The organism is Arthrobacter sp. E44, assembly GCF_041877125.1.
In the GTDB taxonomy this organism is placed as follows: Bacteria; Actinomycetota; Actinomycetes; order Actinomycetales; family Micrococcaceae; genus Arthrobacter.
Map to the genome: position 1 here is coordinate 1 of NZ_JBHDJA010000003.1, position 55,335 is coordinate 55,335.

Here is a 55,335-nt window from a genome sequence, read left to right on the forward strand (position 1 = left end):
GCAACCGCCACGACATCGCGGCGGAACTCTTCGGGAAAGGCTTTGGGCATGAGGAACATCCTTCCACCCGCAAGGATCAAATCCTCACAGGCAAAGTGTCAATCAAACCTTCAGCAGTCCCCTTTGCGCAGAATGCTGCAAGATCGGGTCAATGTCGAATCAAGCGTTGCTAACTTCGATTCAGTGCTGGTGCAGGGCCAGCCAATCCGTCTCGCTCAGGAGTACACAATGCTTTCTCTCTACACCAACTTCATGATCCGCCTTCGCAACAGCGAAAAGGGCGCAACCGCCGTCGAATACGGCATCATGGTCGCCCTCATCGCAGTTGTCATCATCGTCGCCGTCTCGCTGCTCGGTAACAACCTCACCGGACTCTTCAACAACGTGGCAGGAAAAGTTTCCCCCACTGGTGGCGCGACCGCCGTCGCCACCCCGTAGTAACACGCCCCCGCCGTTCCGGACCCCATATCGAAACGGCGACACTCTGCTCGGCAGAAGCAAGCAATTCAAGAGGAGGAGCAGCAGGTGAAACGTGATTCGGAACGCGGCGCGGCCGCCGTCGAATTCGCGATCCTGCTGCCCCTCCTCTTGATGCTTGTGCTGGGGACCATTGAGTTCGGCCGGGCCTACAACGCCCAAATCACCCTGACCAACGCGGCCCGGGAGGGCGTGCGTGTCATGGCCATCAACAACAGCCCCACCGCTGCCGCAACTGCAGTTCAAAACGCTGCAGCATCGGTAAGCTCAACCCTTCCCTCATCAGCCGTCACTGTGAGCCCCATCACGTGCAGCACGGGCACCCAAGTGACGGTCACCGTCAAGTACACACTTTCCACCATCACCGGAATTGCCGGGCCGTTCGCGATGACGGGCAAAGGAGTCATGCTGTGCGGCGGCTGAAATTAGTCCTGCAAGACGGCAAGTCACGCAACCAGCGCGGCGCCATTTCGGTGATCGTTGCCATCGTTATGGTGGTCCTGCTGGGCTCTGCAGCCATTGCTGTTGACGTAGGAGTGCTGTATTCGGAGCACGCCCAACTGCAGAATGGCGCAGACGCTGCCGCCATAGGTGTCGCCCAGAAATGCGCCCGGGACTCCTCAGATACCCTATGCACCACATCGACGTTGGCCGCCACTCTTGCCAACCAGAATGCACTGGACGGCAGCAGCAACGTCCGCTCCATTGCCCTGGAAACGACAAACCGGAAGGTGGTCGTAAATACGACGGCGGCAGAAAAGGGCGCACCTCCCGACTCTGTCTCGCTCTTTTTCGCGGACGTCCTGGGGGTTCCGACGGCGAAGGTGGGGGCCAAGTCGTCCGCCGTTTGGGGCAGCCCGAAGGCCGGAACAACCGCGTTCCCCCTCGCCTTCTCCATCTGCCAAGTCAAAGGTTATGTGGACGGCGCCATTCAACTCCTGCAGGATCACGGTCAAAATGCCAACGCCTCCTGCAACTACGGCCCGTCCGGCGCGGCGGTCGCCGGAGGATACGGATGGTTGAAGCAAGACACGGGTAAGTGCGGTGCCACCATCGACCTCGCGGTCAGCGAAGGCGGCAGCGATCCGGGCAACAATGCTCCAGGTAACTGCGACGCCACGCTGAACAAGTGGGGCGCCGACATTACGGCTGGAAGAAAAGTTATCGTTCTGCTCCCCGTTTACAACCAGATTACCGGCACCGGCAACGGCGCAATCTACAGCCTCATTTCATTTGCTGCATTCGATGTGACGGGCTGGCGGTTCAGCGGTGGTACGGGCCTTCCCTACGAGTTCCAAAGCACTAAGTCAACGGCAACGGGTGTCACCACTGCGACACAGTGCACAGGGAACTGCCGAGGCGTGATCGGCAGGTTCGTGACCTATGTGTCCCTCGCTGACGGCTACACCCTCGGGCCCGTTGACCCCTACGGCGCCACCATCGTCCGCCTCGGCCTCTAGCACTACCCCATCAGGAGAACAACGTGAAATCTCGCATGCTCGCCGGCGCGGCCGCCGTAGCCCTGGCGCTTGTGGGAGCCCTTCTTATCATCGTCTACGCGAACGGCGCCGACGCACGGGCGATGGCCAGTACCAACCCCAAGAAAGTGCTGGTCGTCCAAAAGGCGATCCCCGCCGGAACACTGGTGAATGACATGACAGCCTCACTCGTGATCGAGGACGTCCCCGCCGCTGGTGTTGCCACCACCGCCCTTACTTCACTGGACGGCAAGGGCGGAACCGTCGCCGCTGTCGACCTGGTCCCCGGCGAACAGCTCCTGGCCGAACGCCTCGTCGCCCCCAAGGATGCCAGGGCCAGTGGCTCTGTCAAAGTGCCCGCCGGCCTCCAGGAAGTCACGTTCGAACTCGAAGCCAAACGCGTTGTGGGCGGCAGGATCGAGGCAGGCGACCACGTGGGCGTCGGCTTCAGCTTCGGCGCCGGCGCGGACAAGTCGAAGCCGGGTGAGCCTACCTCCCAGCTAACGCTGCGCAAGGTCCTGGTCACGGCCGTGCAGCGGGCCCCTCAGGCAACAGCAAAGCCAACCGACGGAACGAACCCCCAGGACACCACCCTCCCCCAGGGCTCGTTCATGGTCACCGTGGCCGTAAATGACATCGACGCCACCAAGATCATCTACTCCTCCAACAACGGTGACCTTTGGCTTACCAAGGAACCCCTCGACGCCCAGGACAACGGCGGCTTCATCGCCAGGAAGGACAACGTGTACAAATGAGCCGTTTCGTCCTTCTGTCCCCCAACGCCGAGTTCGACCAGAAGCTGCGGGCCGCCGTCGCCCACGGCCTGCGCGGCACCGTGCAGACCATCGCCAGTGACATCCTCCCCGCAGGCCCGGCGGAACTGTTCGGCCTCCTCAACCAGGAACAGCCCGAAGTCCTGATCATCGGCCCGGATGTCCCTTATGAAGAGGCACTGCGGTTCGCCAAGGTCTTCGACGTCCAGCTCCCCGGCCTCAGCCTGGTCCTGGTCAGCGACGTGGACCCGGATTTCCTGCTGCACGCCATGCGCGCCGGCATCCGGGACATCCTCAGCCCGCAGGCCGACGCCGCCGAAATAAGGGTGCTGCTGGAACGCGCCTGCCAGTCCTTCGCCACCCGCCACCGCGGTCCCGAGCAGCAGCAGGCAGAAAACGGCAGGGGCCTGGTCATCGGCGTCTTCTCCCCCAAGGGCGGCGTGGGCAAAACCACCCTGGCCACCAACATTGCCATCGGCCTGGGCCAGATCGCACCCATGAGCGTGGTCATCGTGGACCTCGACCTGCAGTTCGGCGACGTCGCCTCCGGCCTCTACCTCAACCCGCAGCACACCGTCACGGATGCCGTCACCCCCGCAGCTGCCCAGGATTCCCTGGTCCTCAAGGCCTTCCTGACCGTGCACCCGGCCGGCATCTACGCCCTGTGCGCCCCGCCCAACCCGGTGGACGCGGACCACATCACCCCGGAACAGATCAGCCACCTGCTGGAGCAGTTGGCCCAGGAATTCCAGTACGTGGTGATCGACACTGCCCCCGGAATGCCGGAAATCGGCCTCGCCGCCATGGAACAGTGCACCGACGTAGTGTGGGTCAGCGCCATGGACATCCCCAGCCTGCGCGGCCTGCGCTCCGGCCTGGAGGTCCTCCGCCAGCTGGACATCATGCCCGAGTCCCGCCACGTGGTCCTCAACATGGCCGACGCCAAGGCAGGCCTGAACGTCCAGGACGTCGAATCCACCATCGGTGCGCCCGTGGACGTCAGCGTCCCCCGCTCCCGCGCCGTGGCACTGTCCACCAACCGCGGCATCCCCGTCCTCCAGGAATCCAAGAAAGACCCCGCCGTCAAAAGCCTCCGCCACCTCGTGGAGCGCTTCAACCCGGCTTGGCGCGCCCAGGCACAGCGGAAGCTTCACCGAAGGGTGGTTATCTGATGAAACTCTCCGAACGCATCAACGCGGCCCAGAACCGCAACCAGGCATCCGGCGGCACCGCGCTCCTCGAGCCGCCGCGCCCGGTGCCTGCGCCCCTGCCGTCCCCCGCGGAAGGCACGGAACGGCACGTTCCGGCGCACGCCGCCGTCGTGCATTCAACGCACGACGCCGGCGCGCAGCAGGTGCCCACGGCACCCAAGGTGGACGTCTTCGCAGCCATGAAGGACAGGGCGGCAACCGCGCTTTTCGAACGCATGGGAACGCGCTTCAACGACGCCGCCGTCACCGAGCTGGAGCTACGGAGCACGGCCAAGGAGGAGCTCACCCGCATCATTGACGCCGAGCAGGTGCCGCTGACCCCGGAGGAACGCACCCGCCTGGTCCGTGACGTTGCCGATGACGTGCTGGGCTACGGCCCCCTCCAGCGCCTGCTGGACGATCCGGCCGTCACCGAAATCATGGTCAACCGCATGGACCAGATCTATGTGGAACGCAAGGGCAAGCTGACGCTCACCGAGTCCCGGTTCAGCTCCGAGGAACACCTGCGCAGGGTCATCGAACGCATCGTGTCCAAGGTGGGCCGCCGCATCGACGAGTCCTCGCCGCTGGTGGACGCGCGCCTTGAGGACGGCTCCCGTGTCAACGCGGTCATCCCGCCGCTGGCCGTGGGAGGTTCCTCGCTGACCATCCGAAAGTTCAGCAAGACCCCACTGACGGTCCGCAACCTGATCGATTTCGGCACGCTGACGCCGGAAATGGCCGAACTGTTGAACGCCTGCGTCAAAGCGAAGCTGAACATCATCGTCTCCGGCGGTACCGGCACGGGAAAGACCACGCTGCTCAACGTCCTGTCCTCATTCCTGCCCCACGACGAACGCATCGTCACCATCGAGGACGCCGTGGAGCTGCAGATCCAGCAGGACCATGTGGTCCGGCTGGAGAGCCGCCCGCCCAACACCGAAGGCAAGGGCGCCGTGACAATCCGCGAACTTCTCCGCAACTCCCTCCGTATGCGGCCCGACCGGATCGTGGTGGGTGAGGTCCGTGGCGGCGAGTCCCTGGACATGCTGCAGGCCATGAACACGGGCCACGATGGCTCCCTTTCCACCGTCCACTCCAACTCCCCCCGCGATGCCGTGGCCCGCCTCGAAACCCTGGTGCTGATGGCAGGCATGGACCTTCCGCTACGCGCCATCCGCGAGCAGATCGCCTCCGCCGTGAACCTCATCGTCCAGATCTCCAGGCTCCGCGACGGCTCCCGCCGCATCACACACGTCACCGAGGTGCAGGGTATGGAAGGCGACATCGTCACCCTCCAGGATGCCTTCGTGTTCGACTACTCTGCGGGCGTGGACGCTCAGGGACGGTTCCTTGGCCGTCCGGTTGCCACGGGCATCCGGCCGCGGTTCATCGACAGGTTCGAGGACTTGGGCATCCATGTGTCCCCCGAGGTGTTTGCCACCCCGCTGGGCCCGGGCGCGAAGTAGGGACTGAGCCATGATCATCGCCATCGGAAGCCTCATCCTCCTGGCAGCCATCTGCCTGCTCGGGGTCGCCGTGCTCCTGCCAAGCGCGCCCTCAGTGCCGCTGGACCGCCGTCGTCCGTTTGAACCCGAGCCGCCTTCCTCCCTGTCCCGCCTGGCGCTGTCCGGGGTCAGGTCATTTGAACGGCTGCTCGACGGGCGCAACGTCAAACTGTTCTCCCGCGTCGAACTCGAGAACGCCGGCCTGCGCCTGAGCCAGGCAGAATTCTTCCTGCTGGTCGGCATCGGCGCTTGCGTCGGGATGCTGGTGGGCACTGTCACCGTGGGTCCCCTGGTGGGACTGCTGCTCGCCCTGCTCGCCCCGTTCGTGGGCAAACTGGTCCTCGGTTTCCTGGCCGGCAAGCGCCGCACCGCCTTCGACGGGCAGCTGGGCGACACACTGCAGCTGCTCTCCGGCGGCCTGCGGGCCGGCCACAGCGTCCTGCGCGCCATCGACGCAGCGGCGGCTGAGTCCCAGAAGCCGACGTCCGAGGAGATGCGGCGGGTGATCACCGAAACCAGCCTGGGCCGCGACCTGCTCGCCGCCCTCAATGACACCGCCGATCGGATGAAGAACGAGGACTTCGTCTGGATCTCGCAGGCCATCCAGATCAACCGCGAAGTGGGTGGCAACCTGGCCGAGGTCCTGGACCAGGTCAACGAGACCATCCGCGAACGCGCGGAGATCAAGGGCCACATCAAAGCCCTCGCGGCCGAAGGCAAATTCTCCGCGTACATCCTGATCGCCATGCCGTTCGGCATTGTGGCCATGCTGCTCGCAGTGAGCCCGAGCTACATGAACTCGATGTTCACCCATCCCCTGGGCTGGGTAATGATCGGCGCATCGTTTGTCCTGATGACCATCGGCGCGCTGTGGATGCGCAAGATCATCGACCTGAAGTTCTGAGGACACCATGAACCTGATAGTCCTCCTCTCCGTCCTGCTGGTCTGTGTCCCGGTGGCGGCGCTGGCCTGGTCCGTCCTGACCGTGGACAAGCAGGGGCGCTTAGCGGTCACCGAACTGCTGTCCCGCGGTGCACCGGCGGTCGCGGTTGCTCCTACCGGAGCACCGGCGCGTCTCGAAGCCCTGGGCCGACGCCTCACTCCCCCGGCCTACGTCGCGTTTCTGGACCGGCTCCTGTCCCTCGCCGGCCGGCCCGCCTCTATGCCGCTGGGAAAGGTGCTGGGGTCGAAGATCGGCCTTGGCGTGGCCGGTGCCGCGGCTGGTCTCTATCTGACCTCCATCGGCAGCTCACCGATGATGAAACTCGCCGGGCTCTTCGTCCTGGTCCTTGGCTACTTCATCCCGGACCTGCTGCTCTACAGCAAGGGCCAGGAGCGGCAAAAGGAAATGCAGCTGGAGCTGGCCAACACGCTGGACCAAATGCTCATCTCGGTGGAAGCCGGACTCGGCTTCGAGGGTGCCATGGCCCGAGCCGGCGAGAACGGCAAGGGCCCGCTGGCGGAAGAGCTGGTTCGCACCCTGCAGGACATGCAGGTGGGACGCAGCCGCCGGGAATCCTACATCGCGCTGGCTGAGCGGACCAACATTCCGGAGCTGCGCAGCTTCGTGCAGGCTGTGGTGCAGGCCGACACGTACGGCATCGCCATCAGCCGGGTACTGCGCGTCCAGGCCAAGGTCATGCGGGTCAAGCGGCGCCAGCGGGCCGAGGAAAAGGCCATGAAGCTGCCCGTCATGATCCTTTTCCCGCTGCTGTTCTTTATCTTCCCGGTCCTCTTCATCGCCATTCTGGGGCCGGCCGTGATCAATGCGGTGATGACTTTCAGCGGGCAGTAGCGCCTACGCAGGGCGACGGCAAGTTTGCCTCAAGGTTTACACAGAATGATGACAAATAGGCCAACGACGGATTTCCAGGAAGTAGCCTTGAACAATGCACAGTACCGATCCCGGTTCCAGCGGAAAGAGCCCCGCTGCGGACTCCCCACTGCCCGGGGTCGCTCTGCCAGCTCCTGCCGTTCCTGCTCCCAGCGTGGGACCTTCACTGGAGGAGGCGGGTCTCTTGCCGCTGATTGATGCCGCAGTCCTGGACGAGCTGGAAGACGAACTGGCCGGTACCGGACTGGCCCAGCGATTCGCCCGCGACTACGCCGCCATGTGGGACTTGCGCCTGGCCCGGCTGGAAACAGCTGTGGACAGCCAGGATGAAGACTCCGCCCTGGACGCCGTCATCAGCCTCAAAATCAGCTCCGCCATGGTGGGCGGCCTCAGGCTGGCCAGGCTCGCCGAACTCCTGGAAGGCCTGATCCGACAGGGCGATTTTGCCCAGGGCCAGGCCATGATGGCCGGGGTGGCCCGGGACGGGGCACGCACGGTGTCCGAACTGCAGGCTACCTACATCCTGGAGAAGGGCTAGCCCCCGCTTAGGCGCCTAGGCGTCGTCAGGACGCCGTGGCGCCAGCCGGTACCCCACCCCGCGGACCGTCTGCAGCCAGCGTGGCGACAGTTGGTCCTCCTTGAGCTTGCGCCGCAGGTTTCCCACGTGGACCTCCACGGCGCGTTCGTCCGCTTCGCTGATGTAAGTTTCCCGGTCGTAGAACTCGCCCCGCACGGCCCGCACCAGGTCGGCCCTGGTGCATACGGCCCCGCCGCCTTTCAGCAGCACATGGAGCAGGTCGAACTCACTGCGCGTCAATCCCAGTGGCTGGCCTTTGATTTCCACCGTGCGCGTCCGGTGGTTCAGGAGAAGCCCGTTGTGCTGCAGGACTCCGGGCTCTGCATGAGCGGCAGGAGCCGGGGACTGGCCCAGGGACGTGGACGGGTTCTGCCCGTCCACCTCATGCCGGGGCCTGCGCATCATTGCCGCCACCCGTGCCCGGAGTTCCCTGGGCCTGAAGGGCTTGGCGATGTAGTCATCTGCCCCCGCATTAAGTGCTGACAGCAGGTCCGGTTCCTCCGTACGACCGGTCAGCATCACCACATATGCGTTGCTGAAATTCCGGATCCGGCGCAGAACCTCAAACCCGTCAATATCCGGCAGGCCAATGTCGAGCGTCACGACATTTGCCTGCTTGCTGCGGACTACGTCAACCCCGGTCCGCCCATCCACCGCTGTATGCACTTCGAAGCCCGCCTGGGTCAATACACCTTCCAGGAGGTTACGCACATCGTCGTCGTCCTCGATTACTACAGCTACACCAAGATCGTCCATTGCTATCCCTGCGCCAGGCGAAGATGGCCCCCCATTGGCCCAGCGCCAATGCCAATCCCGCTCCAACCATTTATACGCTACTAGTAAGCCGCACTGATGACATCCGAATCGGCGCCGGAAATTGAAAAGTCAATTATTATGACAAGACGTGTGCAATATCTAGGGAAAGGGTGGTTGCCCAAGGTAACTGGGGGGATTTGATAGACCTTGGCGGCACCTGCTTCCAAATGTGAAGGGGTACGAGTCAGAAACATGGCTGAGCCGTTGTTCCACCGTGGACCCGGCCGCATATTCCGCCGGCTGGGAACCCGCGCCCAAGTGGTGTTGTGCCAGCTGCCACTCACCCTCCTTGTGGCTGCCATTGCCGTGGCAACACCCTTCGCATGGCCCTCACTCACGCACAGCCCCCTGTACCTGGCCGGAATTGTCCTGCACGCCATCCTGTTCCTTGGCTGTTTCCTGGTCCCCTGGGAACGGCTGGCGCACCGCCCCTATCTGCTAATTCCGGTCCTGGATTTCGCGGCCATCGGTCTCCTCCGCAACGGCGCCGCGCCCCTCCTGCCGGGCCTTGCGGTGCTGGTGGTTTTCCCGGTCATCTGGCTCTCCGCCTCTGGCATGCTGGCGCGCAGCAGCCTGGTGCTCAGCTTCCTGGGCCCACTGCTGATCATGCTCCCCACAGCAGCGGCCCACTTTCCTGCGATCACTGCTTCCGACATCACCACCGTCGTTCTCTTCCCGGTGATGATGCTCGCAGTGTCCCTGGCCATCCGCTTCGCCAGCGTGAGCCTCCGGCAGCAGCAGGCCGAACTGGCGGACAAGGACCGCGAACTCCGGGACCTACTGGCCGCGAGCCGGGAGCGGGAGAAGCTGCTCGAAACCGTGCTGGACGCCACCGACGTCGGTATCGCCGCCGTCGACCGCGCCGGCCATTTCCTGGTCTCCAACAGCCGGCAGCGCAACTTCCGCCGGGCCACAGGCGCCGACGAAGCCATCCCGGGCCAGGGGCACCAGCTGATTTTCGGCCAGGACCGCCGCACTCTGCTTCCTCCGGACCGGCGGCCCATCAGCAGGGCCATGGCCGGTGAGTCCTTCGCTGACTACCTGGTGTGGGCGGGCGAGGGGCCGGAGCAGCGCGCCGTGTCCACGGCCGCCCGCCCCCTGGTCAGCGAGGACGGCCGGCTCACCGGCGCCGTGGTGGTCTACAGCGACGTCACCGGCTGGGTGGAATCACTGGCAGCCAACCAGGAACTCATCTCCAATGTCTCGCACGAATTCAAGACCCCGCTCAACTCAATCCTGGGCAACGTGGACCTGGTGCTGGACGACCCCGACGACCTGCCCCCGCACGTGGCCAAGCGCCTGCTCGTGGTGCAGCGCAACGCTGAACGGCTGCTGGACCTCGTGGCCGACCTGACAGCTTCCGCCTCCACCACCTTAAACGTGCATCCCAAGCGGACCGATCTGGCCAGCCTGGTGGAGACCAGCCTGGGTTCGGCCCAGGCTTCGGCCCTGCGGTCCCACGTGGAGATCGCCACCGACGTCCCGTCGCCCCTGTGGGCCTACGCGGATCCGCTGCGGATCGGGCAGGTGCTGGACAACCTGGTGTCCAACGCCATCAAGTACAGTCCCGACGGCGGCAAAGTCAGTATCAGCGCGCAGGCGGACCGGCAATGGGTGCGGTTGAGCGTCACGGACACCGGGATGGGCATGTCCGGCGAGGACGCGGCCAAGGCCTTCAACCGTTTCTTCCGCGCCGAATCCGCCCAGAAAGCAGCTATCCCGGGAGCGGGGTTGGGTCTTTCCATTACCAGGATGATCGTGGAGCGGCACGGCGGCAGCATCACATGCCAGAGCGGCGAGGGCCAGGGTAGCACCTTCACGGTCACCCTTCCGGCGGAGGGTCCCCCGCCCGCTTTCTAGCACCATCCACTGCTCCGTACTTGTCGTTATCGGGCTCGAAAACGACAAGTACGGAGCACTCGATGGGAATCAGTACTCGCGGACGGCCCTGGTCTGTTCGGCGCGGGTAAGGAGCTCGCTGTCCGACGGGTAGGCCACTTCCTCCAGCACCAGGGGGTGCGGCGCGGCAAGAACCGACTTCGCATCCCGCTTCTGCAGCAGCAGCCGCTCGTACAACCAGCCCGGCTCCGCAGTGCCCTCCCCCACGTACAGCGCGGAACCGATCAGGGCGCGGACCATGTTATGGCAGAACGCGTCAGCCTGGACTGTGGCTACGATGACGCCGTCCTCGCCGCGCCGGAACTCGAACCGCTGGAGTTCACGGACGGTGGTGGCGCCCTCGCGCGGCTTGCAGAAGGACAGGAAGTTCTGCAGACCCAAGAGCTGCGAAGCACCCTCGTTCAAGAGCGAGACGTCCAGCGGGTTCTTGTGCCACAGCGTGAAGTACCGCTCCAACGGGTCCCACAGCGCCGGGCCGTCCGCGATCCGGTAGCTGTACCGGCGCCAGAGGGCGGAGAAGCGGGCGTCGAAACCCTCCGGTGCCAACGAAACGGCATGCACCTCCACCGCCCCGTGGAGGTCGCCGAGGGCCCGGTTGAGTGCCCCGCGGAGCCTGCGCATCATGGCGACGGCGGGATCGAGTTCGTGCCCGCGCGGCAGTCCCAGCCACTCGGCTTCGGTGAGGTCCAGGTGCACCACCTGCCCGCGGGCGTGGACCCCGGCGTCAGTGCGCCCTGCAACGGTGACCCGGACCTGGCGGCGGACCAAAAGCTCGATTGCTTCCTCCAACACGCCCTGGACGGTCCGCCGTCCCGGCTGCACGGCCCACCCGCTGAACGGACCGCCGTCGTACGAAAGATCAAGCCGCATACGCAAAAACCCGCCGCCCCCTGAAACGGGGGCCGCGGGTTTTTGGTGGTTCACAGACCTAAGTCTATGCGAAGCGAATCAGCGAATTACTTCGCGTCCTTCTCCTCAGCTGCGGGAGCTTCGGCAGCTTCCTCAGAGGCCGGAGCCTCTTCGGTTGCAGCTTCTTCAGCAGCAGGTGCCTCGGCAGCTTCCTCAGCGGCCGGAGCCTCTTCGGTTGCAGCTTCTTCAACCGGAGCTTCCTCGGCGGCCGGAGCAGCCTTGGCAGCAGCCTGGGTAGCCTCGGCTACGACGGCCTGCTTGGCGGAAACCGGCTCGAGGACCAGTTCGATGACAGCCATGGGAGCGTTGTCGCCCTTGCGGTTGCCGATCTTGGTGATGCGGGTGTAGCCGCCGTCGCGGTTCTCCACAGCCTGGGCGATGTCGGTGAACAGCTCGTGGACGATGCCCTTGTTGCTGATCAGGCCGAGCACGCGGCGGCGGGAAGCCAGGTCGCCACGCTTGGCGAAGGTGACCAGGCGCTCTGCGTACGGCTTCAGGCGCTTGGCCTTGGTCACCGTGGTGGTGATCCGCTTGTGCTCGAACAGGGATGCTGCCAGGTTCGCGAGCATGAGGCGCTCGTGAGCCGGGCCGCCTCCGAGGCGCGGACCCTTAGTGGGGGTAGGCATAATTGTTTCTCCTCATGTGGAAGCCGTGGGCGGCACACCATGGTGCTGCCCACCGGCCAAGGTCTGGTTTAGAGTTCGTCGTCGCCGAAAGCGGCGTCGTCCTCTTCGATTGCTGCGGCGCGTGCTGCGAGGTCAAAACCGGGAGGCGAGTCCTTGAGGGACAGGCCCAGTTCAACCAGCTTTGCCTTGACCTCGTCAATGGACTTGGCACCGAAGTTGCGGATGTCCATCAGGTCAGCCTCGGAGCGGGCAACGAGTTCACCCACGGTGTGGATGCCCTCACGCTTGAGGCAGTTGTAGGAACGGACGGTGAGGTCCAGATCCTCGATCGGCAGTGCCATGTCTGCTGCCAGGGCAGCATCCGTCGGCGACGGGCCGATCTCGATACCTTCAGCTGCGGTGTTCAGCTCACGGGCCAGACCGAACAGTTCCACCAGGGTGGTGCCTGCGGAAGCAACGGCATCGCGCGGGGCGATGGCCTGCTTGGTCTCGACGTCGACAATCAGCTTGTCGAAGTCGGTGCGCTGCTCAACACGGGTTGCTTCCACGCGGAAAGTAACCTTCAGCACCGGCGAGTAGATGGAGTCGACCGGGATGCGGCCGATCTCTGCATCGCCGGACTTGTTCTGAGCTGCCGAAACGTAGCCGCGGCCGCGCTCGATGGTCAGTTCGAGTTCGAACTTGCCCTTCGAGTTCAGCGTGGCGATGTGCAGATCCGGATTGTGGAATTCGACGCCGGCCGGCGGAGCGATGTCCGCGGCGGTGACGACTCCGGGGCCCTGCTTGCGCAGGTAAGCCACGACAGGCTCGTCGTGCTCGGAGGAAACCGACAGGCTCTTGATGTTAAGGATGATCTCGGTGACATCTTCCTTGACACCCGGAACCGTGGTGAACTCGTGCAGCACACCATCGATCCGGATGCTGGTTACGGCAGCACCGGGGATGGAGGAGAGCAGGGTACGGCGGAGGGAGTTTCCGAGGGTGTAGCCGAAGCCCGGTTCCAGCGGTTCAATGATGAAACGCGAACGGTTTTCGGAGACGACCTCTTCGGAGAGGGTGGGGCGCTGTGCAATGAGCACTTAGGTTTCCTTTCGGCGAGCATCCGCTATATGACGCAACACAGGTGGTGGAAATTCGGTCTGAAGACTTAACGCGCTGGGCTTGCCCGGACCATCGCTGGTCCGGGCAAGCTCCTGCTGCGGAAAAGAATTAGACGCGGCGGCGCTTCGGCGGGCGGCAGCCGTTGTGGGCTGCGGGGGTGACGTCCTGGATGGAGCCAACCTCGAGGCCTGCGGCCTGCAGCGAACGGATTGCGGTCTCGCGTCCGGAACCCGGTCCCTTGACGAAAACGTCTACCTTGCGCATGCCGTGCTCCTGCGCACGCTTGGCAGCGGCTTCAGCAGCCATCTGGGCAGCGAACGGGGTGGACTTACGCGAGCCCTTGAAGCCAACCTCACCGGAGGAAGCCCAGGAAATAACAGCACCGGAAGGATCCGTGATGGAAACGATGGTGTTGTTAAAGGTGCTCTTGATGTGCGCCTGGCCAAGCGCGATATTCTTCTTGTCCTTCTTACGCGGCTTGCGAACCGCGCCACGAGTCTTCGGGGGCATTTTTTCTCCTACAGAAAGTTATTGGGGAAAGTCCGTAAATCCCGGGCGGGGATTTTAACGGGCCTTCTTCTTGCCGGCGACGGTACGCTTCGGGCCCTTGCGGGTACGTGCGTTGGTCTTCGTACGCTGACCGCGTACGGGCAGGCCCTTGCGGTGGCGCAGGCCTTCGTAGCTGCCGATTTCAACCTTGCGGCGGATATCTGCTGCTACTTCGCGGCGAAGGTCACCCTCAACCTTGTAGTTGCCTTCAATGTAGTCACGCAGCTCAACCAGCTGGGCGTCAGTCAGGTCCTTGACGCGAACGTCAGCGCTGATGCCCGTGGCAGCCAGGGTTTCGTGTGCACGGGTCTTGCCCACGCCGTAGATGTAAGTAAGCGCAATTTCCAGCCGCTTTTCGCGGGGAATGTCTACGCCAGCGAGACGAGCCATAGTGGCAGTACTCCTTGATAAACCGGAGGTCGTAGGCAGTACACCCGCACAGTCCGTGCGGCCCCAGCCTCCGACCGGGGGTTAGCTGTCCGGACTCTTTCGAGCTCAATGTTCCAGATCAGCTTGTGCTGCCTTTATTTACTTGCGTGGGTTAGCAACCCAGGATTTCCTTCAGGGAAGGAAATTAGCCCTGGCGCTGCTTGTGGCGCGGGTTCTCGCAGATCACCATGACCCGGCCATTACGGCGGATCACTTTGCACTTTTCGCAGATCTGCTTGACGCTCGGCTTGACCTTCATGGCGTTCCTTTGCGTGTAGCAGTTTGGTCAACTGGAGCGGCGGCCAGTGTGTACTGATGCCGCCCAGCAATTTACTTGTAGCGGTAGACGATACGACCACGGGTGAGGTCGTACGGGCTCAGCTCCACCACTACGCGGTCCTCGGGGAGGATTCGGATGTAGTGCTGACGCATCTTTCCAGAGATGTGTGCCAGAACGATGTGCTTGTTGGTGAGCTCAACGCGAAACATCGCGTTAGGCAGCGCCTCGGTCACAACGCCTTCGATCTCAATGACCCCGTCCTTCTTGGCCATACCCTCCGCTAACTGTTGTTGCCGCAGCCCCGCCGGATTGCACCGGGCATGACTACGAACGTTTTTGTTGGATCGATTGCCGCCTCCAGGCCCAAAAGGGCGTGGCAGTCCAGACAACCAACAAACAACACTACCCCGTCAGCGGGTAAAAGTTAAATCGGCCATAGTAGCCTACGCGGACCGGAACGCACCATATTCACCTGCGGGGGTAGTGATCGTTTCAGCGCTGGCCACGCCGTCAAGGATGGCCAACCGTACGACGTCGGCTGCCGCACTTTGCAGCGTGATAAGGCTCAGCTGCCGGGCAGCTTCGTCCGACCGGTCCAGTGCCACGGCACCGGTCGCCAGGCAGAAAACAGTGTCGCCGTCGGCCAGGGTGTGTGAGGGGTTGAGAGCTCTCGCGATCCCCGCGTGAGCCGCCGAGGCAGTCCGTTTACATTCGGCCACATCAAGAACGGCGTTGGTAGCCACAACGACCAGAGTGGTGTTGGGACCCGGTTCCACCACGGCCTCCTCGAGAACCGACTGTTCGACTGTCGGCAATCCCAACGCATTCACCACTGCGATTGCCCCCACAACTACACCGTTATTGAGCGTGGCCGACGCCGTGCCCACCCCGCCTTTGTAGGTCCTGCCGAGGAGCGCCCCGGTTCCGGCGCCCACGTTGCCGCGTTCGACGTCGTGCCCTTCCTTTTGTGCCGCTGCGGCGGCCGTTGCCGCGTAGCCCATGTCCGGCGTCGGGCGTGCGGAAAAGTCGCCGCCCCTGCCCAGGTCGAAGATGGCGGCGGCCGGGACGATCGGAACCACTCCCCCCGGGACGGCGAAGCCGCGGCCATTCTCCTCGCACCAGCGCTGGGCACCGGCCGCGGAGGCAAGCCCGTAGGCGCTGCCGCCGGTGAGGACCACCGCGTCGACGTGGCTGACCAGCGTCGTGGGGTCAAGGGCGTCCGTTTCGTGGGTGGCAGGCCCCCCGCCCTGGACATCCACCGATCCCACAGTGCCCGGTGGGGGCAGGACCACACTGACGCCCGTCAGCCAGCCGTCGCGTTCCTTTTGTACGTGGCCCACGCGCAGGCCCGGGACATCGGTAATGGTTCCCATGGCCCTATTCTCCCCTCTGCTGGCGCGCCCCTGCCGCATTGGCGAACTTTATGCAAGACTGCATTCAACACAGCGTTAACGGGCGACGAAGCCTTGGATAACAGTCCCTTGACAAGGGCATATGCGGGTTTCAGCCCCCTGACGGTCTGGTGTAGTAGTCCCTAGATCAAGCCAGGGCCCGCCACGAGCAGGCTCCCAACCCGGGAGAGGCAACGCATGACCCGTCAACTCGCCCCGCACCCCTCGGCCAAACCCAACAGGCCTCCGGGAAGTTCCGCGAAAGTACCAAAGCGGCGGTGGACAGCAAGGACCCGCCGCGACTTCTTTGTTTTCCTTGCCATGGCGTTGCCCAACCTGGTGCTGATCGCCGTCTTCACCTACCGTCCGCTGATCAGCAACATGTACTACTCAACGCTGGACTGGACCCTGGGCTCCCCCACCGCCACGGTGGTGGGCCTTGCCAACTACGTCACCTTCTTCGGCAGCAATGACGCCCCGAAGGTCCTGGGCACCACGGCAGTGTTCACCCTTACGACGGTGGGCGGATCCATGCTGCTGGGCCTGCTGGTGGCGCTGGCCTTGAACGCGAAGATCCGGGGCACCACGTTTGCCCGTTCCGCCGTCTTTGCGCCCTATGTGCTCTCCGGTGTCGGCGTGGGCCTGGTATGGCTGTTCATCTTCGACCCTGGCTACGGGGTCCTGGCCTGGCTGCTGCGGGGCATCGGGCAGCAGAGCCCGCAGTGGATTAACGATCCCCAGCTTTCGCTGGTCATGGTAATCCTGGTCTACGTCTGGAAGAACCTGGGCTATTGCGCCGTGGTCTACCTGGCCGGGCTGCAGTCCCTTCCCTCGGAAGTCATGGAAGCGGCCTCCCTTGACGGAGCCAACGGGTTCCGGCGCTTCGTCAGCATCTCGCTGCCGCTGCTGTCCCCCACCACGTTCTTCCTCCTGATCACCACCATGCTCAGCTCACTGCAGGCCTTCGACCTGATCCGGATCATGACCCCGCTGGGCACCGGCACCAGCACCCTGATTTACGAGGCCTACCTGCAGGCCTTCGGCGCCTACAACAGGGCCGGTTACTCGGCAGCCATCTCGGTAGTGCTGTTCGCTATCCTCCTGGTCATCACCGTGCTGCAGCTGCGGTTCGTGGAACGAAAGGTGCACTACTCGTGACCTCCCTGTCACCGGTCAACCCGGACCCCGCTGCGCCGGCCGTCGCTGCCCCCGAGCCAGGCCTCGACCGCGACCGCCCGCTGTCGCGCCGCAACCTCGTCCAGACGGTGGTGGGCGGCTACCTGCCCCTGCTCATCGCAACACTGGTGGTCTTCCTGCCCCTGCTGTGGATGGTGCTGAGCTCCTTCAAGCAGTCCGGCGAAATCGTCACCACAGACCTGAAGATCCTGCCGGAGAGCCTGAACCTGGAGAACTACCGGACCGCCATGACCACGGTGCCGTTTGGGCAGTTCTTCCTGAACAGCACCATCGTCACCGTGGTGGGGGCCACCATCAAGGTGATCCTGGCGATCCTGACGGCGTACGCGCTGGTCTTCGTCCGCTTCCCGTTCCGGGATTTCATCTTTTTGCTGATCCTGGTGGCGCTCATGGTGCCCCCTCAGGTGGCTATCCTGCCCAACTTCATTTTGATCGCGGGAATGGGAGGCAAGAACACGCTGTGGGGCATCATCCTTCCCGGCCTGGGTACCGCGTTCGGTACGTTCCTGTTGCGCCAGCACTTCCGGACCCTGCCGAATTCGATCCTGGAGTCTGCCGAGATGGACGGTGCCGGCCACTGGCGGCGGCTGTGGCAGATCGTGGTTCCGGTCTCGGTCCCGTCCATCGCCACCGTGGCTTTGGTGACGGTGGTGACCGAATGGAACGAGTACATCTGGCCGCTCATCATCACGGACCGCCCGGAGACGATGACGCTTCCGGTGGGGCTGACGCTGCTGCAGAACAGCGAGAGCAACGCCGCCGGCTGGGGGGTCCTCATGGCCGGCGCGGTCCTGGTCATCGTCCCCATCCTGATCATCTTCGCCGCCCTGCAGCGCTACATCGTGGCGGGCCTCACCCAAGGGAGCGTGACCGGCTGACCTGCCTCCCGCCGTCGTACTTTCCAACCTTCGACTCTCACATTCTCCAAGGCAACAACCGAAAGGAACTGTCATGACACTTCACCTGGACCGGAGGCATTTCCTGGGCCTGGCAGGGGTTACCGCCTCTGCCGCCGCCCTGGCCGCATGCGGCGGACCCTCCACCACTGGCGGCGGGCAGGCGACCTCGCAGGCGGCCGACATCGACTTCAACGGCGTTAAGCCGGCGGCCAAGATCGACTTCTGGTCCAGCCACCCCGGCCAGTCGCAGGAGGTTGAGAAGAGCCTGATCCAGAAATTCCAGGCCAAGAACCCCGGCATCACCGTCAACCTGGTGACGGCAGGGGCCAACTATGAGGAAATTGCGCAGAAGTTCCAGACGGCCCAGGCTGCCAAGTCCGGCCTTCCGGGCGTGGTGGTCCTCTCCGACGTGTGGTGGTTCCGCTACTACACCAACGGCAGCATCATCCCGGTGGACAGCCTTACCAAGCAGCTGAACATGAAGATGGACGACTTCCAGCAGTCGCTGATCAACGACTACAAGTACGACGGCAAACAGTGGGCGCTCCCCTACGGCCGCTCAACCCCGCTGTTCTACTACAACAAGGACCACTTTGCCGCTGCCGGACTTCCGGACCGGGCGCCCAAGACGTGGGACGAATTCGGCCAATGGGCACCCAAGCTCAAGGCAGCTTCCGGGGCCCAGTACGCCTACATCTACCCCGCCCTGGCAGGGTACGCGGGCTGGACCCTGCAGAACATGCTGTGGGGCTGGGGCGGCGGCTGGTCCAAGGAATGGGACATCACCTGCGACTCCCCCGATTCCGTGGCGGCGCTGCAGTGGGCGCAGGATTCGATCTACAAGGACAAGTGGGCGGGGGTCTCCTCCAAGGAAGCAGCGGACGACTTCTCGGCCGGCCTGACGTCCGCCACCATCGCCTCCACCGGCTCGCTGCTGGGCATCCTGAAGTCGGCCAAATCCAATGTGGGCGTCGGCTTCCTGCCGGGCGGCCCCAAGGCGACCACAAACGTCTGCCCCACCGGCGGCGCAGGCCTGGGCATCCCCAGCGGGATCACCAAGGAGGAACAGCTCGCCGCCGGGATGTTCCTCGATTTCGTTACCCAGCCGGAGAGCACCGTCGAGTTCTCGGCCGCCACCGGCTACATGCCCACCCGCAAGTCTGCGGACATGACCGCCGTCCTGGCCAAGACACCACAGATCCAGACGGCAGTGGACCAGCTGGCGGTGACCAAGGTCCAGGACAACGCCCGCGTGTTCCTGCCCGGCGCCGACCAGGAGATGGCCAAGGCTGCCGCGAAGATCCTCACCCAGCAGGGCGACGTGAAGTCCACCATGACGGACCTGAAGAACACTCTGCAGAGCATTTACGACCGCGACGTGAAGCCGAAGCTGAAGTCGTAGTTGGGAACGCAAAAGCCCTGGCCACTCCTGTTTCCAGGAGTCGCCAGGGCTCTTACGTGTCGCCGGCGAACGTGCGCGTCCCTTACGGGATCGGCACCGGGGTGACGCCGAGGGGCGCCAGGTGCTCCGCACCGCCGTCGGGCGCCGAAAGCACCCAAATACCCTTCTCATGCACCGCCACGGAATGCTCCCACTGGCAGGAGCGCTTGCCGTCCGTAGTCACCACTGTCCAGTCATCCTCCAGGACCGCGGTCTCGATGCCGCCGCGCACCAGCATCGGCTCAATGGCGAGGCAGAGGCCCGGCTTGATCTTGGGGCCCCGGTGGCTGGTGCGGTAGTTCAGGACATCAGGCGCCATGTGCATCTCGGAACCGATGCCGTGGCCCACGTAGTCCTCCAGGATGCCCAGCGGCTTCCCGGGAACGGACGAAACGTAATCATCAATCGCCGCGCCAATGTCGCCAACGTGCGAGCCTGTGGCCAGCGCTGCGATGCCCCGCCACATGGCGGCCTGGGTGATGTCGGAGAGCCGCTGGTCCTCCGGATCCGCGGTTCCCACGATCACCGTCCGCGCGGAATCCGAGTGCCAGCCGTTGACGATGGCGCCACCGTCGATGGAGATGATGTCCCCGTCCTGGAGGATCCGGCTGCCGGGAATGCCATGCACCACTTCCTCATTCACTGAGGTGCAGATGGTGGCCGGGAAGCCGTGGTAGCCCAGGAAGTTGGACTTGGCGCCTGCCTCGTTGAGGACGGCGGCGAAGACGTCGTCCAGGTGCTTGGTGGTGACTCCCGGCACCGCGGCGGCAACGGCGGCGTCGAGTGCGCGGCTTAGGACCAGGCCTGCCTCCTGCATGGTGCGCATCTGGGCATTGTTCTTGAATTCGATGCGGGGCTGGCCAAAGGCCATGGTGTTTCCTTTCAAATGGCTGAGGCTCCTCCCGGATGCCGGGAGGAGCCTCGATAAAACCGGGGCCGCCTTTGGTCAGGCTGCCTGTGCCGCCTTGATGGCCTGCATCACGCGGTCGGTAACTTCGTCGATGGGACCAATCCCGTCGACCTGGGTGAGGATGCCGCGCTCGGCGTACTTCGACACCACAGCTTCGGTCTGCTCGTGGTACAGGTCAAGGCGGTGGCGGATGACGGCTTCGTTGTCGTCGCTCCGGCCCGTTTCCTTGGCCCGGCCCAGGAGGCGGTGCACCAGTTCCTCGTCGTCGGCGGTCAGCTGGAGGACCACGTCGAGCTTCTCGTCGCCGTCGGCAAGGATCTCGTCAAGGTAATCCACCTGCGCGGTGGTGCGCGGGTAGCCGTCCAGCAGGAAGCCATTGTTCACATCGGACTCGCCAAGGCGGTCGCGGACCATCTTGTTGGTCACGCTGTCCGGAACGAAGTCACCGTTGTCCATGAACTTCTTGGCCTCGAGGCCCAGCGGCGTTTCGCCCTTCACGTTGGCACGGAAGATGTCGCCGGTGGAGATGGCCACAACGCCGAGGCGTTCTGAGATCCGCTCCGCCTGCGTTCCTTTTCCGGAACCGGGAGGTCCAATAATCAGCATTCTCGTCATCGCAAAAGCCCTTCGTAGTGACGTTGTTGTAGCTGCGCATCAATCTGCTTTACGGTCTCCAAACCAACGCCCACCATGATCAGGATCGAGGTGCCACCGAACGGGAAGTTCTGGTTCGCATTGATCAGTACCAGTGCCACCAGCGGAATCAGTGCCACGAAGCCCAGGTAAAGGGCACCGGGCAGGGTGATCCGTGAGAGCACGTACTGCAGGTAATCAGCGGTCGGCCTGCCGGCGCGGATACCAGGGATGAAGCCGCCGTACTTCTTCATGTTGTCCGATACTTCTTCAGGGTTGAAGGTAATCGCGACGTAGAAGTAGGTAAAGAACACGATCAGGACGAAGTAAACCGCCATGTAGATCGGGTGGTCACCGCGGGTGAGGTTGTTGTTGATCCACTCAACCCACGGCTGCATGGGCTCGCCGTTCCGGGGCTGGTTGAACTGCGCGATCAACCCGGGAATGTAGAGCATGGAGGAAGCGAAGATCACCGGAATGACGCCGGCCATGTTCACCTTGATGGGAATGTAGGTGCTGGTGCCGCCCACGGTGCGCCGCCCGATCATGCGCTTGGCGTACTGCACGGGGATACGCCGCTGCGACTGTTCCACGAAGACCACCAGTGCAACGGTGAGCAGGCCCACGGCGAGGACGATGAAGAAGGTTCCCGGGCCCTGGGAGGTCCAGATGGCGCCCAGCGAGGTGGGGAACTGCGCGGCGATGGAGGTAAAGATGAGCAGCGACATGCCGTTGCCCACGCCCTTCTCCGTGACAAGCTCGCCCATCCACATGATCAGGCCGGTACCGGCCGTAAGCGTGATGATGATCAGGATGGTGGTGATGATGCTGGTGTCCGGGATGATCGGCAGCTGGCAACCGGGCAGCAACTGCCCGGAGCGTGCCAGCGACACCAGGGTGGTGGCGTTGAGCAGGCCCAGCGCGATGGTGAGGTAGCGGGTGTACTGGGTCAGCTTGGACTGGCCCGACGCGCCCTCTTCGTACAGCTGCTGGAACCGGGGAATGACCACCCGGAGCAGCTGCACAATGATGCTCGCCGTGATGTAGGGCATGATGCCCAGGGCGAAGATGGACACCTGGAGCAACGCGCCGCCGCTGAAGAGGTTAACGAGCTGGTACAACCCGCCGGCGGTCTGACCGTTCTGCAAGCATTGCTGGACATTCTGGTAGTTCACACCTGGCGAGGGAATGAAAGCACCCAAGCGGAAGATGGTGATGATTGCCAGCGTGAACAACAACTTGCGTCGCAGATCAGGCGTGCGAAAGGCCCGGCCAAATGCGCTAAGCAAGCGTCCTCCTGTGGTGTCAATAAGGGTGGGGTGGCGGAACTTGATAAATCCCGACAACCGAGTCTAACGGTTGGATGCGCCCTGCGAACAATCCGGGGCAGCGCACGTGCGCCGGATGGCGCCAAAAATTCGCCCGGCGGATATGAAAAACTCCCGGTATCCGGGGCCAAAGCCCACGGATACCGGGAGTTCAACAGCTGGCGCCGTCCCTTACAGGGCGGTGGTGCTTCCGCCTGCTGCAGCGATCTTTTCAGCGGCGCTGGCCGAGAATGCGTGGACGGTGACGTCAACCTTGACGGTGATGTCGCCGGTGCCCAACACCTTGACGGGCTGGTTCTTGCGAACCGCACCCTTTTCAACCAGGTTCTCCACGGTGACTGCGCCACCTTCCGGGAACAGCTCGTTGAGCTTGTCCAGGTTCACGACCTGGAACTCAACCCGGAACGGGTTCTTGAAGCCACGCAGCTTGGGCAGGCGCATGTGCAGCGGCAGCTGGCCGCCGGCAAAGCCAGCCTTCACCTGGTAGCGGGCAGCCGTACCCTTGGTACCACGGCCGGCGGTCTTACCCTTGGATGCCTCACCACGACCAACACGGGTCTTGGCGGTCTTGGCACCCGGGGCGGGACGCAGGTGGTGAACCTTCAGGGCGTTCTGCTTCTCAGCAGCCTGTGCCTTATCAGCAGTGTTCTCTGCCATTTACTTCGCCTCCTCTACCTTTACCAGGTGCGGAACCGTGTTGAGCATTCCAACGGTCACGGCGTCGGCGGTGCGGACAACGGTGTGTCCGATCCGCTTCAGGCCGAGGGACCGCAGGGTGTCGCGCTGGTTCTGCTTGCCGCCAATGGCGGACTTGATCTGAGTGATTTCCAACTGGGCGTCGGAAGGGACCAGGTTCTTAGCCATGACTAAACACCTGCCTTCGGAGCCAGGAGGGCCTTCACCAGAGCCTGGGGAGCAACCTCGTCCAGCGGCAGGCCTCGGCGTGCTGCCACTGCTGCCGGCTCTTCGAGGCGCTTCAGGGCATCAACGGTCGCGTGAACGATGTTGATGGCGTTGGAGGAACCGAGCGACTTGGAGAGGATGTCGTGGATGCCCACGCACTCCAGTACTGCACGGACCGGACCACCGGCGATAACACCGGTACCGGCGGAGGCCGGACGCAGCATTACGACGCCGGCAGCGGCTTCACCCTGAACGCGGTGAGGGATGGTGTTGCCAACGCGCGGAACGCGGAAGAAGGACTTCTTGGCCTCTTCAACGCCCTTGGCGATAGCAGCGGGAACTTCCTTGGCCTTGCCGTAGCCCACGCCGACCATGCCGTTACCGTCACCAACGACGACCAGTGCGGTGAAGCTGAAGCGACGACCACCCTTGACGACCTTGGAAACGCGGTTGATGGTGACAACGCGCTCTACGAACTGGTTCTTTTCGGCTTCACGGCCACCGTCGCGGCCGCCACGGCCACCGCGGTCGCCGCGGCCCTGGCCGCGGTCGCCACGCTCGCCGCGACGGGCGCCACCACGGCGGTCGTCGGCGGCGGGGGCAGTGGTCTCAGCAGCTGCGGCTTCGGGAGCCTTCTGATCTGCAGACACAGTGTCCTTTTCCTTGTTTGCTTCGGTCACAGTGACAGCCCACCTTCGCGTGCACCGTCAGCGACGGCGGCAATCCGGCCGTGGTACTTGTTACCACCACGGTCGAACACAACAGCCTCGACGCCGGCAGCCTTGGCTCGTTCGGCAACGAGCTCGCCGACGCGCTTGGCCTTGGCAGTCTTGTCACCGTCGAATGCACGGAGGTCGGCTTCCAGTGTGGACGCGCTTGCTACGGTCTGGCCAATGGTGTCATCGACAACCTGGACAAATACGTGGCGTGCGGAGCGGTTGACCACCATGCGGGGGCGTACAGCCGTACCGGAAATGCGCTTGCGGATACGAAGCTGGCGGCGGCTGCGACCAGCAGCCTTGCTCTTGTTCGTACGCTTCTTGTTAATGGAGATGGCCATGGTTACTTACCAGCCTTTCCGACCTTGCGGCGGATGACTTCGCCGGCGTAACGGATGCCCTTGCCCTTGTACGGGTCGGGCTTCCGCAGCTTGCGAATGTTGGCAGCAACTTCGCCGACCTGCTGCTTGTTGATTCCTGATACAGAGAGCTTGGTCGGTCCCTCTACTGCAAAGGTGATGCCGGCCGGAGCCGAAACGTTGACCGGGTGGCTGTAGCCCAGAGCGAACTCAAGGTCAGAACCCTTGGCCTGAACGCGGTAACCGGTACCGACGATTTCAAGCTTCTTCTCGTAGCCTGCGGTGACGCCCTGGATCATGTTGGCGATCAGGGTGCGGGTCAGGCCGTGGAGCGAACGTGAGGCACGCTCGTCGTTCGGGCGGCTTACGGTCAGGGTGTTGTCTTCCAGGGCAACCTCGATGGGGCTGGCCACAGTGTGGCTCAGCTCCCCCTTGGAACCCTTGACGCTGACGACAGAGCCGTCAACCTTGACCTCAACGCCGGCAGGAACGGTGATGGGGAGACGTCCAATACGTGACATTATTCTCTTCCTTTCCCGTTACCAGACGTACGCGAGGACTTCGCCGCCCACGCCCTTCTTGCCGGCCTGCTTGTCAGTCAGGAGGCCGGAAGAGGTGGACAGGATTGCGATACCCAGGCCACCCAGCACGTGCGGCAGGTTGGTGGACTTCGCGTAAACGCGGAGGCCCGGCTTGGAGATGCGGCGAACACCGGCGATGGAACGCTCGCGGTTCGGACCGAACTTGAGTTCGAGGGTCAGCTTCTTGCCAACCTCAGCGTCCTCTTCCTTCCAGCCGGCGATGAAACCTTCGGCCTTGAGGATGTCGGCAACGCGTGCCTTGAGCTTGCTGTAAGGCATAGACACGGAGTCGTGGTATGCCGAGTTTGCGTTACGCAGGCGCGTAAGCATATCTGCGACAGGATCTGTCATTGTCATGTGGGCTCATGCCCTTCCTCGTAACGGTTTCCGCCGTCCCGTCCTTGACGGATCGGAGCGGCCGGACCTTTTACGTAGTTAATTAAGCTTCGGTTTTGAACGGGAAACCAAGCGCCTTGAGCAGCGCGCGGCCTTCGTCATCGGTCTTGGCGGTGGTGACAACCGTGATGTCCATACCGCGGACGCGGTCGATCTTGTCCTGGTCGATTTCGTGGAACATAACCTGTTCGGTCAGACCGAAGGTGTAGTTGCCATTGCCATCAAACTGCTTGCCGCTGAGGCCGCGGAAGTCGCGGATACGGGGCAGTGCCAGGCTGACCAGGCGGTCCACGAATTCCCACATGCGGTCGCCACGCAGGGTTGCGTGTGCACCGATGGGCATGCCTTCGCGCAGCTTGAACTGTGCGATCGACTTGCGGGCCTTGGTAACCTGCGGCTTCTGGCCGGTGATCTGGGTCAGGTCGCGGACAGCGCCGTCGATCAGCTTGGAGTCCTTGGCGGCATCTCCAACACCCATGTTCACAACGACCTTCACCAGGCGGGGCACCTGGTTCACGTTCTGGTACTTGAACTCATCCTGGAGCTGGCCCTTGATGGTTTCGGCGTACTTGGCCTTCAGACGGGGAACGATCTTCGTTGCCGGAGTCTCGATGGTCTCAGTCATTAGATGTCCTTCCCGGTGCTCTTGGACACGCGGATGCGGACGGTCTTCTGCACGCCGTTCTTCTCCACGGTGTCGAGGCGGAAGCCCACACGGGTCGGCTTCTTGGTCGACGGGTCAACCAGGGCCACGTTCGAAATGTGGATCGGGGCCTCTACGACCTCGATGCCGCCGGTCTTGGTGCCGCGCTGCGACTGTCCAACCCGGGTGTGCTTGGTGACGCGGTTGATGCCCTCAACCAGCACGCGGTTGGTGTCGGTGAAGACGCGCAGGACCTTGCCCTGCTTGCCGCGGTCGCCGCCGCGCTCAGCCTTGGCGCCAGTGATGACCTGAACCAGGTCACCCTTCTTGATCTTTGCAGCCATGGACTAGAGCACCTCCGGAGCCAGAGAAACGATCTTCATGAACTTCTTGTCACGCAGTTCACGACCAACCGGTCCGAAGATACGGGTACCGCGGGGGTCACCGTCGTTCTTCAGGATCACAGCTGCGTTCTCGTCAAACTTGATGTAGGAACCATCCGCACGGCGGCGTTCCTTCTTGGTACGGACGATGACGGCCTTGACCACATCGCCCTTCTTTACGTTGCCGCCAGGGATCGCATCCTTGACGGTGGCGACAATGACGTCACCGATGCCTGCGTAGCGACGGCCGGATCCACCGAGAACGCGAATGGTAAGGATTTCCTTAGCACCCGTGTTGTCGGCGACCTTGAGTCGCGACTCCTGCTGAATCACTATTTACTCCTTGCGTCGCGCCGGTTCTCAGGCCGTGGTCTTGCTACGGAATGAGCCTTGCGGAACGGTTGATCGGGGTGTCTCTTGACCTGCCTGGATTTTGCCAGACCAGGCCTAAACGCCCGTGCCAGAAGCAGTTGCTCCCATCCAGTCCGGGACGGATCCCGGGCGCACAGGGGCACTATGCTGTGGCACGCTTGTTTACGAGGTTGATGACGGCGCGCGAAAGGCGCCATACAAACTCAATATCCTAGCACGTTTTCCGCCAGTCCCCATATCACCGCCGTCCCCTGGTCCGCAAGCAGTGCAGGACGCACGACGGCGTCACGCATGGCAGCCTTTCGGCCCGCCCAGGGTGCCGCTCCCCCGCCAGAGCAGGTCCCGCCGTCGTGCGCTTCGCTGAAAAGCTGGCTGCCGTGAGGGGCGCGTTAAAACGAGGAGGCCCCCACTCCGGAAGGAGCAGGGGCCTCAGCTAAGCAGCAGGTGCTACTTGGCCTTCTCGAGGATTTCCACGAGCCGCCAGTTCTTGGTGGCGGACAGCGGACGGGTCTCGGCGATGACAACGAGGTCGCCGATGCCGGCGGTGTTCTCTTCGTCGTGTGCCTTGACCTTGGAAGTGCGGCGGATGACCTTGCCGTACAGTGCGTGCTTCACGCGGTCTTCAACCTCGACAACGATGGTCTTTTCCATCTTGTCGGAGACCACGTAACCGCGACGGGTCTTGCGGTAACCGCGCTGCACAGCCTTGGCTGCGGTAGCAGTTTCGGTCACGTTCTGGTCCTTTTCACTCACTTGGCGTCCTCCTCGGTCTCAGCCTTTTCAGCCTTGTCGGCCTTCTTGGTTGAAGCCTTCTTGGACTTCTTTTCTTCCTTGGCTTCCACAACCGGCGCGGCAACCTCGGCACGAATGCCCAGCTCGCGTTCGCGGAGAACGGTGTAGATGCGGGCGATGTCCTTCTTTACCGCGCGCAGGCGACCGTGGTTCTCCAGCTGTCCGGTGGCGGACTGGAAACGCAGGTTGAACAGCTCTTCCTTGGCCTTGCGGAGTTCTTCAACGAGACGCTCGTTGTCGAAACCGTCCAGCTGTGCGGGAGCCAGATCCTTGGATCCTACTGCCATTTCTACTCACCACCTTCGCGACGCACAATGCGTGCCTTCAACGGCAGCTTGTGGATTGCCAGGCGCAGGGCCTCGCGAGCTACCTCTTCATTGACACCGGAGAGTTCGAACAGAACCCGGCCCGGCTTGACGTTGGCGACCCACCATTCCGGTGAACCCTTACCGGAACCCATGCGGGTTTCGGCAGGCTTCTTGGTCAGGGGACGGTCCGGGTAGATGTTGATCCAGACCTTACCGCCACGCTTGATGTGGCGGGTCATCGCGATACGGGCAGATTCGATCTGGCGGTTGGTGACGTATGCCGGGCTCAGAGCCTGGATACCCCACTCACCGAACGAGACCTCGGTGCCGCCCGTGGCAGCGCCGGAACGACCCGGGTGGTGCTGCTTACGGTGCTTGACTCGACGTGGGATAAGCATTTAAGCCTGTCCTCCTTCTGCTGCTGCAGGTGCAGCTTCAGCTGCCGGAGCTTCGGCAGCGGGAGCTGCGTCAGCGGCCGGACGGTCGTTGCGACGGCGGCGGTCACCGCGGTCAGCGCCACCCGGGCGGCCGGGACGCTCGCCACGGCCACCGCGGGACGGAGCGGCAGCAGCCTGTGCGGCCAGTTCCTTGGCGGTGACGTCACCCTTGTAGATCCAGACCTTCACGCCGATGCGGCCGAAGGTGGTCTTGGCTTCGTAGAAGCCGTAGTCGATGTTCGCGCGGAGGGTGTGCAGGGGCACACGGCCTTCGCGGTAGAACTCCGAGCGGGACATTTCAGCGCCACCCAGGCGGCCCGAGCAGGCGATACGGATGCCCTTGGCACCTGCACGCTGTGCGGACTGCATGGCCTTCTTCATCGCACGGCGGAATGCCACGCGGGAAGTCAGCTGCTCTGCAACGCCCTGGGCCACAAGCTGGGCTTCCATCTCGGGGTTCTTGACCTCGAGGATGTTCAGCTGGACCTGCTTGCCGGTGAGCTTTTCGAGCTCGCCGCGGATGCGGTCTGCTTCTGCTCCACGGCGGCCGATGACGATGCCGGGACGGGCCGTGTGGATGTCCACGCGGACACGGTCACGGGTGCGCTCGATTTCGACCTTGGCGATACCGGCGCGCTCCATGCCCGTGGACATGAGCTGGCGGATGCGGATGTCTTCGCGAACGAAGTCCTTGTACCGCTGGCCGGCCTTGGTGCTGTCAGCGAACCAGTGCGATACGTGATCGGTGGTGATGCCGAGTCGGAACCCGTGCGGGTTTACTTTCTGTCCCACTTAGCGAGCCTCCTCTTTCTCCGGGGTAGCGACTACCACGGTGATGTGGCTGGTGCGCTTCTTGATCTGAAATGCACGACCCTGGGCACGCGGCTGGAACCGCTTCATGGTCGGGCCTTCATCAACAAACGCTTCGCTGATGATGAGGTCGCCTTCGTCAAACGCCACGCCGTCGCGGTCCGCGAGGACCCGGGCGTTGGAGATTGCCGACTGAACTACCTTGAATACCGGCTCCGAAGCTGCCTGCGGGGCAAACTTCAGAATTGCCAGAGCCTCATTCGCTTGCAATCCACGAACAAGGTTGACGACGCGCCGGGCCTTCATAGGCGTTACGCGGATGTGGCGCGCAATTGCCTTGGCTTCCATTGCTTTCCTTCTCTCGTCTTTGACGTAAACGCAGGCGCCTAGCGGCGCTTGCCCTTACGGTCGTCCTTGACATGGCCGCGGAATGTCCGCGTGGGAGCGAATTCGCCGAGCTTGTGCCCGACCATCGACTCAGTGACAAACACCGGGATGTGCTTGCGTCCGTCGTGTACGGCGATCGTGTGCCCAAGCATGTCGGGGATGATCATCGAACGGCGGGACCAGGTCTTGATGACGTTCTTGGTGCCCTTTTCGTTTTCCCTGGCTACCTTCACAAAGAGGTGCTGGTCAACGAAAGGACCTTTTTTCAGGCTGCGTGGCATGTGTCCAGGCTCCTATCGCTTGTTCTTGCCAGTACGACGGCGACGCACAATAAGCTTGTCGCTCTCTTTGTTGGGGCGGCGGGTGCGGCCTTCACGCTTACCGTTCGGGTTCACGGGGTTACGACCACCGGAAGTCTTACCTTCACCACCACCGTGCGGGTGGTCAACCGGGTTCATGGCGACACCACGGACGGTCGGGCGGACGCCCTTCCACCGCATACGGCCGGCCTTGCCCCAGTTGATGTTCGACTGCTCGGCGTTGCCAACTTCGCCGACAGTTGCGCGGCAGCGCACGTCAACGTTGCGGATTTCGCCGGAGGGCAGGCGCAGCTGGGCGAAGCGGCCTTCCTTGGCAACAAGCTGGATGGATGCGCCGGCGGAGCGGCCCATCTTGGCGCCGCCACCCGGACGCAGTTCAACTGCGTGGATAACGGTACCCACCGGGATGTTGAGCAGCGGCAGGTTGTTACCGGGCTTGATGTCAGCACCGGCACCTGCCTCTACAACGTCACCCTGGGAGAGCTTGTTGGGAGCGATGATGTAACGCTTGGTGCCATCAACGTAGTGCAGGAGGGCGATGCGAGCCGTGCGGTTCGGATCGTACTCGATTTCGGCAACGCGGGCGTTGACGCCGTCCTTGTCGTGGCGACGGAAGTCGATCAGACGGTACTGGCGCTTGTGTCCACCACCCTTGTGGCGGGTGGTGATCTTACCGGTGTTGTTACGGCCGCCCTTCTTGGGCAGCGGACGTACCAACGACTTTTCCGGCGTCGACCGCGTGATTTCGATAAAGTCCGCTACGCTCGAGCCACGACGGCCCGGGGTAGTCGGCTTGTATTTACGGATTCCCATAATTTATTTCCTCGTTAAAGTGGTCTCCGCTACGCGAGCGGACCGCCGAAGATGTCGATGGTGCCTTCTTTGAGGGTGACAATCGCACGCTTGGTGTTCTTGCGGGTACCCCATCCGAATTTGGTGCGCTTGCGCTTACCGGCACGGTTGATGGTGTTGATCGATTCGACCTTGACGGAGAAGATCTTCTCCACGGCCAGCTTGATCTCGGTCTTGTTCGAACGGGGGTCCACCAGGAAGGTGTACTTGCCCTCGTCGATCAGGCCGTAGCTCTTTTCCGACACGACGGGTGCAAGCACGACGTCGCGGGGATCCTTGATGGTGGCTGCACTCACTTGGCATCCTCCTCGTTCTTTGCTGCCTTAGCGGCAACGAATGCGTCGTAGGCAGCCTTGGTGAAGACAACGTCATCAGAGACGAGAACGTCGTAGGTGTTCAGCTGGTCTGCGTACAGAACGTGAACGCCGGCGAGGTTGCGCACGGACAGTGCGGCAACATCGTTATCGCGCTCGATGACGACCAGCAGGTTCTTGCGGTCGGAAACGCCGCGAAGCGTTGCCAGGGCAGTCTTGGAAGACGGCTTGTCTCCAGCAACCAGCTCGGAGACAACGTGGATGCGACCGTTGCGGGCCCGGTCAGACAGTGCGCCGCGCAGTGCAGCAGCAATCATCTTCTTGGGGGTGCGCTGGCTGTAGTCACGCGGGGTGGGACCGTGGACAATGCCACCGCCGGTCATGTGCGGAGCACGGACGGAACCCTGACGGGCGCGGCCGGTACCCTTCTGCTTGAACGGCTTGCGTCCTGCACCGGAAACTTCAGCGCGGGTCTTGGTCTTGTGGGTTCCCTGGCGGGCAGCAGCGAGCTGGGCAACGACAACCTGGTGCAGCAGCGGCACGTTGGTCTGAACGTCGAAGATCTCTGCAGGCAGGTCAACCTGGACAGTGTTAGCCATTGAACTAGGCTCCCTTCACGGCAGTGCGTACGAGTACGACCTGGCCGCGGGCACCGGGAACGGCGCCCTTGATCAGGAGCAGCGACTTCTCGACGTCAACCGCGTGGACCGTGAGGTTCAGCGTGGTGTGACGAACGGCGCCCATGCGGCCGGCCATTTTCATGCCCTTGAAGACGCGGCTCGGGGTGGATGCGCCACCGATTGAACCGGGCTTACGGTGGTTCTTGTGGGCACCGTGGGAAGCGCCAACGCCGTGGAAGCCGTGACGCTTCATAACACCGGCGAAGCCCTTACCCTTGGTGGTGCCGATGACGTCGATCTTCTGACCGGCCTCGAAGAGCTCCACGGAGAGCTCCTGGCCCAGCTCGTACTCAGCAGCATCTGCGGTACGGAGTTCGACGACGTGGCGGCGAGGCGTGACGCCTGCCTTCTCAAAGTGACCAGCCAGCGGCTTGGTGACCTTGCGGGGATCGATCTGGCCGTAGCCGATCTGAACGGCGACGTAGCCATCGGACTCAGCATTGCGCAGCTGGGTGATGACGTTCGAGTCTGCCTGGACCACAGTGACGGGGATGAGCTTGTTGTTCTCGTCCCAGACCTGGGTCATGCCGAGCTTCGTGCCCAGCAGGCCCTTTACGTTACGGGTTGCGGTCATAGTTTCTCAGCACCTCCCTACAGCTTGATTTCGATGTTCACGTCAGCCGGCAGGTCGAGACGCATGAGCGAGTCAACAGCCTTCGGCGTGGGATCGATGATGTCGATAAGACGCTTGTGCGTGCGCATTTCAAAGTGCTCGCGGCTGTCCTTGTACTTGTGCGGAGACCGGATAACGCAGTACACGTTCTTCTCCGTAGGCAGCGGCACGGGGCCAACTACCGTTGCGCCTGCGCGCGTGACCGTCTCAACGATCTTCCGTGCTGAAACGTCAATGACCTCGTGGTCGTATGACTTCAGCCGGATGCGGATTTTTTGTCCCGCCATGTCGCCTGACTCTCTTTCAGTCTGTGCTTCCCCGGTTTAGGGCTGCCCTGTTCACTTACTCGTTGTATGGCTGCCGAAGCATTTGAGGTCGTAACCACCATCCGCCGCACAAGCTGAATCCGGATGAATCCGGGTTCCTCAACCTGCCGGCGCAACCGACCCCCGCGGTCGGGCGTGTCGCGCTGAACACGCATACAAATCCGCAATTCCATTGGGGTGGGTTATGTTTGGTCTTCAGCTTGGACCCTGCACCCGGCATTATCCGGATCGGGACACGAAGAAGCGCTTGAACAACTCATCTAGTATGCCGGAAAACTGCGGCAGATGCGAATTGGCTCCGTATCGATGCTCGTCAGGGCCATTGCCGCGGGCCGGGAGCGGCTGGATGATAGGGGCATGACCCTGGAGAGTACAGAATCGGTGACGGAACTGGCCGGGCGCGTGCCGCCGTCGTTCATCCTCGGCGTCGCGGCAGCGGCATTCCAGATTGAAGGCTCGCTGAAGGCCGGGGGCCGTGGGCCATCGGGGTGGGATGCCTTCGCGGAGAAGCCCGGTGCCATCCTCGACGGCCACTCCCCCGCAGTGGCGTGCGACCACTACAACAGGCTCCCGGAGGATGTCGCGCTGCTGAAGGAACTGGGCGTAGGCTCCTACAGGTTCTCCCTGTCCTGGCCACGCATCCAGCCTGACGGCCGGGGTGCCTTCAATGCCGAAGGCCTGGATTTCTACGACCGTCTCATCGACCAACTGCTCGAAGCAGGCGTCTCACCCATGGCAACGCTCTACCACTGGGACACTCCCCTGCCCCTGGAACACCGCGGCGGCTGGCTGAACCGGGACACGGCGGAGCGGTTCGGTGAGTATGCCAGGGCCGCCGGTGAGCGGTTCGGGGACCGGGTGGCTCAGTGGGTCACCCTCAACGAGCCCGTATCGGTCACCCTGAACGGCTACGCACTGGGGGTGCATGCACCCGGCCGCCGGCTGTTGTTCGATGCCCTTCCCGCCGTCCATCACCAGCTCCTGGCGCATGGGCTCGGCGTGCAGGCGCTGCGGGCTGCTGGAGTGGCCGGCGGAGTAGGCCTGTCCAACCTGCACTCGCCCGTCAGGCCCGCCTCACGAAAAATCGGCGATAGGCTGGTCGCCCACGTCTATGACCTGCTGATGAACAGGATGTACGCGGATCCGGTCCTGCTGGGCCACTACCCGTCGCTGCCGCTGTACGCGAAGCCCTGGCTTCGTTCCATCGGCAGGATTTCCGACGCGGATCTCAAAACCATCCACCAGCCCTTGGATTTCTACGGGCTCAACTACTACTTCCCGGTCAAGGTGGCCGTGGGGCCAGGCATCACCCCCCTGCCTGCGGACATGCACAAGGAGCTTGCCAAGCTGCCCTTCCACGAGGTGGGTTACCCGGAGTACGGCAGTACGGGCTTCGGCTGGCCCGTGGCGCCGGAACACCTGGGCATCCTGCTGCAGGAAATGCGCGACCGTTACGGCGCGGCCCTCCCTCCGGTCTACATCACCGAAGGCGGCGCCAGTTTCCCGGAACCTGACCGCGTTTCGGGGACCCTAGAGGATACCGATCGGGTGGAGTACCTGGCCAGTCATTTGGGTGCGGCGCTTGAAGCCACGGCTCCCGGGGGCCTGGCAGAGGGACTGGACCTGCGTGGCTATTTCGTGTGGACGCTCATGGACAACTTTGAGTGGGCCGCCGGCTACTCGCAGCGTTTTGGCCTGGTGCACGTGGACTTTGAGACGCTGCAGCGGACGCCAAAGAGGTCCTTCTACTGGTACCAGGCCCTGTCCAGCGCAAGGAATGGCCGATCAGACTAACCTGGCCGGCTCTGCGGGTCAGGAGTGCCCGGTGACAGTCAGGAAGATCAAAACGCAGTTCAGCCCCACGATAAGGGTGGCGCTGGTCCAGCCGGCGATCCGGAGGGGCTTGGAATCCACATGGACGCCCATCACCTTGCGGCTTCCGGTAAGCCGGATCAGCGGAATCAGCGCGAACGGGATACCGAAACTCAGGAGGACCTGGCTGAGGACCAGGGCTACCGTGGGTTCTATGCCCGCGCCAAGGACCAGCAACGCCGGGATCAGGGTCACGGTTCGGCGGACCAGCAGCGGAATCCTCATCTTCAGCAGCCCGCCCATGATGGTGGCCCCGGCATAACAGCCCACGGAGGTGGACGCCAGTCCCGAGGCCAGCAGGCCTACAGCGAATACGACGCCGATGACCGGCCCCAGTGCCGACGTGACCGCCGCGTGGGCACCGGCAATGGTGTCAGTGCCCTCCACCCCGCGGAGGCTGGTGGCAGCCAACAGCAGCATGGCGATATTGACGACGCCGGCAAGCAGCAGGGCGCCGGCGACGTCCACGCGGGTGGTCCGGATCAACCGCGTCCTGACGGCAGGATCCTTCGAGAAGCCGTGGCGGTCCCGGGCGAGGGCTGAATGCAGGTATATCGCGTGCGGCATGACGGTTGCACCGAGCATGCTGGCAGCGAGCAGGACTGTATCGGTTCCCTCGAAGCGCGGTACAAGGCCGGCCAGGGCGCCGCCCGCGTCCGGCGGAGCGACGAACAGGCCCGAGACGAACCCCACGGCGATCACGCCGAGCAGGGTCAGGATGGCGAGTTCGAAGGACTTCTGGCTCCGGTGCGATTGAAGTCCCAGCAGCAGCATGGACGCCAATCCAATGATCACTCCGCCCGTGAGCAGCGGAAGGCCGAACAGCAGGTTGAGGGCGACAGCTCCCCCAATGACCTCTGCCATGTCTGTAGCACCGGCAACGATCTCAGCCTGCACCCAATAGGCACGCCGTTGCCCGGTTCCCAAGCGCTTGCCCAGGATCTCCGGCAGGCTCATGCCGGTGGCAAGGCCCAGCTTGGCGGACTGGTACTGGATCAGCACGGCCATGGCATTCGCAACTACCAGCACCCAGACAAGCAGGTAACCGAAGTTTGCCCCGGCCGTCAGGTTCGCCGCCACGTTCCCGGGATCAACGTATGCAATTGCCGCCACGAAGGCCGGGCCGAGCAGCAGGAGGCGCGACCAGCCCTTGGTGGAAGCGGATTCAGCCGCCAATGTTGAAACAGCCATCACGTGTCCTCGTCGTCGGGGCGTCAATAGGACGAGGATACCGCGAATTTAGGTGTACCGAAAAGTAGGACTAAGGCATGCCTTCGAGATTGAGGTGCCCGCGGCATTACTGGTTCTTGTTAGCCCTGTTGATCCGCTTTGCCCGGTCAATTTCGTGCCGGAAGTTCCGCTTGACCCAAAACACCCCGGCCACGACGGCCACCGCGATGATGAGGAAAATAAGCCAGCCCATGATGGTCTCCTTTCAGTGCTGCAACAGTATCAGGGGGCCTTTAACGAAAAAGGACAGCCCCGCTGCTTTTGCAGCGGGGCTGTCCTTCAGTTCAGCAAGTACTACTTGATGATCTTGGTAACGCGTCCCGAACCAACGGTGCGGCCGCCTTCGCGGATTGCGAAGCCGAGGCCCTCTTCCATGGCGATGGGCTGGATGAGCGCAACGGTCATCTCAGTGTTGTCGCCAGGCATAACCATTTCCGTGCCCTCGGGCAGGGTGATAACGCCGGTTACGTCCGTGGTACGGAAGTAGAACTGCGGGCGGTAGTTGGAGTAGAACGGGTTGTGACGTCCGCCTTCGTCCTTGGAGAGGATGTAGACGTTGGCCTCGAAGTCGGTGTGCGGGGTGATGGAACCCGGCTTGACGACAACCTGGCCACGCTCGACATCGTCGCGCTTCAGGCCACGGAGCAGCAGGCCACAGTTCTCGCCGGCCCATGCTTCGTCGAGCTGCTTGTGGAACATCTCGATACCGGTAACCGTGGTCTTCTGGACCGGGCGGATGCCGACGATCTCGACCTCGGAGTTGATGGCGAGGGTTCCACGCTCGGCGCGGCCCGTAACAACGGTGCCACGACCGGTGATGGTGAAGACGTCTTCGATCGGCATCAGGAACGGCTTGTCGCGGTCACGTACGGGGTCCGGAACGGACTCGTCGACAGCAGCCATCAGGTCCTCAACGGACTTGACCCACTCGGGGTCGCCTTCCAGGGCCTTCAGGCCGGAAACGCGAACCACCGGAGCGTTGTCGCCGTCGAAGCCCTGCGAGCTCAGGAGCTCACGAACTTCCATTTCGACGAGGTCGAGGAGTTCCTCGTCATCGACCATGTCAGCCTTGTTCAGCGCGACCAGCAGGTAGGGAACACCAACCTGGCGGGCGAGCAGAACGTGCTCGCGGGTCTGAGCCATCGGGCCGTCGGTAGCGGCAACCACGAGGATTGCGCCGTCCATCTGAGCAGCACCGGTGATCATGTTCTTGATGTAGTCAGCGTGGCCGGGGGCGTCAACGTGTGCGTAGTGACGCTTCTCGGTCTGGTACTCCACGTGGGAGATGTTGATGGTAATACCGCGCTGACGCTCTTCGGGTGCAGAGTCGATCGACGCGAAGTCACGCTTTTCGTTGAGATCCGGGTACTTGTCGTACAGCACCTTGGAAATGGCGGCCGTCAGCGTCGTCTTACCGTGGTCAACGTGACCAATGGTGCCGATGTTGACGTGCGGCTTAGTCCGCTCGAACTTTGCCTTTGCCACAGGTTCCTCCTAGAACGTTTACAAATAGCTTGCCCTCCAGCCGCGCTTGTCGCGGTAGAACTCAGGCAAGTCTACTTGGGGGGCTTTGGATTGGTGAAATCGCAGATTCAGGAACTAATACTAGTCCCCTGAGCCTGTCGGTGCAGGGGGCCGGCCTGGACCGGCCGGCCTCCTGCACCAGGTTCGTCGGCCTTGGAGGCCACCGAACCCGGGGTGTTCGCTTTGAAAGTCCGGAAAGGACTACTCGCCGCGGGACTTCTGGATGATCTCGTCGGCAACTGCCTTCGGGACCTCGGCGTAGCTGTTGAACGTCATGGAGTAGACAGCACGACCCTGGGTCTTGGAGCGCAGGTCGCCGATGTAGCCGAACATGCCGGACAGCGGAACGTGCGCACGGATGACCTTGACGCCCTGTGCATCTTCCATGGACTGCATCTGGCCACGGCGGGAGTTGAGGTCACCGATAACTTCACCCATGTATTCCTCAGGGGTGCGGACCTCGACATCCATCAGTGGTTCGAGCAGAACCGGGTTCGCCTTGCGTGCAGCTTCCTTGAAAGCCATACGGCCGGCGATCTTGAACGCCATTTCCGAGGAGTCAACATCGTGGTACGCGCCGTCAATCAGCGTGGCCTTGATGCCGACAACCGGGTAGCCGGCCAGGACGCCGTCGTTCAATGCGTCCTGGATGCCCGCGTCGACGGACGGGATGTATTCGCGCGGAACGCGGCCACCGGTGACCTTGTTCTCGAACTCGTACAGCTCACCCTCAGCGGTGTCCAGCGGCTCGATGGCGATCTGGATCTTTGCGAACTGGCCCGAACCACCGGTCTGCTTCTTGTGCGTGTAGTCGTGGCGTTCGACGGCGCGCTTGATGGTTTCGCGGTAGGCAACCTGGGGCTTGCCCACGTTTGCCTCGACCTTGAACTCGCGGCGCATGCGGTCCACCAGGATGTCCAGGTGGAGCTCGCCCATGCCGGCGATGATTGTCTGGCCGGTGTCTTCGTTGAGGGACACCTGGAAGGTGGGGTCCTCAGCGGAGAGCTTCTGGATGGCCGTGGAGAGCTTCTCCTGGTCACCCTTGGTGTTGGGCTCGATGGCAACCGAGATCACGGGCTCCGGGAAGCTCATGGACTCGAGCACGATCTGGTTGTTGGCATCACACAGGGTGTCACCCGTGGTGGTGTCCTTCAGACCGATGGCTGCGTAGATGTGGCCTGCGGTAGCGCCCTCAACGGGCATTTCCTTGTTGGCGTGCATCTGGAACAGCTTGCCGATGCGCTCCTTCTTGCCCTTGGTGGAGTTGACCACCTGCGCGCCTGCTTCCACGTGACCGGAGTACACGCGGATGAAGGTGAGCTGACCGAAGAAGGGGTGAGCAGCAATCTTGAATGCCAGGGCCGAGAACGGCTCCTCAGCGGAAGGCTTGCGGGTCAGTTCCTTCTCTTCGTCGCGAGGATCGTGACCGACCATCGGGGGGACGTCGAGCGGGTTCGGCAGGTAGTCCACAACTGCATCGAGCATCGGCTGGACGCCACGGTTCTTGAACGCGGAGCCACAGAAGATCGGGTACAGCTCGGAGTTGATGGTCATCTGGCGGATGCCGGCCTTGAGCTCGTCGATCGAGATCTCTTCGCCCTCAAGGTACTTCTCCATGAGTTCCTCGGAGGACTCTGCAACGGTCTCAACGAGGTTCGCGCGGTACTCTTCAGCCTTTTCCTGGAGGTCAGACGGGATCTCACGGATCTCGTACTTGGCACCCATGGTCACGTCGCCCTTGGCGTCGCCCGGCCAAACCAGGGCACGCATGTAAAGCAGGTCGACGACGCCGATGAAGTCGTTCTCGGCACCGATGGGCAGCTGCATGACCAGCGGCTTGGCACCGAGGCGGCTGATGATGGTGTCTACGGTGAAGTAGAAGTCAGCACCGAGCTTGTCCATCTTGTTGACGAAGCAGATACGCGGGACGTTGTACTTGTCAGCCTGGCGCCATACGGTCTCGGACTGCGGCTCAACGCCTTCCTTGCCGTCGAAGACGGCAACTGCACCGTCGAGGACGCGCAGGGAGCGCTCAACCTCAACCGTGAAGTCCACGTGGCCAGGGGTGTCGATGATGTTGATCTGGTTGTTTTCCCAGAAGCAGGTCACGGCGGCAGACGTGATGGTGATGCCGCGTTCCTTTTCCTGTTCCATCCAGTCGGTGGTCGACGCGCCGTCGTGCGTTTCGCCGATCTTGTGGTTCACACCCGTGTAGAACAGGATGCGCTCGGTTGTGGTGGTCTTGCCGGCATCAATGTGGGCCATGATGCCGATATTGCGGACCTTACTAAGGTCGGTAAGCACGTCCTGTGCCACGGGGTCTCCTTTTGGGATGGACTACGCGTTCGCCGCCGGCTCGGTTGAGCCGGCGGCGTCCGGGGAGTATTACCAGCGGTAGTGTGCGAAGGCCTTGTTGGACTCGGCCATCTTGTGGGTGTCTTCGCGACGCTTCACAGCGGCACCGAGACCGTTGGACGCATCCAGGATTTCGTTCTGGAGACGCTCGGTCATCGTCTTTTCACGGCGGGCCTTGGAGTAGCCAACCAGCCACCGCAGGGCGAGGGCGGTGGAGCGGCCCGGCTTGACCTCAACCGGCACCTGGTAGGTGGCGCCACCGACACGGCGGGAGCGGACCTCGAGGGAAGGCTTGACGTTGTCCATGGCCTTCTTGAGGGCTGCAACGGGGTCGCCGCCCGACTTGGCGCGGGCGCCTTCGAGGGCACCGTAGACGATGCGCTCTGCCGTGGACTTCTTGCCGTCAACGAGCACCTTGTTGATGAGCTGGGTTACCAGCGGGGAACCGTATACCGGATCCGAAACGAGCGGCCGCTTGGGGGCCGGACCCTTGCGAGGCATATTACTTCTTCTCCATCTTTGCGCCGTAGCGGCTGCGGGCCTGCTTACGGTTCTTCACACCCTGGGTATCGAGGGCGCCACGGACGATCTTGTAGCGGACACCCGGAAGGTCCTTCACACGACCACCGCGAACGAGCACAATGGAGTGCTCCTGCAGGTTGTGGCCAACACCGGGGATGTAGGCGGTAACTTCCACGCCGCCGTTGAGGCGCACACGTGCCACCTTACGCAGAGCCGAGTTCGGCTTCTTCGGGGTGGTGGTGTAGACGCGGGTGCAGACACCGCGGCGCATGGGGCTGCCCTTAAGCGCGGGAGCCTTGGTCTTTGAGACCTTAGGCGTGCGGCCCTTGCGGACCAGCTGGTTAATCGTAGGCACTCTCGTGTTCTCCGTTTTATCCGGAGTGGCTGTTTCCGGCCACTCTCCTTTTGCGTTGCCCCGCCGCCCGGGCCCTGAAGGGAATCTCCATGGCGGCGAAGGCGAAGCCTTAATAGTCGGATCGCACACCGGGACGAAACGTACATTCCTGCAGTTCCCTAGGCATGCAAAAATGTGGCATACGTTGCACAAGAACCCTGCAAACCGGAAACGTCGCTCTGGTCCAGCCTTTCAGCTGACACCGGCACTCTCATCCACTGCCACAATAACAATTGGTAACAAGTCTAGCATGGACAGGCTCCATGCCTTAATCGGGGCATCTCCCCCATCGGTTGCTCCGTACCTGTCGTTATGGGCCACCAGAACGACAGGTACGGAGCAATCGATGTTAACGGGAGATGGTCCCCCACCTTGCGGTGCGGGACCATCCCTTCGTCAGGCGTCAACCGTCAGTGGCTACCGGAAGTCGTTGCCCAGGTCGTAGTCATCCAGGGGGATGGCGTGGAACTCGGGAGCTCCATCTCCACCCAGGGTGTCGTACGAGAAGTCACTGAATGCGCTGGGGCCGGTGAACAGGTTGGCCTTTGCTTCTTCAGTGGGCTCGACGGTGACCTCGGTGTAGCGCGGGAGGCCCGTGCCGGCCGGGATCAGCTTACCGATGATGACGTTCTCCTTGAGGCCCAGCAGCGGATCGCTCTTGCCTTCCATGGCCGCCTGCGTCAGGACGCGGGTGGTCTCCTGGAAGGAAGCTGCAGACAGCCAGGACTCGGTGGCCAGCGACGCCTTGGTGATGCCCATCAGTTCAGGACGTCCGGAAGCCGGAGTCTTGCCCTCGGACACAACGCGGCGGTTGGCTTCCTCGAACCGGCTGCGCTCAGCGAGCTCGCCGGGCAGCAGGTCGGATTCGCCGGACTCGATGACCGTGACGCGGCGCAGCATCTGGCGGACGATAACCTCGACGTGCTTGTCGTGGATACCGATGCCCTGGCTGCGGTACACGCCCTGGACCTCGTCCACCAGGAACTTCTGTGCCGCACGCGGACCCATGATGCGCAGGACCTGCTTGGGGTCCACCGGGCCGTTGATCAGCTTCTGGCCCACGGAAACGTGGTCGCCGTCTTCGATCAGCAGCCGTGAACGGCGCAGCACCGGGTAGGCGATCTCTTCCGAGCCGTCATCCGGGGTGATGACCAGGCGCATCTGGCGCTCGGACTCTTCGATGGTGATGCGGCCGGCTGCTTCAGCAATCGGTGCAACACCCTTCGGAGTGCGGGCTTCGAAGAGCTCCTGGATACGGGGCAGACCCTGGGTGATGTCGTCGCCACCACCGGCGGAAACAGCACCACCGGTGTGGAACGTACGCATGGTCAGCTGGGTACCGGGCTCACCGATGGACTGTGCGGCGATGATGCCCACGGCCTCGCCGATGTCCACGGTCTTGCCGGTGGCCAGCGAGCGGCCGTAGCACAGGGCGCAGGTGCCGACGCTGGACTCACAGGTGAGTACGGAGCGGACCTTGACCTCGGTGATGCCTGCCTTGAAGAGCTCGGCGATAACCACGTCGCCGCAGTCGGTGCCGGCGGCTGCGAGGACGTTGCCCTCGGAGTCCACGACGTCGACAGCCAGCGTACGTGCGTAAGCGCTGTTCTCGACGTTCTCGTCCAGGACCAGCTCACCGTTGGCGTCGGCGACGGCGATGGGCGTGACCAGGCCGCGCTCGGTGCCGCAGTCCTCTTCACGGACGATGACGTCCTGCGAGACGTCCACCAGACGACGGGTCAGGTAACCCGAGTTGGCGGTACGCAGAGCGGTATCGGCCAGGCCCTTACGGGCACCGTGCGTGGCGATGAAGTATTCCAGCACCGACAGGCCCTCACGGTAGGAGGACTTGATGGGGCGCGGGATGATCTCACCCTTCGGGTTGGCCACCAGGCCACGGATACCCGCAATCTGGCGGACCTGCATCCAGTTACCACGTGCACCGGAGGACACCATGCGGTTGATGGTGTTCATCGGGGACAGGCTCTCACGCATCACCGAGGCGATATCGTTGGTGGCCTTGTTCCAGATCTCGATGAGTTCCTGGCGGCGCTCGTCGTCGTCGATCAGGCCCTTGTCGTACTGGCCCTGGATCTTGGCGGCGCGCTCTTCGTACCCGGCAAGGATTTCCGGCTTGGCAGCCGGAACCTCGATGTCCGAGATGGCGACGGTGACGCCTGAACGGGTGGCCCAGTAGAAACCGGCATCCTTGAGGTTGTCCAGCGTTGCAGCGGTGACAACCTTCGGGTAGCGCTCGGCGAGGTCGTTGACGATGCGGGACAGTTCGCCCTTGTCGGCAACAGCCTCAACCCACGGATAGTCCTCGGGCAGGGTCTCGTTGAAGAGGACCTGGCCCAGGGAGGTTTCAACCAGTGCGGGCTGGCCCTGCTCCCAGCCTTCGGGAGCTTCCCAGCCGGCGTACGGGACGAAGCCTTCGAGGCGGATCTTGACCTGCGAGTTCAGGTGCAGCTCGCGGGCATCGAAGGCCATGATGGCTTCTGAAACCGAACCGAAGATGCGGCCTTCGCCGGCCGACCCCTTGCGCTTGGTGGTCAAGTGGTACAGGCCGATGATCATATCCTGCGAAGGCAGGGTGACCGGGCGTCCGTCAGAGGGCTTCAGGATGTTGTTCGAGGACAGCATCAGGATGCGGGCCTCAGCCTGCGCCTCGGGGCTCAGCGGCAGGTGGACTGCCATCTGGTCGCCGTCGAAGTCGGCGTTGAATGCGCCACAAACCAGCGGGTGCAGCTGGATTGCCTTGCCTTCAACAAGCTGCGGCTCGAACGCCTGGATGCCCAGGCGGTGCAGGGTAGGTGCACGGTTGAGCAGCACCGGGTGTTCGGTGATGATCTCTTCGAGCACGTCCCAGACCTGCGGGCGGTAGCGCTCCACCATCCGCTTGGCCGACTTGATGTTCTGGGCGTGGTTGAGGTCAACCAGGCGCTTCATCACGAACGGCTTGAAGAGCTCCAGTGCCATCTGCTTGGGCAGGCCGCACTGGTGCAGCTTCAGCTGCGGGCCGACGACGATGACCGAACGGCCGGAGTAGTCGACGCGCTTGCCGAGGAGGTTCTGGCGGAAACGGCCCTGCTTGCCCTTGAGCATGTCGCTCAGGGACTTCAGCGGACGGTTGCCCGGTCCGGTGACCGGACGGCCGCGGCGGCCGTTGTCGAAGAGGCTGTCAACAGCTTCCTGAAGCATGCGCTTCTCGTTGTTGACGATGATCTCCGGAGCACCCAGGTCAAGCAGGCGCTTGAGGCGGTTGTTGCGGTTGATCACGCGGCGGTACAGGTCGTTAAGGTCGGAGGTCGCGAAGCGGCCACCGTCCAGCTGGACCATGGGGCGCAGTTCCGGCGGGATCACCGGGACGGCGTCGAGGACCATGCCGAGCGGGCTGTTGTTGGTGGTCAGGAACGCGTTGACCACCTTCAGGCGCTTGAGGGCACGGGTCTTGCGCTGGCCCTTGCCGTTGGCAATGACGTCGCGCAGGGACTCGGACTCGGCCTGCATGTCGAAGTTCTCAAGGCGCTTCTTGATGGCTTCGGCACCCATGGAGCCTTCGAAGTACATGCCGTAGCGGTCGCGCAGTTCGCGGTACAGGCCTTCGTCACCTTCGAGGTCGGCGACCTTCAGGTTCTTGAAGCGGTCCCAGACCTGCTCGAGGCGCTCGATGTCGGCGTCGGCACGCTTGCGCACGTTGGCCATCTGGCGGTCGGCGGAGTCGCGGGCCTTCTTCTTGTCGGCAGCCTTGGCGCCTTCGCCCTCGAGGCGTGCGATTTCGCCTTCGAGGTCGCGGGCGATCGCGGCGATGTCGGCGTCGCGGTTGTCGATCAGCTGCTTCTTCTCGATGTCGTGCTCAACCTGCAGGTTGGGCAGTTCCTCGTGGCGGGCAGCCTCGTCGACGCTGGTGATCATGTAGGCAGCGAAGTAGATGACCTTTTCGAGGTCCTTCGGAGCCAGGTCAAGGAGGTAGCCCAGGCGGGACGGAACACCCTTGAAGTACCAGATGTGCGTAACCGGTGCGGCCAGTTCGATGTGGCCCATGCGCTCACGGCGGACCTTGGCACGGGTGACTTCGACGCCACAACGCTCACAGATGATGCCCTTGAAGCGCACGCGCTTGTACTTGCCGCAGTAGCATTCCCAGTCGCGGGACGGGCCGAAGATCTTCTCGCAGAAGAGGCCGTCCTTCTCGGGCTTGAGCGTGCGGTAGTTGATGGTTTCCGGCTTCTTAACCTCGCCGTACGACCAGCCGCGGATGTCTTCCGCGGTGGCGAGGCCGATCTGCATGAGGCCGAAGGAGGATTCGCTGGACATATGGTCCCTGTTCTCTCTTGTTCTCTAAATTCTGAAGTCTTAGGTGCGGGATGAGGGAGGGCGGCGTACGACGGCGGGTTCCCACCCGCCGTCGTACGGGCGCCTTCTAGACCTCTTCTACGGAGCTGGGCTCTGCGCGAGACAGATCGATGCCCAGTTCCTCCGCAGCCGTGAAGACTGCGTCATCAGAGTCACGCATTTCAATTGTGGTTCCGTCCGTGGAAAGAACTTCCACGTTCAGGCACAGCGACTGCATTTCCTTGATCAAGACCTTGAAGGATTCGGGAACGCCCGGCTCGGGGATGTTCTCGCCCTTGACGATCGCTTCGTAGACCTTCACACGACCGTGGATATCATCCGACTTGATCGTGAGGAGTTCCTGGAGCGTGTAGGCGGCGCCATAAGCTTCAAGCGCCCACACTTCCATTTCACCGAAGCGCTGGCCACCGAACTGTGCCTTACCACCCAGCGGCTGCTGCGTGATCATGGAGTACGGGCCGGTGGAGCGTGCGTGGATCTTGTCATCCACCAGGTGGTGGAGCTTCAGGATGTACATGTAGCCGACCGAGATCGGATCCGGGAACGGCTCGCCGGAGCGGCCGTCAAACAGGCGGGTCTTGCCCGAGGAGTTGATCAGGCGGTCACCATCGCGGGTCATGTTGGTGGAATCCAGCAGGCCCGTGATTTCCTCTTCGCGGGCACCGTCGAACACCGGCGTTGCAACAGTGGTGGGACCACTCTCGCGCGGCAGGTTGGGCAGCTGCTTGACCCATTCCGGCTCGCCTTCGATCTTCCAACCGGTCTTGGCAACCCAGCCCAGGTGCGTTTCGAGCACCTGGCCCACGTTCATACGGCCCGGAACACCCAGCGGGTTCAGGACGATGTCGACGGGGGTACCGTCGGCCAGGAAGGGCATGTCCTCGATCGGGAGGATCTTGGAGATAACACCCTTGTTGCCGTGGCGGCCGGCGAGCTTGTCGCCGTCGGTGATCTTGCGCTTGGCAGCCACGTAGACGCGGACCAGCTGGTTGACGCCCGGGGGCAGTTCGTCGTCGTTGTCGCGGTCGAAGACGCGCACGCCGATGACGGTGCCGGACTCGCCGTGGGGCACCTTCAGGGAGGTGTCACGCACTTCGCGTGACTTCTCGCCGAAGATGGCGCGCAGGAGGCGCTCCTCCGGGGTCAGTTCGGTTTCACCCTTCGGGGTGACCTTTCCGACCAGGATGTCCCCTGCTTCAACCTCGGCACCGATGTGGATGATGCCGCGCTCGTCCAGCCCTGCGAGGACTTCCTCGGACACGTTGGGGATGTCACGGGTGATTTCCTCGGCACCAAGCTTGGTGTCGCGGGCATCGATCTCGTGCTCCTCGATGTGGATGGAGGAAAGGACGTCCTCGGCAACGATGCGCTGCGAGAGGATGATGGCGTCCTCGAAGTTGTGGCCTTCCCATGACATGAATGCCACGAGCAGGTTCTTGCCGAGTGCCAGTTCACCCTGGTCCGTTGCCGGGCCGTCGGCGATGATGCCGCCAACTTCCAGGCGCTGGCCTTCGTTCACCAGTACGCGGTGGTTGTAGCAGTTGCCCTGGTTGGAGCGGGCGAACTTGTTGATGCGGTAGTTGGTCTCGGTGCCGTCGTCGTTGAGCATGATGACGAGCTCGGCGGAAACCTCGGTGACCACACCGGCCTTCTTGGCAATGACAACGTCACCGGCGTCGACTGCGGCGGCGCGCTCCATGCCGGTGCCCACGACGGGGGCCTCGGAACGGACCAGCGGCACAGCCTGGCGCTGCATGTTGGCACCCATGAGTGCGCGGTTGGCGTCGTCGTGCTCAAGGAACGGGATCAGGGCGGTTGCCACGGACACCATCTGGCGCGGGGAAACGTCCATGAACTCAACGTCCTCGGCCGGAACCAGGACGGGCTCGCCTCCACCACCACGGGCACGCACGAGGACAGTGTCCTCGGCGAACTTGTTGTTCTCGTCCAGCGGCGCGTTGGCCTGGGCGATCAGCACCTCGGCTTCGTCGTCGGCCGTCAGGTACTGGACGTCGTCGGACACGACGCCGTCCTTGACCAGACGGTACGGGGTCTCGATGAAGCCGAACGGGTTGATGCGTCCGTAGGAAGCCAGCGAACCGATCAGGCCAATGTTGGGGCCTTCAGGGGTTTCGATGGGGCACATGCGTCCGTAGTGGGACGGGTGCACGTCACGGACTTCCATGCCGGCGCGGTCACGGGACAGACCACCGGGGCCAAGGGCCGACAGGCGGCGCTTGTGGGTCAGGCCCGAGAGCGGGTTGTTCTGGTCCATGAACTGCGACAGCTGGGAGGTTCCGAAGAACTCCTTGATGGCCGCAACCACGGGGCGGATGTTGATCAGGGTCTGCGGCGTGATGGCCTCGACGTCCTGGGTGGTCATACGCTCGCGGACAACGCGCTCCATGCGGGACAGGCCTGTGCGGACCTGGTTCTCGATGAGCTCGCCGACGGCGCGGATGCGGCGGTTGCCGAAGTGGTCGATGTCGTCGATTTCGACGCGCAGGTCCACTTCCTGGCCATCGCGGGTGCCCTTGATGGTCTTCTCGCCGGCGTGCAGCGCAACGAGGAACTTGATCATGGCAACGATGTCTTCAACGTGCAGGACAGAAGCTTCCTTGTCACCAAGGGAGCGGTCGATGCCCAGCTTGCGGTTGATCTTGTAGCGGCCAACCTTGGCCAGATCGTAGCGCTTGGAGTTGAAGTACAGGTTGTCCAGCAGGGACTGGGCAGCCTCAACGGTGGGCGGCTCGCCCGGACGCAGCTTGCGGTAGATGTCCAGGAGGGCGTCTTCGCGGGTTTCGGTGGCGTCCTTCTCCAGGGTTGCCCGCATCGAGTCGTACTGGCCGAACTCTTCGAGGATCTGGCCTTCGGTCCAGCCAAGGGCCTTCAGCAGGACGGTGACGGACTGCTTGCGCTTACGGTCAAGGCGGACCCCGACCTGGTCGCGCTTGTCGATTTCGAGCTCGAACCACGCACCACGGGACGGGATGATCTTCGCGGTGAAGATGTCCTTGTCACTGGTCTTGTCAGCGGCGCGCTCGAAGTAGGCGCCCGGTGAACGAACCAGCTGGGAAACGACGACACGCTCGGTGCCGTTGACGACGAAGGTGCCCTTCTCGGTCATCAGCGGGAAGTCACCCATGAACACGGTCTGCTGCTTGATTTCGCCCGTGTTGTTGTTCATGAACTCGGCCTTGACGTACAGCGGAGCCGAGTACGTGGCGTCCCGGTCCTTGCACTCAGCCATGGTGTACTTGGGGTCAGCGAACTCCGGATCGGAGAAGCTCAGGGACATGGTGCCCTGGAAATCCTCGATCGGGGAGATCTCTTCGAAGATGTCCGACAGGCCGGACGTGGTGGCGACGCTGAGATCGTTTTCTTCGACAGCCTTTGCCACGCGTGCCTGCCAGCGCTCATTGCCGACCAGCCAGTCAAAGCTGTCCGTCTGCAGGGCAAGCAGATTCGGAACGTCAAGAGGTTCGTGAATCTTTGCGAATGAGAGCCGGCGAGTGGCACCATCAGTGCTGTCGGCAGTGTTAGCGGTTTCGTTATTAGAGGTGCTCGAGGCGACCAAGAGGGATCCTTCCACAGACCTTCAGGCGTTTTCAGATCTCCCCCGCTGTGCACCCTGCGAAGTGACTTCGCAGCGCTACCATCCGGTTCCGCTATATGACCCGGGACCCGAACTGGCTATGATGTGACCGTTGTTACGGCACGCTGATTGCCAGCTGTCGGGCGAAGCCCACCGCTATATGAAGGCTGAAGGTAAACAGGGAAGACGCAAATATCTACGATACGGCAAAACAACCTTCGTGTCTACCCCACATCCGGTCGGATTGCAAGCACCGGATATCCGTCCCCCAGCAGCCGCTTCCTGGGCTTCCCCTGTCAGAGCCGGAGGGTTACGCCCGCTGCAGTGCACGCCGCGGAGTTGGCGAAGACGGCATCCCTGACTGCGTCCTGGGATTCCTGCGCCGGCTTGCCGCCGGTCTCCGCTGCCGAGGACCGGTCCATGGCCAGCAGGCTTAGGGAGCTGAAAAGCCCCCTAAGGTCGCCGGACACGGTGTCCTTCGCGTCCAGCGCCTTCAGGTACACGTCCTCGTAGCCATTGGAGTCGGTGGGCGGTACGGCGCCGTAGTCCGCCACCAGCTTGTTGAAGAGTTCGCAGGCTTCCCGGGTTCCGGCAGCGTTGGGGCCTTGGCCCACCCCGCCCGTAGCTGTGCCACCGGCTGCCGGGCTGCTGCTTTCCGTTTCCCGGGCCGGGGCCGAAGGGGAAGTGGCGGACGGGGCGGATTCTGCCGGTGCCGGCGTGGACACAGAGCAGCCTGCCAGCGCGCAGCCGGTCAATACCGCGATCACTGCCGCCGTCACTGTCTTCATCACGATTCCCATTCCGTCCGTCCCGCGTGCCGGCCCAGTCCCCCGCAAAGAGTTTCCGCTGCAAAGAACGCCCCTCAAAGCCTCGCCGTCCACCCTACGCAACCGGCCGCCGTCGTGCACAATGCCCGGATGGGGACCCCTCCCCTGCCAGGAATGCACATAGGCGTTCCAGCGTTTGCATAGTTGGGTGACCAGGCTCACGATAGCCTTGGTGGCCTACACCGGAACCGGATTGAAAGTGGTAACCATGGTCAACTCTCCCGACAGCAACGACGTTGTCATCCTCGGGGCGGCACGGACTCCGCAGGGCCGGATCAACGGCCAACTCTCCAGCCTTACGGCAGTGGACCTCGGTGCCCACGCCATCAAGGCCGCGCTGGAAGGCAGCGGTGTGGAGGCCGCCGACGTGGAGGCGGTCATCATGGGGCAGGTGCTGCAGGCGGGCGCCGGACAGAACCCGGCACGGCAGAGCGCCATCGGCGCCGGCATCGGATGGAATGTCCCCGCGGTAACGGTCAACAAGGTGTGCCTTTCCGGTCTGACAGCGGTGATCGACGCAGCCCGGGTGATCCGCGCCGGCGAGGCTGCGGTGGTGGTGGCAGGCGGGCAGGAGTCGATGAGCCGGGCCCCGCACCTGCTTCCCGGATCACGCCAGGGGTGGACGTACGGATCCATCCAGGCGCTGGACGCTGCCGCGCACGACGGCCTGACCGACGCCTTTGACGGACAGTCCATGGGCCTGTCCACCGAGACGCGCAACCTCACGCTGGGCATCGACCGAACCTCGCAGGACAACGTGGCCGCCCAGTCGCACCAGCGTGCGGCGCTTGCGGCCAAGAACGGAACGTTCGACGGCGAGATCGCACCTGTCAGCGTCAAGCAGCGCAAGGGCGACCCGCTGGTGGTGGATACTGACGAGGGCGTCCGTCCGAATACGTCGGTGGAGTCGCTGGCCGGCCTGCGGGCGGCCTTCGTCACCGATGGCACCATTACGGCGGGCAACTCCTCTCCCCTGTCCGACGGGGCCGCCGCCCTGGTGCTCGCTTCGCGCGGCTACGCCGAAGAGCACGGGCTGGAATACCTGGCGGTGGTGGGAAAGCCGGGCCAAGTTGCCGGTCCTGACAACTCCCTGCACTCACAGCCCTCGAATGCCATTCTGAATGCCCTTGGCAAGGCCGGCTGGAACACCTCCGACCTCGACTTCATCGAGATCAACGAGGCGTTCGGCTCCGTCGCGGTGCAGTCCCTCAAGGACCTGGACTACCCCTTGGAAAAGTGCAACATCCACGGCGGCGCCATCGCACTGGGGCACCCGATTGGCGCCTCCGGAGCCCGCCTGGCCGCCCACGCCGCCCATGAGCTGAAGCGGCGCGGAACCGGCAAGGCTGCCGTATCCCTCTGCGGCGGGGGCGGGCAGGGCGAGGCCCTCCTGCTCTACCGCGACTGATGGCGGGCGCATCCGGAAACGGAACGGACGGCGTCGGGCAGGAACGCTTCCTGGCCGACGCCGAGGCCCGGGGCCTGCAGGTCGAGGTAGTGGAGCGGCCCGCAGCGAGGAGCCTCGAAGAGGCCGCGGACATCCTGGGCATCAGCCCGGCGGACATCGTCAAGTCGCTCGTGGTCAAGCGCAAGGACGGGACCTTCCTGTTCGCCCTGATCCCGGGCGACCGGCAAATCTCCTGGCCCAAGCTGCGCACACTCGTGGGCGTCAACAAGCTGTCCCTGCCGCCTGCCGAAACCGCGCTGGAAGCGACCGGTTACGAGCGGGGCACCATCACGCCCCTGGGCAGTACCACGGCATGGCCTGTCTACGCTGATGCCACCATTACCGGCCGCCGTATCTCCATGGGGGCCGGTGCCCACGGCTACAGCGCCTTTGTTGACGCCGATGCACTCACTGCAGCGCTCGGCGCGGTCGTGGCTGACATCAGTGAGCCCGGCTAGGTCCGGAAATGGTTAAAGCAGGAAACCCCGCCCAACTGGTTCGCAGTGGGGCGGGGTTTCCCGGGAAAAGGCGCTGTTACTTGAGGGTAACGGTGGCGCCTGCAGCCTCGAGCTGATCCTTGGCCTTCTCGGCAGCTTCCTTGTTGGCGCCTTCGAGGACAGCCTTGGGAGCGCTGTCAACCAGGTCCTTGGCTTCCTTGAGGCCGAGGGAGGTGATGGCGCGAACTTCCTTGATGACTGCGATCTTCTTGTCACCGGCAGATTCGAGGATGACGTCGAAGTCGGTCTTCTCTTCAACCTCTTCAGCAGCTCCGCCACCGGCAGGGCCGGCAACGGCTACAGCAGCAGCGGTAACTTCGAAGGTCTCTTCGAAGAGCTTGACGAACTCGGAGAGCTCGATGATGGTCAGTTCCTTGAAAGCTTCAATGAGCTCTTCGTTGCTGAGCTTCGCCATGGTAGGCGTCCTTCCTGTTGTGGTGTCCGAACGGCGCTGGGCCGGACTGGCACCGGAGTCTGGTGGGTGTAAGAGAATTAGTTCTCTTCGGCAGCGGGAGCTTCGGCGGCAGCGTCGGCTTCAGCGGCAGGAGCTTCTTCAGCGGCGGGCGCTTCGGCAGCTGCCGGTGCACCGTTCTCTTCTTCAAGCTTGAGGCGCAGTGCGTCGATGATGCGTGCAGCTGCGGCGGCAGGGGCCTTGAGGACGCCTGCAACCTTGGCGAGCTGCAGCTCACGGGACTCGAGGGCAGCCAGTGCGGCAACCTCGCTGGCGTCCAGCGCCTTGCCCTCGAAGTAACCGGTCTTGATGACCAGCTGCTTGTTGGCCTTGGCAAAATCCGTCAGGCTCTTGGCAGCGGCAACTGCGTCACCCTTGATGAACGCGATTGCAGTGGGGCCGGCAAGCTGGCCGTCGAATGCTTCGACGCCGGCTTCCTTGGCTGCAATGGCGGTCAGGGTGTTCTTAACGACCGCGAACTTGGTGTCCTGGCCGAGAGAAACACGCAGCTGCTTGAGCTGTGCAACGGTGAGCCCGCGGTATTCGGTCAGGACAGCGGCGTTCGATTCCTTGAAATCGTTAGTGATCTCAGCTACTGCTGAAACCTTGGTAGGCGTTGCCATAACCCTCCTTCCGGGGATAGTGCCGGTATTCGACGGTCCCCGCTCAAGAGAGCTAAAACTAAAAACGCCCCGCGCAGATGCACGGGGCTTGGCTCAACGCGGCTGTACCGCGGAACTTTGCTTCGTTCACCTGCGCCGGCCGCCCTGCGTTGAGGGTCCTTCGTCCGGAAAGCCACTGTTGTCCCCAGCGCACAACTACAGAGCTGAGCCATGTTCAGGAGAGTGGATTTCCAACAACCGACGGTCTTTGGTACTTCCAGCTTACGCGAGGCGGTACCCGTCCTCCAAATCGGGCCTCAACTGGTGCTGGTATGCAGGGTGGGAAGCTCTTTTTGCCAGATTCCCGTAACTCCCGCAGTCTGGAAACCGAGCTGCTTGTTGACCGTCAGGAGGTACCGGTTCTCCGGCGCATTCCAGGTGTAGATAATGCGCGCATCCGGGAACTGCTCACTGAGCCGTTCCATATTGGCCACTTTGATCAGCAGGCCCAGCTTGTTGCCGCGGTGCTCCTGCAGGATCAGGGTGTCGTCCTGGAACACGACATCGGCCCGGTGCGCCAGCACCGTGATGGTGGTCAGTCCCACCAGCGCTCCCGTGGCGATATGCTCCACGGCGGTGACCACCGTCCGCCTCCCCTGCGCGATGGCGACGTCTTCCGCCTCCCGAAGGATGCCGGCGTCGAACACCATGTCCTGCTCAATCGGCGCATCCAGGGAAGGGTCAACGTCCACCCCCGCCTGGTTCTCCAGGGCCGCCACCGCCTCCAGCCAGCGCTCGGGGCAGCGGTCCGTCCAATGGTGCAGCCGGTACCTGCCGTTGTTCGCTTCCTCGGCTTCGGCCTGGAGGTCTGCCACGAGCTTGGTGTCCAGGGGCAGGAGGCAGGAGCTGAACTGCTCAATGTGCTGAAGCGTGTACCCGGTTTTCCGGGCGAACTCCACCTCCCGGCTCTCCAGCGGCACGAACCCCTGCCCCGACCCGGGGACCAGCTGGGCCTGCTCAAACTCGTGCAGTGAAGCGCCGGGGTGATTGGTGTCCACCAGGATCATGGTGCGGCCTTCACCCCGGGCCAGCTGTTCGGCCGCCTCCAGCAGCCGGCGTCCAACGCCCTGCCGCTGGTACTCCGGAAGGATGTCGAGGGTGAGCTCGGCGAGGTCAAGGTGGTCGGTAAGGGGCAGCGCAATGTCCACCGTGCCCACAATGGCCCCGTCCACCTTGGCCACGAGGATCAACTGGCGCTCATACGGGTCCGCGAACTCCAGCAGCTTCTCAAGCGGACCATAGGCGAGATCGTCACTGCCCCAGGTCTGCATCCGCACTTTGCGGCCCACTTCCACGGCCGCCAGGAAGTCCGCAGCGTCCGGGGTGTCCAATGAGTCGGGGATCCAGAGCTGCTCGATCTTAACGTCTATTGCCATTCGGGCATCATCCCAGCCGTTTCTGCCACTCACCTTCATAACCAACAGGTTTGAATCCAAGTGCAACATTTATCGCCAGCATATGCTGGTTTTCGCTGGCATTCCATGTCAGGGCCGAGCACGCTGAGGGTCGTTGCTCCCTGGGTCCGGCGGAAGCACGACGGCGGCAGTCACTAATGCGGCGCGAGCAGTCCGGGTTGCGTTCAGACGGATCGGCGTGGCCGCTCAAGCCAGCTTAGGGAAAGTGCCGGGTCAAAAAGAAGACCGCCCCGGCGCTGATGCGCCGGGACGGTCTTCGGATGCTCCGGAATCAGTCCGGGCAGGAACTTCAGTCAAGGACTACGCCTCGGTGAGCACCTTGGTGACGTTGGGGTCCACGGAGATGCCCGGGCCGAACGTGGTGGCCACGGTGGCCTTCTGGATGTAGCGGCCCTTGGATGCCGACGGCTTGAGGCGAAGAACCTCTTCCAGGGCGGCTGCGTAGTTCTCAGCCAGCTTCTGTGCGTCGAAGGAAACCTTGCCGATGATGAAGTGCAGGTTGGAGTGCTTGTCGACGCGGAAGTCGATCTTTCCACCCTTGATGTCGTTGACGGCCTTGGTGACGTCGGGGGTCACGGTGCCCGTCTTGGGGTTCGGCATCAGGTTACGCGGGCCCAGGACCTTACCGAGGCGGCCAACCTTGCCCATGAGGTCAGGGGTGGCAACGGCGGCGTCGAAGTCGGTCCAGCCGCCTGCGATCCGTTCGATCAGGTCATCGGAACCAACGAAGTCGGCGCCGGCTGCGATTGCGGCCTCAGCCTTGTCACCCGTGGCGAAAACCAGAACGCGGGCGGTCTTACCGGTGCCGTGGGGCAGGTTGACGGTGCCGCGGACCATCTGGTCAGCCTTGCGGGGGTCGACGCCGAGGCGGAAGGCAACCTCAACGGTGGCGTCGAACTTGGACGGGTTGGTGTCCTTGGCCAGCGTTACTGCCTCAAACGGTGCGTAGTGCTTGGTTGCATCGATCTTGGCGGCTGCTGCCTCATATGCTTTGCTGCGCTTTGCCATGCTGCTTGTTTCTCCTTGTGCAGTTGTGGTCTGCGGACCGCGCTGGGCCCTGCCACAGTCGCCCAATCCGGTTCGTTATCCGGCCGGATGGCCAACATTTGAATTTTCTTGGTGCCGGTGTCCCGGCGGTGCCGCCCGTCGTCGTCAATTACCACGACGCTGGACAGCGGTATGGGGTATTAGCCCTCGACGGTGATGCCCATGGAGCGGGCGGTGCCGGCGATGATCTTCGCTGCGCCTTCGAGGCTGGTGGCGTTGAGGTCTTCCATCTTGGTGGAGGCGATCTCGTTGACCTGGGCCTGGGTCAGCTTGGCGACCTTGACGGTGTGCGGGGTGGACGAACCCTTGGCAACGCCTGCAGCCTTCTTGATGAGCTCTGCAGCCGGCGGGGTCTTGGTGATGAACGTGAAGGAGCGGTCCTCGTAGACCGTGATTTCCACGGGGATGACGTTTCCGCGCTGGGCTTCCGTGGCAGCGTTGTACGCCTTGCAGAATTCCATGATGTTGACACCGTGCTGGCCAAGCGCAGGACCGATCGGCGGGGCCGGGTTGGCGGCACCTGCCTGGATCTGCAGCTTGATGAGGCCGGTGACCTTCTTCTTGGGAGCCAATGTAGGGTCCTTCTCTCAATAACGTCCTGGGGCACAGGAGCGTGCCTCAGGTTTTTGGCCGCCATGGCAAGGCGGCCGGCCGTTCCGGTGCCGCTAAGCGGGCGGCGCCGGGACGAATTCTAGGATTC

The 55,335-nt window shown here is 63.2% G+C and carries 62 protein-coding genes and 1 pseudogene; 16 read left to right on the forward strand and 47 right to left on the reverse strand.

The window, feature by feature from the left end:
* Positions 1-228 precede the first annotated feature (228 nt).
* The 9 genes from ACETK3_RS03715 (at position 229) to ACETK3_RS03755 (ending at position 7,799) form a co-directional block, all read left to right on the forward strand.
* Complete coding sequence (locus tag ACETK3_RS03715) at positions 229-438, forward strand: Flp family type IVb pilin (protein WP_142133109.1); 210 nt, start codon at positions 229-231, stop codon at positions 436-438.
* Positions 439-525: 87 nt separating this feature from the next.
* Positions 526-900 (forward strand): TadE/TadG family type IV pilus assembly protein, encoded by a 375-nt coding sequence (locus ACETK3_RS03720; RefSeq protein ID WP_237428632.1) that lies wholly within the window; start codon positions 526-528, stop codon positions 898-900.
* The gene (locus ACETK3_RS03725; RefSeq protein ID WP_237428633.1) at positions 888-1,937 is read left to right on the forward strand and encodes a pilus assembly protein TadG-related protein; all 1,050 of its coding nucleotides are present in this window, start codon (positions 888-890) and stop codon (positions 1,935-1,937) included. Before ACETK3_RS03720 ends, ACETK3_RS03725 begins: the two co-directional genes overlap by 13 nt.
* A 23-nt stretch (positions 1,938-1,960) precedes the next feature.
* On the forward strand, positions 1,961-2,710 hold the full coding sequence (locus ACETK3_RS03730; RefSeq protein ID WP_373992549.1) for a Flp pilus assembly protein CpaB: 750 nt from the start codon (positions 1,961-1,963) through the stop codon (positions 2,708-2,710).
* Complete coding sequence (locus ACETK3_RS03735; RefSeq protein WP_373992550.1) at positions 2,707-3,900, forward strand: AAA family ATPase; 1,194 nt, start codon at positions 2,707-2,709, stop codon at positions 3,898-3,900. The genes ACETK3_RS03730 and ACETK3_RS03735 overlap by 4 nt, the downstream gene beginning before the upstream one ends.
* Positions 3,900-5,387, forward strand: coding sequence for a CpaF family protein (locus tag ACETK3_RS03740; RefSeq protein WP_373992551.1), 1,488 nt, complete (start codon positions 3,900-3,902; stop codon positions 5,385-5,387). The genes ACETK3_RS03735 and ACETK3_RS03740 overlap by 1 nt, the downstream gene beginning before the upstream one ends.
* Positions 5,388-5,397: 10 nt before the next feature.
* Positions 5,398-6,330 (forward strand): type II secretion system F family protein, encoded by a 933-nt coding sequence (locus ACETK3_RS03745; RefSeq protein ID WP_373992552.1) that lies wholly within the window; start codon positions 5,398-5,400, stop codon positions 6,328-6,330.
* A gap of 7 nt (positions 6,331-6,337) precedes the next feature.
* A complete protein-coding gene (locus ACETK3_RS03750) occupies positions 6,338-7,222 on the forward strand; it encodes a type II secretion system F family protein (protein WP_306968822.1) in 885 nt (294 codons plus the stop codon).
* Positions 7,223-7,316: 94 nt separating this feature from the next.
* Positions 7,317-7,799, forward strand: coding sequence for an Hpt domain-containing protein (locus ACETK3_RS03755; RefSeq protein WP_373992553.1), 483 nt, complete (start codon positions 7,317-7,319; stop codon positions 7,797-7,799).
* A gap of 15 nt (positions 7,800-7,814) precedes the next feature.
* On the opposite strand, the gene ACETK3_RS03760 is transcribed toward ACETK3_RS03755, so the two are convergent.
* Positions 7,815-8,594: a response regulator transcription factor gene (locus ACETK3_RS03760; RefSeq protein ID WP_236799095.1), complete on the reverse strand. Its 780-nt coding sequence runs from the start codon at positions 8,592-8,594 to the stop codon at positions 7,815-7,817.
* A 252-nt stretch (positions 8,595-8,846) separates the two neighbouring features.
* Here ACETK3_RS03760 and ACETK3_RS03765 point away from each other — a divergent pair, with 252 nt between their 5' ends.
* Positions 8,847-10,514, forward strand: a complete 1,668-nt coding sequence (locus ACETK3_RS03765; RefSeq protein ID WP_373992554.1) for an ATP-binding protein — start codon at positions 8,847-8,849, stop codon at positions 10,512-10,514.
* Positions 10,515-10,583: 69 nt separating this feature from the next.
* Here the strand turns inward: ACETK3_RS03765 and ACETK3_RS03770 are convergent, their stop codons facing one another.
* The 8 genes from ACETK3_RS03770 to ACETK3_RS03805 form a co-directional block, all read right to left on the reverse strand.
* On the reverse strand, positions 10,584-11,423 hold the full coding sequence (locus tag ACETK3_RS03770) for a tRNA pseudouridine(38-40) synthase TruA (RefSeq protein ID WP_373992555.1): 840 nt from the start codon (positions 11,421-11,423) through the stop codon (positions 10,584-10,586).
* A gap of 86 nt (positions 11,424-11,509) precedes the next feature.
* Positions 11,510-12,088, reverse strand: a complete 579-nt coding sequence (rplQ, locus tag ACETK3_RS03775) for a 50S ribosomal protein L17 (protein ID WP_373992556.1) — start codon at positions 12,086-12,088, stop codon at positions 11,510-11,512.
* Positions 12,089-12,156: 68 nt separating this feature from the next.
* Positions 12,157-13,167 (reverse strand): DNA-directed RNA polymerase subunit alpha, encoded by a 1,011-nt coding sequence (locus ACETK3_RS03780; protein WP_013601812.1) that lies wholly within the window; start codon positions 13,165-13,167, stop codon positions 12,157-12,159.
* Between the two features lie 130 nt (positions 13,168-13,297).
* Positions 13,298-13,699, reverse strand: coding sequence for a 30S ribosomal protein S11 (gene rpsK / locus ACETK3_RS03785; RefSeq protein WP_018760435.1), 402 nt, complete (start codon positions 13,697-13,699; stop codon positions 13,298-13,300).
* A 54-nt stretch (positions 13,700-13,753) separates the two neighbouring features.
* Complete coding sequence (rpsM, locus tag ACETK3_RS03790) at positions 13,754-14,128, reverse strand: 30S ribosomal protein S13 (RefSeq protein ID WP_003803743.1); 375 nt, start codon at positions 14,126-14,128, stop codon at positions 13,754-13,756.
* Positions 14,129-14,312: 184 nt separating this feature from the next.
* Entirely contained in the window at positions 14,313-14,426 is a 114-nt protein-coding gene (gene rpmJ, locus ACETK3_RS03795; protein ID WP_009358722.1) for a 50S ribosomal protein L36, read from the reverse strand.
* Positions 14,427-14,497: 71 nt separating this feature from the next.
* On the reverse strand, positions 14,498-14,719 hold the full coding sequence (gene infA / locus ACETK3_RS03800; RefSeq protein WP_009358723.1) for a translation initiation factor IF-1: 222 nt from the start codon (positions 14,717-14,719) through the stop codon (positions 14,498-14,500).
* 171 nt (positions 14,720-14,890) lie between these two features.
* The gene (locus ACETK3_RS03805; protein ID WP_373992557.1) at positions 14,891-15,820 is read right to left on the reverse strand and encodes a P1 family peptidase; all 930 of its coding nucleotides are present in this window, start codon (positions 15,818-15,820) and stop codon (positions 14,891-14,893) included.
* Between the two features lie 216 nt (positions 15,821-16,036).
* Here ACETK3_RS03805 and ACETK3_RS03810 point away from each other — a divergent pair, with 216 nt between their 5' ends.
* From ACETK3_RS03810 to ACETK3_RS03820, 3 genes are all read left to right on the forward strand, one after another.
* A complete protein-coding gene (locus tag ACETK3_RS03810) occupies positions 16,037-16,996 on the forward strand; it encodes a carbohydrate ABC transporter permease (RefSeq protein ID WP_236799100.1) in 960 nt (319 codons plus the stop codon).
* A complete protein-coding gene (locus ACETK3_RS03815; RefSeq protein ID WP_236799101.1) occupies positions 16,993-17,913 on the forward strand; it encodes a carbohydrate ABC transporter permease in 921 nt (306 codons plus the stop codon). The genes ACETK3_RS03810 and ACETK3_RS03815 overlap by 4 nt, the downstream gene beginning before the upstream one ends.
* Positions 17,914-17,986: 73 nt before the next feature.
* Entirely contained in the window at positions 17,987-19,336 is a 1,350-nt protein-coding gene (locus ACETK3_RS03820; RefSeq protein WP_373992558.1) for an ABC transporter substrate-binding protein, read from the forward strand.
* 82 nt (positions 19,337-19,418) lie between these two features.
* Here the strand turns inward: ACETK3_RS03820 and map are convergent, their stop codons facing one another.
* From map to rpsJ, 23 genes are all read right to left on the reverse strand, one after another.
* The gene (map, locus tag ACETK3_RS03825) at positions 19,419-20,246 is read right to left on the reverse strand and encodes a type I methionyl aminopeptidase (protein WP_236799103.1); all 828 of its coding nucleotides are present in this window, start codon (positions 20,244-20,246) and stop codon (positions 19,419-19,421) included.
* A gap of 75 nt (positions 20,247-20,321) precedes the next feature.
* A complete protein-coding gene (locus ACETK3_RS03830) occupies positions 20,322-20,891 on the reverse strand; it encodes an adenylate kinase (protein WP_236802906.1) in 570 nt (189 codons plus the stop codon).
* Positions 20,892-20,896: 5 nt separating this feature from the next.
* Positions 20,897-22,207 carry a preprotein translocase subunit SecY gene (gene secY / locus ACETK3_RS03835; protein WP_236799104.1) on the reverse strand — a complete coding sequence of 437 codons (1,311 nt, stop codon included), beginning with the start codon at positions 22,205-22,207 and terminating at the stop codon, positions 20,897-20,899.
* A gap of 210 nt (positions 22,208-22,417) precedes the next feature.
* Entirely contained in the window at positions 22,418-22,903 is a 486-nt protein-coding gene (gene rplO / locus ACETK3_RS03840; RefSeq protein WP_236799105.1) for a 50S ribosomal protein L15, read from the reverse strand.
* The gene (gene rpmD, locus ACETK3_RS03845) at positions 22,904-23,110 is read right to left on the reverse strand and encodes a 50S ribosomal protein L30 (protein ID WP_009358731.1); all 207 of its coding nucleotides are present in this window, start codon (positions 23,108-23,110) and stop codon (positions 22,904-22,906) included.
* Positions 23,111-23,112: 2 nt separating this feature from the next.
* Positions 23,113-23,829, reverse strand: a complete 717-nt coding sequence (rpsE, locus tag ACETK3_RS03850) for a 30S ribosomal protein S5 (RefSeq protein WP_142133091.1) — start codon at positions 23,827-23,829, stop codon at positions 23,113-23,115.
* Positions 23,826-24,209: a 50S ribosomal protein L18 gene (gene rplR, locus ACETK3_RS03855; RefSeq protein ID WP_236799106.1), complete on the reverse strand. Its 384-nt coding sequence runs from the start codon at positions 24,207-24,209 to the stop codon at positions 23,826-23,828. The genes rpsE and rplR overlap by 4 nt, the downstream gene beginning before the upstream one ends.
* Positions 24,210-24,211: 2 nt before the next feature.
* The gene (gene rplF / locus ACETK3_RS03860) at positions 24,212-24,748 is read right to left on the reverse strand and encodes a 50S ribosomal protein L6 (RefSeq protein WP_110541321.1); all 537 of its coding nucleotides are present in this window, start codon (positions 24,746-24,748) and stop codon (positions 24,212-24,214) included.
* 18 nt (positions 24,749-24,766) lie between these two features.
* Complete coding sequence (gene rpsH, locus ACETK3_RS03865) at positions 24,767-25,165, reverse strand: 30S ribosomal protein S8 (protein WP_018769139.1); 399 nt, start codon at positions 25,163-25,165, stop codon at positions 24,767-24,769.
* An 82-nt stretch (positions 25,166-25,247) separates the two neighbouring features.
* Positions 25,248-25,829 (reverse strand): 50S ribosomal protein L5, encoded by a 582-nt coding sequence (gene rplE, locus ACETK3_RS03870; RefSeq protein ID WP_236799107.1) that lies wholly within the window; start codon positions 25,827-25,829, stop codon positions 25,248-25,250.
* Complete coding sequence (rplX, locus tag ACETK3_RS03875) at positions 25,829-26,191, reverse strand: 50S ribosomal protein L24 (protein WP_236799108.1); 363 nt, start codon at positions 26,189-26,191, stop codon at positions 25,829-25,831. The genes rplE and rplX overlap by 1 nt, the downstream gene beginning before the upstream one ends.
* A gap of 3 nt (positions 26,192-26,194) precedes the next feature.
* Entirely contained in the window at positions 26,195-26,563 is a 369-nt protein-coding gene (gene rplN / locus ACETK3_RS03880) for a 50S ribosomal protein L14 (RefSeq protein WP_003803789.1), read from the reverse strand.
* 486 nt (positions 26,564-27,049) lie between these two features.
* The gene (gene rpsQ, locus ACETK3_RS03885) at positions 27,050-27,355 is read right to left on the reverse strand and encodes a 30S ribosomal protein S17 (protein WP_272910802.1); all 306 of its coding nucleotides are present in this window, start codon (positions 27,353-27,355) and stop codon (positions 27,050-27,052) included.
* On the reverse strand, positions 27,352-27,681 hold the full coding sequence (gene rpmC, locus ACETK3_RS03890; protein WP_018769136.1) for a 50S ribosomal protein L29: 330 nt from the start codon (positions 27,679-27,681) through the stop codon (positions 27,352-27,354). The genes rpsQ and rpmC overlap by 4 nt, the downstream gene beginning before the upstream one ends.
* 2 nt (positions 27,682-27,683) lie before the next feature.
* Positions 27,684-28,100: a 50S ribosomal protein L16 gene (rplP, locus tag ACETK3_RS03895; protein ID WP_015937848.1), complete on the reverse strand. Its 417-nt coding sequence runs from the start codon at positions 28,098-28,100 to the stop codon at positions 27,684-27,686.
* Positions 28,101-28,931 (reverse strand): 30S ribosomal protein S3, encoded by an 831-nt coding sequence (rpsC, locus tag ACETK3_RS03900; protein ID WP_236799110.1) that lies wholly within the window; start codon positions 28,929-28,931, stop codon positions 28,101-28,103. It lies immediately after the preceding gene.
* Positions 28,932-29,297, reverse strand: coding sequence for a 50S ribosomal protein L22 (gene rplV, locus ACETK3_RS03905; RefSeq protein WP_009358304.1), 366 nt, complete (start codon positions 29,295-29,297; stop codon positions 28,932-28,934).
* Positions 29,298-29,335: 38 nt separating this feature from the next.
* Positions 29,336-29,617: a 30S ribosomal protein S19 gene (gene rpsS, locus ACETK3_RS03910; protein WP_003803803.1), complete on the reverse strand. Its 282-nt coding sequence runs from the start codon at positions 29,615-29,617 to the stop codon at positions 29,336-29,338.
* 12 nt (positions 29,618-29,629) lie between these two features.
* Positions 29,630-30,469 carry a 50S ribosomal protein L2 gene (rplB, locus tag ACETK3_RS03915; RefSeq protein WP_026264302.1) on the reverse strand — a complete coding sequence of 280 codons (840 nt, stop codon included), beginning with the start codon at positions 30,467-30,469 and terminating at the stop codon, positions 29,630-29,632.
* A gap of 29 nt (positions 30,470-30,498) precedes the next feature.
* Positions 30,499-30,804, reverse strand: coding sequence for a 50S ribosomal protein L23 (rplW, locus tag ACETK3_RS03920; RefSeq protein ID WP_011692807.1), 306 nt, complete (start codon positions 30,802-30,804; stop codon positions 30,499-30,501).
* Complete coding sequence (gene rplD / locus ACETK3_RS03925) at positions 30,801-31,421, reverse strand: 50S ribosomal protein L4 (RefSeq protein ID WP_141942676.1); 621 nt, start codon at positions 31,419-31,421, stop codon at positions 30,801-30,803. The genes rplW and rplD overlap by 4 nt, the downstream gene beginning before the upstream one ends.
* A 4-nt stretch (positions 31,422-31,425) precedes the next feature.
* Positions 31,426-32,076 (reverse strand): 50S ribosomal protein L3, encoded by a 651-nt coding sequence (gene rplC, locus ACETK3_RS03930; protein ID WP_236799111.1) that lies wholly within the window; start codon positions 32,074-32,076, stop codon positions 31,426-31,428.
* Between the two features lie 17 nt (positions 32,077-32,093).
* A complete protein-coding gene (rpsJ, locus tag ACETK3_RS03935; protein WP_003803825.1) occupies positions 32,094-32,402 on the reverse strand; it encodes a 30S ribosomal protein S10 in 309 nt (102 codons plus the stop codon).
* Positions 32,403-32,798: 396 nt separating this feature from the next.
* On the opposite strand from rpsJ, the gene ACETK3_RS03940 reads away from it, so the two are divergent.
* On the forward strand, positions 32,799-34,235 hold the full coding sequence (locus tag ACETK3_RS03940) for a GH1 family beta-glucosidase (protein WP_373992630.1): 1,437 nt from the start codon (positions 32,799-32,801) through the stop codon (positions 34,233-34,235).
* An 18-nt stretch (positions 34,236-34,253) separates the two neighbouring features.
* Here the strand turns inward: ACETK3_RS03940 and ACETK3_RS03945 are convergent, their stop codons facing one another.
* The 9 genes from ACETK3_RS03945 to ACETK3_RS03985 all read right to left on the reverse strand — a co-directional run bounded on the left by ACETK3_RS03945 (position 34,254) and on the right by ACETK3_RS03985 (position 49,077).
* The gene (locus ACETK3_RS03945; protein ID WP_373992559.1) at positions 34,254-35,504 is read right to left on the reverse strand and encodes an Nramp family divalent metal transporter; all 1,251 of its coding nucleotides are present in this window, start codon (positions 35,502-35,504) and stop codon (positions 34,254-34,256) included.
* Positions 35,505-35,610: 106 nt separating this feature from the next.
* Complete coding sequence (locus ACETK3_RS03950) at positions 35,611-35,736, reverse strand: hypothetical protein (RefSeq protein WP_256371453.1); 126 nt, start codon at positions 35,734-35,736, stop codon at positions 35,611-35,613.
* A 101-nt stretch (positions 35,737-35,837) separates the two neighbouring features.
* A complete protein-coding gene (tuf, locus tag ACETK3_RS03955; protein ID WP_141159762.1) occupies positions 35,838-37,028 on the reverse strand; it encodes an elongation factor Tu in 1,191 nt (396 codons plus the stop codon).
* A gap of 240 nt (positions 37,029-37,268) precedes the next feature.
* A complete protein-coding gene (gene fusA, locus ACETK3_RS03960; RefSeq protein ID WP_373992560.1) occupies positions 37,269-39,383 on the reverse strand; it encodes an elongation factor G in 2,115 nt (704 codons plus the stop codon).
* A gap of 69 nt (positions 39,384-39,452) precedes the next feature.
* On the reverse strand, positions 39,453-39,923 hold the full coding sequence (gene rpsG, locus ACETK3_RS03965; protein WP_003803829.1) for a 30S ribosomal protein S7: 471 nt from the start codon (positions 39,921-39,923) through the stop codon (positions 39,453-39,455).
* A 1-nt stretch (position 39,924) separates the two neighbouring features.
* Complete coding sequence (gene rpsL / locus ACETK3_RS03970) at positions 39,925-40,299, reverse strand: 30S ribosomal protein S12 (protein WP_009358312.1); 375 nt, start codon at positions 40,297-40,299, stop codon at positions 39,925-39,927.
* Between the two features lie 456 nt (positions 40,300-40,755).
* Positions 40,756-44,655 (reverse strand): DNA-directed RNA polymerase subunit beta', encoded by a 3,900-nt coding sequence (locus ACETK3_RS03975; protein WP_236820179.1) that lies wholly within the window; start codon positions 44,653-44,655, stop codon positions 40,756-40,758.
* A gap of 106 nt (positions 44,656-44,761) precedes the next feature.
* A complete protein-coding gene (rpoB, locus tag ACETK3_RS03980) occupies positions 44,762-48,271 on the reverse strand; it encodes a DNA-directed RNA polymerase subunit beta (RefSeq protein WP_373992561.1) in 3,510 nt (1,169 codons plus the stop codon).
* A gap of 314 nt (positions 48,272-48,585) precedes the next feature.
* Positions 48,586-49,077 carry a hypothetical protein gene (locus tag ACETK3_RS03985; protein ID WP_373992562.1) on the reverse strand — a complete coding sequence of 164 codons (492 nt, stop codon included), beginning with the start codon at positions 49,075-49,077 and terminating at the stop codon, positions 48,586-48,588.
* 247 nt (positions 49,078-49,324) lie between these two features.
* Here ACETK3_RS03985 and ACETK3_RS03990 point away from each other — a divergent pair, with 247 nt between their 5' ends.
* Both ACETK3_RS03990 and ACETK3_RS03995 read left to right on the forward strand, forming a co-directional pair.
* Entirely contained in the window at positions 49,325-50,524 is a 1,200-nt protein-coding gene (locus tag ACETK3_RS03990; protein ID WP_373992563.1) for an acetyl-CoA C-acetyltransferase, read from the forward strand.
* Positions 50,524-51,021: an aminoacyl-tRNA deacylase gene (locus tag ACETK3_RS03995; RefSeq protein WP_236799118.1), complete on the forward strand. Its 498-nt coding sequence runs from the start codon at positions 50,524-50,526 to the stop codon at positions 51,019-51,021. The genes ACETK3_RS03990 and ACETK3_RS03995 overlap by 1 nt, the downstream gene beginning before the upstream one ends.
* A 76-nt stretch (positions 51,022-51,097) precedes the next feature.
* On the opposite strand, the gene rplL is transcribed toward ACETK3_RS03995, so the two are convergent.
* The 6 genes and pseudogenes from rplL to rplK form a co-directional block, all read right to left on the reverse strand.
* Positions 51,098-51,475 carry a 50S ribosomal protein L7/L12 gene (rplL, locus tag ACETK3_RS04000; RefSeq protein WP_236799119.1) on the reverse strand — a complete coding sequence of 126 codons (378 nt, stop codon included), beginning with the start codon at positions 51,473-51,475 and terminating at the stop codon, positions 51,098-51,100.
* 77 nt (positions 51,476-51,552) lie between these two features.
* On the reverse strand, positions 51,553-52,134 hold the full coding sequence (gene rplJ / locus ACETK3_RS04005) for a 50S ribosomal protein L10 (RefSeq protein ID WP_221386458.1): 582 nt from the start codon (positions 52,132-52,134) through the stop codon (positions 51,553-51,555).
* Between the two features lie 296 nt (positions 52,135-52,430).
* Entirely contained in the window at positions 52,431-53,549 is a 1,119-nt protein-coding gene (locus ACETK3_RS04010; RefSeq protein ID WP_236820182.1) for a GNAT family N-acetyltransferase, read from the reverse strand.
* A gap of 7 nt (positions 53,550-53,556) precedes the next feature.
* Positions 53,557-53,679: pseudogene (locus ACETK3_RS04015) on the reverse strand (GNAT family N-acetyltransferase); the annotation flags it as partial.
* Positions 53,680-53,888: 209 nt separating this feature from the next.
* Entirely contained in the window at positions 53,889-54,596 is a 708-nt protein-coding gene (gene rplA, locus ACETK3_RS04020; RefSeq protein ID WP_236799121.1) for a 50S ribosomal protein L1, read from the reverse strand.
* Positions 54,597-54,775: 179 nt separating this feature from the next.
* Complete coding sequence (rplK, locus tag ACETK3_RS04025; RefSeq protein ID WP_018760472.1) at positions 54,776-55,207, reverse strand: 50S ribosomal protein L11; 432 nt, start codon at positions 55,205-55,207, stop codon at positions 54,776-54,778.
* Positions 55,208-55,335: the final 128 nt, after the last annotated feature.

Excerpts from the sequence above, each read along its gene's own strand:
- rpmJ (WP_009358722.1), bottom strand. The coding sequence starts at position 14,426 with ATGAAGGTCAAGCCGAGCGTCAAGCAGATCTGCGAAAAGTGCAAAGTG.
- ACETK3_RS03945 (WP_373992559.1), bottom strand. The coding sequence starts at position 35,504 with ATGGCTGTTTCAACATTGGCGGCTGAATCCGCTTCCACCAAGGGCTGG.
- ACETK3_RS03740 (WP_373992551.1), top strand. The coding sequence starts at position 3,900 with ATGAAACTCTCCGAACGCATCAACGCGGCCCAGAACCGCAACCAGGCA.
- rplD (WP_141942676.1), bottom strand. The coding sequence starts at position 31,421 with ATGGCTAACACTGTCCAGGTTGACCTGCCTGCAGAGATCTTCGACGTT.
- rpsK (WP_018760435.1), bottom strand. The coding sequence starts at position 13,699 with ATGCCCCCGAAGACTCGTGGCGCGGTTCGCAAGCCGCGTAAGAAGGAC.
- rpsJ (WP_003803825.1), bottom strand. The coding sequence starts at position 32,402 with ATGGCGGGACAAAAAATCCGCATCCGGCTGAAGTCATACGACCACGAG.
- ACETK3_RS03765 (WP_373992554.1), top strand. The coding sequence starts at position 8,847 with ATGGCTGAGCCGTTGTTCCACCGTGGACCCGGCCGCATATTCCGCCGG.
- rplV (WP_009358304.1), bottom strand. The coding sequence starts at position 29,297 with ATGGAAGCCAAGGCAATTGCGCGCCACATCCGCGTAACGCCTATGAAG.
- ACETK3_RS03750 (WP_306968822.1), top strand. The coding sequence starts at position 6,338 with ATGAACCTGATAGTCCTCCTCTCCGTCCTGCTGGTCTGTGTCCCGGTG.
- ACETK3_RS03810 (WP_236799100.1), top strand. The coding sequence starts at position 16,037 with ATGACCCGTCAACTCGCCCCGCACCCCTCGGCCAAACCCAACAGGCCT.
- rpmC (WP_018769136.1), bottom strand. The coding sequence starts at position 27,681 with ATGGCAGTAGGATCCAAGGATCTGGCTCCCGCACAGCTGGACGGTTTC.
- rplA (WP_236799121.1), bottom strand. The coding sequence starts at position 54,596 with ATGGCAAAGCGCAGCAAAGCATATGAGGCAGCAGCCGCCAAGATCGAT.
- rplB (WP_026264302.1), bottom strand. The coding sequence starts at position 30,469 with ATGGGAATCCGTAAATACAAGCCGACTACCCCGGGCCGTCGTGGCTCG.
- ACETK3_RS03760 (WP_236799095.1), bottom strand. The coding sequence starts at position 8,594 with ATGGACGATCTTGGTGTAGCTGTAGTAATCGAGGACGACGACGATGTG.
- ACETK3_RS03830 (WP_236802906.1), bottom strand. The coding sequence starts at position 20,891 with ATGCTGATTATTGGACCTCCCGGTTCCGGAAAAGGAACGCAGGCGGAG.
- rpsG (WP_003803829.1), bottom strand. The coding sequence starts at position 39,923 with ATGCCTCGCAAGGGTCCGGCCCCCAAGCGGCCGCTCGTTTCGGATCCG.
- ACETK3_RS03985 (WP_373992562.1), bottom strand. The coding sequence starts at position 49,077 with ATGAAGACAGTGACGGCGGCAGTGATCGCGGTATTGACCGGCTGCGCG.
- rpsH (WP_018769139.1), bottom strand. The coding sequence starts at position 25,165 with ATGACAATGACAGATCCTGTCGCAGATATGCTTACGCGCCTGCGTAAC.
- ACETK3_RS03950 (WP_256371453.1), bottom strand. The coding sequence starts at position 35,736 with ATGGGCTGGCTTATTTTCCTCATCATCGCGGTGGCCGTCGTGGCCGGG.
- rplC (WP_236799111.1), bottom strand. The coding sequence starts at position 32,076 with ATGACCGCAACCCGTAACGTAAAGGGCCTGCTGGGCACGAAGCTCGGC.
- ACETK3_RS04010 (WP_236820182.1), bottom strand. The coding sequence starts at position 53,549 with ATGGCAATAGACGTTAAGATCGAGCAGCTCTGGATCCCCGACTCATTG.
- ACETK3_RS03715 (WP_142133109.1), top strand. The coding sequence starts at position 229 with ATGCTTTCTCTCTACACCAACTTCATGATCCGCCTTCGCAACAGCGAA.
- rplL (WP_236799119.1), bottom strand. The coding sequence starts at position 51,475 with ATGGCGAAGCTCAGCAACGAAGAGCTCATTGAAGCTTTCAAGGAACTG.
- ACETK3_RS03975 (WP_236820179.1), bottom strand. The coding sequence starts at position 44,655 with ATGTCCAGCGAATCCTCCTTCGGCCTCATGCAGATCGGCCTCGCCACC.
- rplX (WP_236799108.1), bottom strand. The coding sequence starts at position 26,191 with ATGGCTGCAAAGATCAAGAAGGGTGACCTGGTTCAGGTCATCACTGGC.
- ACETK3_RS03805 (WP_373992557.1), bottom strand. The coding sequence starts at position 15,820 with ATGGGAACCATTACCGATGTCCCGGGCCTGCGCGTGGGCCACGTACAA.
- rplO (WP_236799105.1), bottom strand. The coding sequence starts at position 22,903 with ATGGCAGAGAACACTGCTGATAAGGCACAGGCTGCTGAGAAGCAGAAC.
- rplQ (WP_373992556.1), bottom strand. The coding sequence starts at position 12,088 with ATGCCTACCCCCACTAAGGGTCCGCGCCTCGGAGGCGGCCCGGCTCAC.
- rplJ (WP_221386458.1), bottom strand. The coding sequence starts at position 52,134 with ATGGCAACGCCTACCAAGGTTTCAGCAGTAGCTGAGATCACTAACGAT.
- ACETK3_RS03995 (WP_236799118.1), top strand. The coding sequence starts at position 50,524 with ATGGCGGGCGCATCCGGAAACGGAACGGACGGCGTCGGGCAGGAACGC.
- map (WP_236799103.1), bottom strand. The coding sequence starts at position 20,246 with ATGGCCTTTGGCCAGCCCCGCATCGAATTCAAGAACAATGCCCAGATG.
- ACETK3_RS03820 (WP_373992558.1), top strand. The coding sequence starts at position 17,987 with ATGACACTTCACCTGGACCGGAGGCATTTCCTGGGCCTGGCAGGGGTT.
- rpsS (WP_003803803.1), bottom strand. The coding sequence starts at position 29,617 with ATGCCACGCAGCCTGAAAAAAGGTCCTTTCGTTGACCAGCACCTCTTT.
- ACETK3_RS03735 (WP_373992550.1), top strand. The coding sequence starts at position 2,707 with ATGAGCCGTTTCGTCCTTCTGTCCCCCAACGCCGAGTTCGACCAGAAG.
- infA (WP_009358723.1), bottom strand. The coding sequence starts at position 14,719 with ATGGCCAAGAAGGACGGGGTCATTGAGATCGAAGGCGTTGTGACCGAG.
- ACETK3_RS03745 (WP_373992552.1), top strand. The coding sequence starts at position 5,398 with ATGATCATCGCCATCGGAAGCCTCATCCTCCTGGCAGCCATCTGCCTG.
- ACETK3_RS03990 (WP_373992563.1), top strand. The coding sequence starts at position 49,325 with ATGGTCAACTCTCCCGACAGCAACGACGTTGTCATCCTCGGGGCGGCA.
- ACETK3_RS03755 (WP_373992553.1), top strand. The coding sequence starts at position 7,317 with ATGCACAGTACCGATCCCGGTTCCAGCGGAAAGAGCCCCGCTGCGGAC.
- rplF (WP_110541321.1), bottom strand. The coding sequence starts at position 24,748 with ATGTCACGTATTGGACGTCTCCCCATCACCGTTCCTGCCGGCGTTGAG.
- rplE (WP_236799107.1), bottom strand. The coding sequence starts at position 25,829 with ATGACTGAGACCATCGAGACTCCGGCAACGAAGATCGTTCCCCGTCTG.
- rplP (WP_015937848.1), bottom strand. The coding sequence starts at position 28,100 with ATGCTTATCCCACGTCGAGTCAAGCACCGTAAGCAGCACCACCCGGGT.
- rplR (WP_236799106.1), bottom strand. The coding sequence starts at position 24,209 with ATGGCCATCTCCATTAACAAGAAGCGTACGAACAAGAGCAAGGCTGCT.
- rpsM (WP_003803743.1), bottom strand. The coding sequence starts at position 14,128 with ATGGCTCGTCTCGCTGGCGTAGACATTCCCCGCGAAAAGCGGCTGGAA.
- rpmD (WP_009358731.1), bottom strand. The coding sequence starts at position 23,110 with ATGGCTAAGAACCTGGTCCCTTCCGACGCCCAGTTGGAAATCACTCAG.
- ACETK3_RS03940 (WP_373992630.1), top strand. The coding sequence starts at position 32,799 with ATGACCCTGGAGAGTACAGAATCGGTGACGGAACTGGCCGGGCGCGTG.
- ACETK3_RS03770 (WP_373992555.1), bottom strand. The coding sequence starts at position 11,423 with ATGCGGCTTGATCTTTCGTACGACGGCGGTCCGTTCAGCGGGTGGGCC.